Source organism: Reichenbachiella sp. MALMAid0571, assembly GCF_040151475.1.
Lineage (GTDB): Bacteria > Bacteroidota > Bacteroidia > Cytophagales > Cyclobacteriaceae > CAXBNB01.
The window spans coordinates 115,344-173,014 of sequence record NZ_JBDKWG010000144.1; the positions used below are offsets into that span (position 1 = coordinate 115,344).

The window sequence follows — 57,671 nt, forward strand, 5'->3', positions numbered from 1 at the left end:
GTGTGAGTAGCAAATAGTAGTACTCCAATTCACAAAAATAACCTGATTTTTCAGGCTTGAAATCTTGTCTGTCAATGAGCGTACTTAATAATCTTTTTTAAAAAAATAATTAACAATTAAAAATTAGTTAAAATGTCCAAATCTAAATTAGAATACATTTGGCTGGATGGTTATCAGCCAACTCAATCGCTAAGAAGTAAAACAAAGGTAGTATCCAATTTTAGTGGTAAACTAGAAGATTGCGATGATTGGTCTTTTGATGGTTCATCTACTCAACAAGCAGAAGGAGGATCTTCTGATTGTATTTTGAAGCCAGTTTACATCTGTCCGGATCCTGCTATTGAAAACGGATATCTGGTAATGACAGAAGTACTTAATGCTGATGGTAGCCCTCACACTACTAACGGTAGAGCAACTATCGACGATAAAGACGATGATTTCTGGTTCGGTTTTGAGCAAGAGTATTTCTTGATGGATCCTGACACTAAACTACCTGTTGGATTTCCTGCTGGTGGATATCCAGCTCCTCAAGGGCCATACTACTGTGGTGTTGGTGGACAAAACGTATTTGGCAGAGATTTCAAAGATCAGCATTTGGATCTTTGCATTGCTGCCGGATTGAATATAGAAGGAACTAACGGCGAAGTTGCTGCTGGTCAGTGGGAATGGCAAATTTTTGCCAAAGGAGCTCAACAAGCAGGCGATGAAATCTGGATTGGTAGATTCTTGATGGAAAGATTGTCAGAGCAATATGGTTTGTACATTGAGTACCATCCAAAACCACTTGGTCAAACAGACTGGAATGGATCCGGAATGCACGCTAACTTCTCTAATACCTATTTGAGAACTGCTGCATCTGAAGAAAAAATAAAGAAAGTATGTGAAGCATTCAGAGGGGTAGTTAAAGAGCACATTGAAGTATATGGTGCGTACAATGATCAACGTCTGACTGGTAAGCATGAAACTGCTTCTATTAACGACTTCTCTTATGGCGTATCAGATAGAGGTGCCTCTATCCGTATTCCTCTTTATACCAAAAACAAAGGGTGGTCTGGCTACCTTGAAGACAGAAGACCAGCATCTAACGCTGATCCGTATAAAGTAGCTGCAAGAATTATCAAAACAGTAAAAACAGTAACTGATTGATAACAACAAATTGTTTGAATATAAAAAAAGGAAGTCAATATAACTTCCTTTTTTTATATTCGGTTATTTAACCTTCACCACGTAAAATTTCAAGTGGGGAGCTTTTGAGTACTGGCCTGATATTGACCCAGCCGAGAAACACAGTTGAAAATGAAATGATGCTAAATATTACCGCCGTAGAAAGTATGTTTACATCGTATTTTGATTCAAACATAAATTTTGCCAATGCCCAGCTAAACCCGTGGGCAATTAACAAACCAGTAATGGCGGCCAGACTTCCTAACACAAAATATTCTATAGTGGTGATAGAAAGTATTTGATTTTTTACAGCACCTAAGGTTCGAAGCAATACGCTTTCCTGAATTCTTTGGGTTTTACTAAGAATAATAGAGCCTGCTAACACTATAAATCCTGTAATGATGCTAAATGCAGCCATAAAATTGATGACAAATGAAATTTTGCCTAGTACGTCATCTACTGTTTTTAGGATCAGTTCCAAGTCAATTATAGAAATGTTTGGAAAGTTACGCACCACTGCCTGTTGGTATCTTGCAGAAACATCAGACTTGTCAACTTTAGTAATCAAAACATGAAATTGGGGAGCTTCTTCCAATACACCTTTGGGAAAAACCACCAAGAAGTTTGTTTGTACCCTTCTCCAGTCAACTTCCCGAAAGCTGCCAATGTAAGTTTTGATGAGTGCTCCCTGAACATTAAAAAGTAGTTCATCGCCAAGCTCAAGCTTTTGGTTTTTGGCAAACCCATCCGACATAGAAATAAAGATACTATCAGCAGGGCTTTTAACTTCTCCCTGCCATTTACCTTTTACAATGGTTTCAGAGTCTATCAGGGAGTCTCTAAAGGTTATTCGATACTCCCTGTTGTACATCCAACCTGGATAATGAATTGTTGTGTCTTCGTCTGCCTGAGTTTTATCTATACCATTTATCTCTTTCAGACGCATGGTAACAATTGGCACCTCCTGTATTATAGGTAAGTCATAGTCTAAAGTCAATTCCTTAATTTCTTCTTTTTGGGATGTTTGTATATCAAATAATACCATATTGGGCCTTTCTCCTCTACCTGTAATAGAAATTTGATCGATAAGAAGCGAACGCATAAAAAACAATGAAGAAAGTAAGACAGTGCAAAGTCCTATAATTATTATAAGCAGTACAGACTGATTATTAGGTCGATAGAGATTGGCTATTCCCTGCCTGGTGATGTAGCTCCATTTAGTGTTAAATATTTTTTTGGTCAATATCATAAGACTCTTGGAAATCACCCAGAGAAGCAAAAAAGTAACCAGTAAACCAAGGCAGAAATACAATGCCTGTAGTGCTTTTTCTATTTGGAAATATGAAAAGCCATAAATGAAAAGTGTAATTAAACCATAGATAATTAGGTGTTCCGAATCTTTCTTAGATTTTAGAGAGTCTTCATAAGCCAGCCTGATAGAAAGTAGCGGTGATATTCTTTTGAGTGAAATAAGAGGAATTAATGCGAAAAGTATAGCTATCAAAAGGCCTAAACCTAAACCTTCAAGAACAATATACCAATAAACTTTTGGAACGATGGAAATAGGCAAAACTTCCTTTAGAAGTGATGGCAATACAAATTGGAATGAACTACCTAGAAAAACTCCAATAGCAGACCCAATAAAACCAATGACAATGATCTGGATAAAATAGATATAAAAAGCCTGACTGCCCTTCATGCCAAGACACCTGAGTATAGCTATAGATTCTGCCTTTTCCTTTAAGTAAATATGTACCGCCCCAGCCACTCCAATACTGCCTAAAAGAAGGGCTATGAATGCAGATAAGTTGAGAAATACTGCCATATTTTTAAAGGCAGAAGTAGTATCCTCCTTTCGTTCCTCAACTGTTTCTGTCCTTAAAGAAAGATCCTTAAAGCGGTTTTCATAAGTATCAAGTACTGTTTTGAGTTTCTCATTGTTTTGAAACTGATAATAATAGGAGTAGTTAATTCGGCTTCCTTTTTTTACCAAACCAGTCTGGTTTAAGTAATAATAGGGAATATATACCACAGGAGAAATCGAAGAAGTCAATCCACTTTGTCCGGGTATTTTTTGCAGTTTTCCCGTAATTTTAAATACCACATTTCCAACCTTAACATCGTCCCCAATATCAACATTGTATTGCAGCATGAGTTTCTCATCTACCAAGGCATATTGTCCATTTTGGAAGTCTCCTCCGGCATATTTGGGTTCGGTTTCTATAGTGCCATAGTAAGGATATGCACCTGACAATGCCCTAATCTGCACAAGCCTGGTACCCATGGTTCTGGGAAAGTAAACCATAGAAGCAAAACTGCTTTCTCTCGAATATTCTTTTCCCACTGAATCAAGGGTAAGCTGTATTTCTTCAGAAAACGGTTTTTTGCTGCTAATAACCAAATCAGCCCCAAGAAGAGTTTTGGCCTGAGTGTTTATTTCATCCTCCAGATTTTCTTTGAAAGAATTGATAGCAACGAGAGCAGCTATTCCTATTATAATGGAACTGGTAAATAAAAACAACTTTCTTCTACTCCGGCGGCTGTCTCTCCATGCCATTTTCCAGAGCCATCCCGTGTTGTTTTTAGTTTTTTCTATTTTATAGCTTGCATCCAAAATGACCCTTAATTTTTCATTGTTCGTTTATCATTAAACCTCAACAACAAAATTATATTGGCACATTTACATGGCGTTCGGCATGGTAAGATGACCTTACTAAAGGGTCGGATTCTACATACTTGATTCCTCTTTTCAACCCCTCTTCTTTATATTTTGCAAATTTGTCAGGATGAATAAACTCTGCAACTTCTATATGCCGTTTTGTTGGCTGAAGGTATTGTCCAAGGGTCAGAATATGACAGCCATGTGCTGCCAGATCATCCATTGCTTTAAACAACTCATCCTCTTTTTCTCCTAAGCCCAACATTATTCCTGTCTTGGTTCTTTTTCCAAATTCATTGGTAAGCTTAATTTGTTCAAGACTTCTGGCATATTTAGCTTGAGGCCTTACCCGACGGTACAGGCTTTCCACTGTTTCCATATTGTGTGAGACTACTTCTTGTCCGGCACTTATCATAGTGTATAGAGCATCCCATTTTCCTTTTACATCTGGAATAAGTGTTTCAATAGTAGTTTCAGGAGAAAGTTTTTTAGTTTCCACCACAGTTCTATGCCATATTTCTGCTCCCTTATCTTTTAGCTCGTCCCGGTTTACTGACGTAATTACAGCATGTTTCACACCCATTAGATGTATAGCTTTGGCTACTCTTTCGGGCTCTTGTTCATCATACTCCGGTGGCCTTCCTGTAGCTACTGCACAGAATGTACAGCTTCTGGTGCAGACATTCCCTAAGATCATAAAAGTAGCAGTCCCTGCTCCCCAGCATTCTCCCATATTCGGACAATTGCCACTTTCACAAATGGTATGCAACTTATGTTCATCAACTAGCTTCCGAACATTGGCATAATTTTGACCTACTGGGAGCTTTACCCTAAGCCAGTCAGGTTTCTTTGTCCTTTTGGCTTTTACTGCATCTACTACTGGCAATTCAATCATATCTCAGGAATTTACGCAAAGAAACGTATATGAGTTTTTTAATCATAATAATAGTAATAAAGAATTGACATTAAAAGGTGGTTGAGGCAGACATAGCCTTCATAGTAAAGGAACAAACTTAGTTTTCTTTATCTTCTGTGCCCGTAGAAAAGTGTTAAATACAAAGAGGAGAAAATAGCTCTGTTGCTTTGAGTAGGAACAATAATAATTTTTTCGGTAAAAGCCTCCAGTTGTGCACCAATTTCAAATCCGGTGACATTGCTTTTGAAAGCACCCATTTCGAACATGACTCCTGCTTTTGCATTTAGTCCAAATTTTAACTCCGATTTCCCCAAACCTTGAAATATGTGGCCAGTACCAGTTATTTGAGATCCAAATGGCTTAAAAACAGGGTTAGGGTTAGTGGAATCAGTATCTTTGACATAACTTGTTCTTACTGTACCGTTTTCTATCCTCACATAATATGGTGCCACCACTCCAATTGTGGGACCTGCTGCTGTGGTGAAAATTATTTGTACACCCTGCTGAGGAGCTTTTTTGAACAGTAGAAAGTCTCTACCATAAAACCCTCGAACGGAATACAAATAGTTTAATTTCGGATATAAAAATGGACTGCCTGTTGCTGAAATCCTAATTTCCTTAGGATGTTTTACATTCATCAATTCAAACCCAAAGGTTTTAAATTGCTTTTCATTTATAGAGTTTGCCCATTTGAAAGTAAATCCTCCAATTAGTCCTCCGTTGGTATTTTTGTTTATTCCCCAGGTAAATTCTTTGGAATACTCATAATTGCCATCAGATTGAGCAAAAGCCAGCAACGAAAGGCAACATGATAATGATATGGTTAAAAGGACTCTCCTCATAATTTTTAAACAATACTATAACAACCAAAATTGCTATCCCATTATTAATCCTGCAAAATTAATATAAGATCTGCCCATTCTTAAATACTTTATTACAATTCAGACAAACAAATATCTTAACAAGGTAAATTTTAAATGGTAATAGAAAGTAAATATATACAGATAAAATCTTTGATTTAATCTGTGAGTGCCCAAGTTTTGCAGTTGATGTCTTTCGGCTAAAAGTCTATAAATCAGAAGCTTTTATTTGGACCGATTTGAAAAGGTAATTGTAATACCTTTTTTTGCTTAAGACCGTATTAGAAAACCGTATCTTTTAGAAAATAATTTATTTCTATGTTGAATCCACTGAGAATTCAAAACTCATTAACAGGTAAAAAAGAACTTTTTGAACCAATCAATGCTCCTTTTGTAGGCATGTATGTATGTGGGCCTACAGTCTATTCGGATGTGCATCTTGGCAATGTAAGGACTTTTGTCAGTTTTGATGTCATTTACAGGTACTTGATGCATCTTGGGTACAAGGTACGTTATGTTAGAAATATTACAGATGTCGGGCATCTTATTGACGATGCAGACGAAGGTGAAGACAAAATTGGTAAGAAGGCAAAATTGGAAAATCTTGAACCAATGGAAATAGTCCAAAAATATACGGAAGATTTTCACAGGGTGATGGATCAGTTTAATGCTCTTCCTCCCAGTATCGAGCCTACAGCTACAGGTCATATACTTGAGCAAATAGAGATGGTTGAAACATTACTTGAAAACGGATTGGCCTACGAAAGCAACGGATCAATATATTTCAATGTAAAAGAGTACCAAAAAAATCATCATTATGGTAAACTGTCAGGAAGAAAAATTGAAGAGCTAATCTCTAATACCAGAGAACTTGACGGTCAGGATGAAAAATCCGATAATGTGGATTTTGCACTTTGGAAAAAGGCATCCGATGGACACATTATGAGGTGGCCATCTCCGTGGGGCATGGGATTTCCGGGCTGGCATCTTGAGTGCACAGTAATGGGAACTAAATATCTGGGAAAAACATTTGACATACATGGCGGAGGAATGGATCTTAAATTTCCGCACCATGAATGTGAACTGGCTCAATCGGTTGGAGCACATGAACAAGATCCGGTCAAATATTGGATACATACCAACATGCTCACTGTAAACGGGCAAAAAATGAGTAAATCCCTTGGCAACTCTTTTTTACCAAGACAGCTTTTTACAGGGGATCATGACCTTTTGGATCGGGCATATTCACCAATGACCGTAAAGTTTTTCATGCTTCAGTCTCACTACGCAAGTACATTGGATTTTTCAAACGATGCTCTCCAAGCTGCACAAAAAGGGTACAAAAAGTTGATGAATGGACTGAGAATCATCAAAAATATTGAATATACTACTGAAAAGGGCGTTGAAATAAATGAAAAAATAGCCGGACAAATCAATCAGCTTTGTGATAATTGTTATCGGGCAATGAATGATGATTTCAACACAGCTTTGACAATTGGTCATTTATTTAATCTACTAAAGAAAATCAATTCAATCCCTACCCAAAATCTGAAACTTGCTGAAATCGGTGAAGAAACTTTCAACAGAATGAAAGCCACTTTTTGCTCATTCATTACCGATGTATTGGGCTTGAAAGAAGAAAACAATCTAAACTCAGAGGGTTTATTAGAAGTATTGATCAGTTTTTATAAGAAAGCAAAAGAAGCAAAAGACTATGAGAAAGTAGATGAAATCCGTAATCAGCTAAAGGAACAAGGAGTAGTCCTAAAAGACATGAAAACTGGTATAGACTGGGCTTATGAAGAATAGTTTCACGAGTACTATTTTAATTATTCCATAGTTTCTCCACCCACTTCCGAATGAATTTTATCCTTAATATATGTTAATATCAAATAATTACTAAATTTGCGACCTGAATTTTTCAAAGCATGGCAAAAAAGAATAAAAATACGGAAGCAGCAGGGAATGATTTGTTAGAGAATCCTGAAGCACTTGCGCAACAGTTTTCAAGAACTGAAGAGTTTGTAGAAAAAAACAAAAATGTCGTTTTGGTTGTAGGAGGTTTATTTCTTGTAGCTATTTTAGGATACATGTTTTACAACTACTATGTTGGTGAGCAAGATAAAAATGCACAACGCGATCTTTATCAGGCAGTATATTATTTTGAAGCTGATAGTTTGGGAAGAGCTTTAAACGGAGATGGAAATAATTTTGGTTTTCTGGAAATCATCGAAGAGTATGGCATGACCAATACTGCTAATTTAGCTCATTATTATGCTGGTGCAACTTATTTGAAACTTGGTGATTTTGATAATGCTGTTTCATACCTCGAAAAATTTAGTGTATCAGATTATCTGGTGCAGGCAAGAGCTTATTCGTTGATTGGAGATGCCTATATGGGATTGCAGGAATATGAGAAAGCAGTTTCATTTTATGAGAAAGCTGCTAATTACAATGCAAATAAACAATTTACACCAACTTATCTGGTGAAGGCAGCAATTGCCAATGAGAAATTAAACAATCTGGAATCAGCTATAGCAAACTATCAGACAATTCTGGATGATTACTATGGTGCTACTGAATACTCGGATGCTAAAAAGCATAAGGCAAGGCTTCAGGGAGCATTGAATTAAAAATAATAAATTGAATAAAAAGGGATGGAATTGTTTTCATCCCTTTTTTATTTTGCTTTTTACAATAAAAGATCAATAATCAAGCGAAATACATTATGGCCAGTTCTTTAAAAAACTTAAGTGATTACAGCACTGAAAACCTCGTAGATGTGTCTAAGCGACGGTTTGCTATAGTAGTTTCAGAATGGAATGAAGAAGTAACAGAGTCTTTATATAGCGGAGCGTATGACACGCTAATTGCTCACGGAGCAAAAGCAGAAAATATTTTAAGAGTTGCCGTACCCGGTAGTTTTGAGTTGAGTCTTGGCGCACAAAAAATGGCACAAAAGGAAGGTATAGATGCAGTAATTTGCATTGGTTGTGTTATTCAGGGAGAGACTAAACATTTCGATTTTATTTGTGATGCAGTCGCTCATGGTATTACCAATGTTTCATTGAAATATGACAAGCCTGTAATTTTCGGTGTGCTTACTCCAAATACCCAGAAACAAGCACTCGACAGAGCAGGAGGCAAACATGGAAATAAAGGTGATGAGGCTGCAATCACAGCTATCAAGATGTTAAGCCTATAATATCTGCAAGTAGAAGAAGACAAACCATACCAATATAAATAAAGGGATCAGAATAGGTATAGAAAAACGAATTATATAGCCGAAAAAAGAAGGCATTTTAATCCCTACCTGTTCAGCTATAGATTTTACCATAAAGTTTGGCCCGTTACCAATGTAGGTCATAGCACCAAAGAATACAGCAGCTATAGATATCGCCATAAGGGACAATTGAGAGTCTCCAAACCCACCAGCCGAGTAACTGATTACTTCCTGAAAATTATTAATAGACGCTCCCTGAGAAGCCATAGCCGCAGTTAAAAAGTTGATATATGTTGGGGCATTGTCCAAAAATCCTGATAACGCTCCGGTTCCCCAAAATAAGGTATTGTGCGTAATCATGGCAGCACCCGCTTCTGATTGAGCGTAGTTTCCTACCAGCTCCAGTGCTGGCATCATAGTGCCAAAGATGCCTATAAAAATAAAAGCCACTTCTCTGATGGGCTCAAAATTAAAATCATTGCCTTTTAAAGCATCTTTATTAGCCATCCGGTAGGACAAGAAACCTGTAGTAAACATTATTATTTCCCTACAGAAGGAAAATTTCTGACCATCATAATGTATTGCAGGCACCCAGTCTATTACATTCGGATCTAAAAACACAGATCCAACAATTACCGCAAGCCAGGCAAAATTCTTTGTTCCAATTATAGAAATTTTTCCAGACCTTTTTCTGGTATCTTCCCCAAAGCTATAATCCGCTTTGTTGTTTTTATCTATAAAATAAAAAATTACAGACAAGATCGATAAAGCAAAAAGCCATGGAATAAAATTCCAGGTTAATGTCCAGAAGAATGGAACACCCTTAAGAAACCCCAGAAACAGAGGCGGGTCTCCAATAGGGGTAAGAGAGCCTCCTATATTACTTACCATAAAAATAAAAAATATGATATGATAAGCTTTTATTCTGTTTTTGTTCAATCTGATGAAAGGCCTTACCAGCAACATTGATGCTCCGGTTGTACCTATTATATTAGCCACAACAGCTCCAATGATCAGTAATATCACATTTGTAAAAGGGGTAGCATCTTTATCTACTTTGATCATTATCCCCCCAGACGCTATAAATAGCCCACTAAGAAGTGCAATAAACTGGATATACTCAGCAGTAGCATGGATAGGTGCATGTGTGTTGTGAAGTCCAAAAATGTAATAACCAACGACCAAAACCGCCAATGATATGGCAATTTTTGGATAACTTTTGTGCCAAAAATGCTCGTAAAACAATGGTCCTGTAGCGATCATCAATAAAAGGACTACAAAAGGAATTACAGACCATGAAGGGGCATGGTGGTGCTCAACTGTTTCAGCATTACCTTCTTCAAAAGAATACACTGCAAGTTCTTTACTTGAGTTTATATCATTGATATCTGAAATACTCTCACCATAAGAACATACCAATGTAGTAACTGTAAAAATTAAAATCAGTAATAGTGATTTGTGCATATTAGAAAAAATTCCTTTTGTATTGTTAAAATGCTTAGGCTGGTAATCGAATTAAAAATTAAGCATTTTATAAATTATCCACAGCAGATTCAAGATAAATAATTTGTTAAATATAAAGTTAGGTCTAACAAATTCAAACTACACTATGGCAATTTTAATTGAAAAAATGGAACAATATTAGTTTTTCTCCATTAACTACAAAATAATATTTTGAGAAGAAATTATTACCCCTCCACAGTTGTCCCTTGATGCTCCAGTCACCGAAGCAAGACAATTATTGAGGCTTTTTATCCTTAATAAACCCAAAAAAGCGAATATTAGTGCCTCTTTGAAATTTACCAAATCCTTATTGGGCACGAGCACGTCATACTTATCCCCTAGTTTTTTCTTCAGCGTGTTAATTAAGTAAGTGTTCCATGCACCTCCACCAGTAACTAGTATTTTTTGAATCAGATTTGGATCATTATCACTCAGAGCGATAATTTCTGAGCTTATTCTACTGGCAATATGTTCTATATATGTGCGTAAAATATTTTCGGGAGGATGATGATCAAATCCCTTTATTGATAAAATATTTTCCTCTATCCATTCACTCCCAAGTGATTTTGGGAAAGAGGTTTTATAAAAGTCTAAAGCTTCAAGTTGTACCAATAATTTTTCTATTATACTTCCCTGAGATGCTAAACTTCCTCCATTGTCATAAGTCATATTGGCTCGTGCTGCCTGATGGTTAAGAAGGATATTGACGGGAACAATATCATAAGCAATTCTTTTACCCAATAGGTTTGTGGAAATATTTGCTATTCCCCCCAGATTTAAACAAAAATCAAAATCTCCAAACAAGAGTTTATCTCCGATGGGAACCAAAGGGGCTCCCTGCCCTCCCAAAGCAACATCCAATTGCCTAAAATTACAAACGACAGGAATGGCACATTTGACAAAAATCTCATTACCTGAACCGACCTGAAGGGTTATTGAGTTTTCCGGCTGATGAAAAACTGTATGCCCATGTGACGCAATAAAATCCGGTTTTATATTTTCTTTGAAAATAAATGAGTTGACAACATCTGCAAGCCATTTGCCATAATCAATGTCAAGTTTGGCCAATTCCTCTCCTGACATACCCTTGGCATTCTTCAATTTTAAGAATAACTCATTCGGGTATTCCAGACAGGTTGCTTTCAAAATCTGGTATTCCCATTTTGAACCTTCTTGCCAAAAACGACAATAGGCCATGTCCAGGCCATCGAGTGAAGTGCCCGACATGAGCCCTATAGAAGTGTATGAATTGTTTAACATATCAAATTATTTTTTTTCACGACAACCTATTTTGAAGTATTCTCATTATTCAAGCTGGGGCATTTTCTCTTTTCAAAGCGTATTATGTAAGAAACACTTCACTATTGCCTAATTAATGAAGCTAATATAGGGTGTATTACAAAATTGTTTTGAATCTAACACAAAAGCTCGCATCTTTGCAGCCCTTAAATTGTGTGTAGTCAATTTAATATGGAAAAGACATTAAATGAGAAAGATTAGCCAGTCGATTGTATTGTTGCTTGTATTGTGTAGTCATAGTCTTATGGCACAACATACGTTTTCACCATATACCATAAATGGTATCGGTGACATCTCCGATATGAGCCTTTCTAACCAGCTAGGTATGGGAGAAGTAGGAATTGGGTCTCCATCCTTCTGGCATATCAATAATTTGAACCCGGCTCTCTTACCTTACAATACCCTCACATCATTTCAAATGGGTCTTGGAGCAGAATCAAGAACAGTGTCAAGTCAAACACAAACTCAAAAGAGCGGGACAGGGGGGTTGAGGTATATGGCATTTGCGTTTCCTATAATGCCAGCAAAATGGACGTCCAGTATTGGTTTTCTTCCTTACAGTTCTGTCAATTATAATGTAATTGCTAACGACATTGTAGAAGGAACAACAACTCCTGTAACATTTAATTTCAAAGGGAATGGGGGAATCACTCAAGCTTATTTTTCTAATGGAGTGACTTTGGGTAAGGGATTAACAATCGGAGTAAAGACATCTTTCCTTTTCGGGTTTGTGGAAAAAGAAACTACCACTTTTCTCGGGGATGAAGACTTTTTTGCCCCGCTTGCCTCTGGTTTGTTTGAAAAAACCGATTATCGTGGATTTAAATTAGGAGGAGGATTAGCATACAGGAAAAAGATATCCGACAAAAAGTATTTCAATTTGGGGATGATCTTTGAAAGAGCCTCAGATTTGAATGGCACCAGTCTTGTAAGACTTCAGAGAAAAAGCGGTTCAAACACTCCAATTCCCGGAGATACTCTGATTAATAATCAAAAGGAAATTTTTAGCCTCCCTTCAGAGCTTGGCTTTGGTTTTTCTTATGAAAAGTTAAATGCCTATACTATCTCAATGGACATAAAAAGGCAGAGTTGGAAACAGTTTGCCGAATCAGAATCAAATAGCCAGGAATATAGAAGTGCTTTAACGGTTGGATTAGGAATGGAATTTATTCCGGATTATACCAGCGTAAGCAGCTACTTTAAAAGGATTAGGTATAGGTTTGGATTCAACTACCAACAAGTACCTTATGTTATAAATGGAAATACCATAAACGACTTTGGCATTAATTTTGGCTGGACTTTGCCATTTAATACCGTTTCAGGTTTAGACTTAGCTTTTAAATTAGGCCAAAGGGGGACTAAATCGAACGACTTAATTAGAGAAAGATATTTTAAATTTGTATTGGGTGCCACTATTAACGATAAGTGGTTTGAAAGAAGAAAATATTATTAAACCAACATTAAAAATGAAAAGAGAAGTATTCTTAGGGTTGATATGCCTATTTATTACCGTTACAACAATAGCACAGCCGGGGTGGAACTGGCCCGAAGATGTTGAGAAAGCTAAGGAAAAAAATGCATTATATACTGATGCACTTAAAAGTGATCAATTCCAAACTGCTATTGAACCCCATCAATGGCTTTTAGAAAAAGCACCAAATCTGAATGAATCCCTTTATATCAATGGAGCCAAAATTTATGAAGGCTTGGCAGATAAAGAGTCTGACGCTGCTAAAAAAATAGCATTTCAGGACAAAGCTCTTGAAATGTACGACCTTAGAATAAAATATTTTGGTGATGAAGGGAATGTGCTAAACAGAAAGGCACTTATTGCATACAAGTACCACAAAGGGAACAAAAGCAAATACAAAGAAATGCTTGAGTTGTTTGACAAAACCATGAAATTAAATGGCCAAAAAACAATAGACAACAATCTAATTGGCTATATGGACATAATCAGAAGGTATAAGCTTAGTAAGGGAGACATAACTGATGAAGATATTATTGATAAATATGGTGAGATTTCAGATATCATTGAAATTAAAATCAAACAAGGCAAAAATGTAAGCAAGCTTGAAAAATATCAGGAAACAATTGACAGCATGCTGACCCAAATAGTTACTGTAGATTGCGAATTTGTTGAAAACAACCTAGGGCCTAAAATGAAGGAAACTGGCGATTTGAAAGTAGCCAAAAAAGTATTTCAACTAATGCTTACCGGAAAATGTACCGATAGTCCCTTGTTCCTTGAGTCTGCAATAATCTTATTTGAAAAAGAACCGGAGTTCGGATTGGCAAAAGTTATTGCATTGAAACACGCCTCAGCAGGTGATTTAGAAACTGCCCATACCTACTATGATAAAGCAATAGAGTATGCCGATGACAATTTAAAGAAGGCTGAAATCTATATGAGCAAAGCACAACTGTACTCATCCAAAGGACAGAAAGTTGCTGCCAGAACACAGGCTCGTAAAGCACTGGCTATAGACCCGTCAATGAACGATGGGTACGTATTGATAGGGAATCTTTACATGCAGAGCTATCAGGAATGTCGTCAGGGAGTAAGCAAAGTTGATGACCGACTGGTATTTATAGCCGCCTACAATCAATACCAGAAAGCCGGAAATTCTTCTATGATGCAAAATGCCAAAGAGCAGTTTCCATCAATTGAAGAGATTTTTGAACTTGGTCTTAAAGAAGGAGAAGTAATGAATTGTGGATGTTGGATCAATGAGTCTGTCAAACTTGCTCGAAGACCATAGTCAAAGCAAAAAATAAATAATATTAGCATCCTTGTTTAAAATAACAGGGATGCTTTTTTGTTTTATAGTTGAGCACTATCAATCGCATGAATACAATTAGGTTTTATATAATTTTAATTCTCGCAATTTCAATTTTCTCGTGTGTAGATGAGAAAAACAAAAACGTGCTTGAGAAAGAAACCTTTGAGGGGCCTTCTATAGAAATGGATAGTGTCACATTGATCTTTAGTGACTCTGTAAAGGTTAAAATTAAACTTAAAGCTCCCAAACAATTAATACTGGACAATGATGACCGGGAGTTTCCTGATGGCATTTATCTGGAATTTTTTGATAAAAATGAAGAAATATCATCAATACTCGTCGGAGATCGGGGATACTATATCAAAAAAGAAAATCATTACAAGGCTGAAGGAAATGTGCTGCTATATAATGTAGTCAGTAAAGATGAGTTGTCCACTGAAGAATTGATTTGGGAACCTGATGAAGAAAAAGTACATACTGATAAATTTGTAACCATCAAATCTGAGGATGAAATTCACACTGGAGAAGGACTGACCGCAGATCAGGATTTTGAATCCTACACCATCTTGAACCCATCCGGCACTTTGTCTATTGACGAGCAGTTTTAACTATGAATAATAATTTATTACAGATAGTCCTATTGACCCTTTCAGCAGGGTTCTTTATCATTGGAATCCATCAAACCATGACACTTGGTTTTTCATATTCTTATTGGATTTTTATGTTAAGTATATCTCTATTACTTTTATATAAAATTAAAAAGGACAAAACAAAGAAGTCCTAACTCACTTGTCCAAATGGATCCATATCAGGTTAGCTTAATTATTATTTGTTTATTGTTTTCAGCCTTGTTCTCCGGCATGGAAATCGCTTTTATCTCGTCAAACAGGCTTCATATTGAATTGAGAGGAAAACAAGGATCAATATCAGGGCGCATCATCTCAAGGTTTGCCAACCACCCTTCCCGTTTCATTTCCACTATACTGGTTGGAAACAACCTGGCTCTTGTGTTGTATGGCATCCTCATGGCTGTATTATTAGAACCATGGGTGATTGGTATTTTACCGGAAAAACTGACAGGTGACATCTCAATTTTATTAGTACAGACCATTATTTCTACATTGATCGTATTGATCACAGCGGAGTTTTTACCAAAAAGTATTTTTATGATAAATCCGTACTTTTTGCTCTCCGTATTTTCAATTCCATTCCTGATAATATACTATCTCTTGTTCCCTGCGGTATATTTAGTAACCGTTACCAGCAAATTTTTCATTACTCAGGTATTAAGGCTGGAATATTCGGAAGACAAGCCCATATTCAGCCTCACTGACCTAAACCATTACGTAAAAAACCTTATCAGTACCAAAACAGAAACTACACCCGAAGATGAAATCAACACCAAAATATTTAACAACGCTTTAGAATTCAAAACGGTCAAGGTTCGTGAATGTATGATTCCCCGTACTGAAATCGTTGGTGTGGATGTGTCAGAGGATATTGATGAACTAAAAACAGCATTGATTGAAAGTGGGCATTCCAAGATCGTTGTTTATGATGAGTCAATAGATAATGTCATTGGGTATTGTCATACTTTTGAACTGTTCAACAAGCCCAAATACATCAAAGACATTCTTACCAAGATTACCATAGTGCCTGAAACTATGGCAGCCAATGAATTGCTCATCCAGCTGATCTCTGAGCACAAAAGCATGGCATTGGTAGTAGATGAATATGGTGGGACTTCCGGTATTGTGACCATCGAAGACATAATAGAAGAAATCTTTGGAGAAATCAGAGACGAGCATGATGATGAAGACCTCACGGAAATAGCATTAGATGACAATACTTATATATTAAGCGGCAGGGTTGAAATTGATTATTTGAATGACAAATACGAATGGGGGCTTCCTGAAGGAGAATATGACACTTTAGGAGGGTTGGTTTTATCCATTAATGAAAACCTGCCGGAACTCAACCAAATCATTACGTTTTCGAAGTTTTCAATGGAAATTTTATCAATGGAAGACACCAGAATAGAAAAGATAAAGTTACAGATTGACAACACGTTAACTGAAGATTGATATACATTTCTCTAAGGTTCTAAAAATTTGGTTTTTAAGAACATATATAATTACTTTTGCGCCTCTTCTAATATTTATTGTCCGATTATTTCGGAGTTTTCAACGAAAATTTGAAGGACTTTTTAAGAATAGAAACTATAAAATTTATTTAAAAAGCATTAACAAATGGCATTAATAAATACGCTAAGGAATAAAATGGGGAAAGTAGTTGTAGGCGTGATAGCTTTTTCAATTATTTCGTTCGTTGGAGCAGACCTTCTAGGTCCCAATTCTGCATTATTAGGTGGAGCCAATACAGATGTAGGAGAAATTGCCGGAAACACAATTACCAGAGACGACTATTTGGCAAAAATAGATGAGGTTTCATTTAACTTTCAGTCAAGTACCGGAAGAAGCCCTTCTTCAAACGAATTGGTCTCTATTCGGAATCAGGCGTGGGATGCTTTAATTGCTGAAATAGCTTATAAAAATCAGTTTGATAAATTAGGAGTAGAAGTATCAGAAGATGAATTGGTAGATATGGTTCAGGGTGAAAACATCAGCCCGCAGATCAAACAAATTCCTATTTTCACCAACCAGCAAACCGGTCAGTTTGATAAGAACTTAGTTGTTGAGTTTCTTAAAAGTCTTTCTAATCAACCACCTCAGCAAAGAGCAGCCTGGTATCAGTTTGAAAGCAACTTAGGTCCCGGCAGAAGGAGGTTAAAATATGAAAACCTTCTACTGAAGACCAATTATGCTACCGAAGAAGAAGCAAAACTGGAATACAAAGCAACTGCTGCTACAGCAGATGTTCAATACGTGTATGTGCCATACTATACTTTGAGTGACAGTGCTGTTTCTGTAAGTGATGATGAGTTGGAAGATTATTTGGAAGCTCATGAAGATGAGTACCAAAGAGAAGATACAAGGAGTATTAAGTATGTAACTTTCGAAGTTATTCCATCTGCCGGAGATACAGCTATTGTCAAAAAGGAAATTGAAGCCTTGAAAAAGGGATTTGCTACTGCTGAAAATGATTCCATTTTCTCTGTTGTAAACTCAGATGGCACCTTGCCTTATGTGACTTATCGTGCGGATAACGTTCCGGAAGTATTGTTTCAGGACGGAGAGTTGGTACCTGAAGGTACTGTAGTTGGCCCTCAGTTAGAAAACGGAAAATATGCGCTCTACAAACTCGCATCCGTATCCGAAGGGTTACAATATTCTGCAAAAGCCAGTCATATACTTTTCAAGCCGGAAGGTGATTCAGATGCAGCAAAAGCCAAGGCTAAAAGTGAGGCCAGAAAAATATTGAAAGAAATACGTGATGGTGCTGATTTTGCTGAAATGGCAAGAATTCATGGTACTGATGGTACCGCATCAAGAGGTGGGGATTTAGGATGGTTCAACGAAGGTCAAATGGTTGCTCCATTTCAGGAAGCGGTGTTTGCAGCTACTAAAACCGGTTTGCTAAAAGATGTTGTTGAAACAGATTTTGGATTTCACATCATTGATGTCACTGAGCTCAAAACCAATCTTTCTTATAAAGTAGGTAAGGTTGAACTGGAAATCTATGTAAGCGATCAAACCAGAAATAAATACTACAGGGAAGCAGAGATGTTTTCTGTGAAAAGCACAACCTTATCTGATTTTGAAAAAAACAGCACCGAAAGTGGTCTTGAAGTGAAAACAGCAGATCGAATTGGCAAAAATGACAGAAGAATAGGTACTCTGACAGAAGCCAGAAGCATTGTATCATGGTTATTTAACACTGCAAAAAAAGGGGATGTATCTGAAATCTATGAACTTGACAATTATTATGTAATCGCTGTGATGACTGGAATGCAGGGCAAGGGAACTGCTAAGTTGAATGCCGTAAGAAATGAAATAGAACGTAAGGTTAAAGACCAGAAGAAATCAAAAATTATTATTGACAAACTGGCATCTTCAAGTGGATCACTTCAGGAGGTTGCTGATGCTTATGGTTCGGATGCGAAAGTATATAGCATGAATGGAGTAAAATTGAGCAGCAATTCTTTGAATAGTGTTGGATTAGCCCCTGAAGCAGTTGGAACTATATTTTCTATGGAAAATGGAGAAAAAACCAAGCCATTTGCACTAGACAATGGAGTGATTGTAATTGAGTTGATTAATAAAGTCGATCCTGTAGAGATCGCAGATTATGTGCCTTATCAGGGGCAGGTTCAGCAAAAAAGACAATCAAGAATGGCTTTCAATATAGATGCTAGTGTCAAAGAATTGGCAGAGATAGAAGACAACAGATATAAGTTCTTTTAATAAAAATTCAAGATAAATTATATGGGAGCGGGATTAACCGTTCCCTTTTTTGTTTTATGTCAGACACAAGTTCATTTCAGGAAAGACTGGATCAGCAATACAGCTTTCCGGCTTTGTATCCGTTTAAATTTATAGTGCCTCAGGAAAGCCTGGATGATCTTCTGGTCATATTTGCAAAGCATGACCACCAGATCCGCCCTTCTAAAAATGGCAACTATATAAGTGTTTCCATAAACATCATGGCCGACTCCAGTGACACCATCATTGAATATTACAATCGTGCCAGTGTCGTTAAAGGGATCATTTCACTTTAACTACTAAAGTGAGTGTCAGACTCTAAGTCGAGCACCGATATTCATAAGACTTATAGAGGACTCATTTAAAATTTCACTTATATTCGTAAAGAATATAAAAGTGTTATGAACGGGAATTTCCACATTTTAAAACTGGTATTTGCAGTATTTCTGCTTTTATTGATCTGCCTAAAAGCTGAAGCCCAAACGAGTATAGAAGAAAATATGCCTACAAGAAAAGTGGACAAAAAAGTCAAGGAAGATAAAAAGAAATACCGCCCTAAGAGTGAAAAACTCATGTATATCTACAAAAGACGGACTAATGGCACACTATACGGTAATCCCTGTGCACTATCTGTTACGCGCAAAATGGGTTTTGAATATATGGCTCAGGAAAAATCCACTATTGATCTAAAATCATATTGGGAACGATTCTTCCACAATGGTTGGGTTAAAACCAAACTGGTATTGAGAAGAGGTCCCTGGTGGAAAATCACCGTAAACAAGCGACTAAAAGAATGTCAGGGTTCTACGGGAGATCGTACAGGATAATTTAGTTAAATGGATTTATCCCCACATAATTGAACGGTGTAATAGCCCTCAATTCCTCCTTCACACTTTCGCTTACGTTCAATGTCTCTATAAAATCTTTGATACTTTGTTCCGTTATAGCCTGATTGGTTCTCGTAAGCTCCTTCAAGGCTTCATAAGGTTTAGGATAGCCTTCCCGTCTCAAAATAGTCTGGATAGCCTCAGATGCTACTGCCCAATTATCTTCAAGATCCTTATGAATCGCTGGTTCATTCAGTTCCAGTTTTTTCAATCCTTTTTCCAATGATTTTAAAGCAATAAACCCATGTGCAACAGGTACTCCAATATTTCTCAACACGGTAGAATCTGTTAAATCCCGTTGCAACCTGGAAATAGGTAATTTGCTGGAAAGGTGGTCGTATATCGCATTTGCAATACCAAGATTTCCTTCAGCGTTTTCAAAATCGATTGGATTTACTTTATGCGGCATTGCCGAAGATCCTGTTTCTCCTTTTACTATTTTTTGTTTGAAATAACCCATAGAGACATACTGCCATACATCGCGGCTAAAATCAATGAGGATAGTGTTGATCCTTTTCAGGTTGTCAAATAAAGCAGCAAGGTTGTCATAGTGCTCGATCTGGGTTGTTGGATAACTTCTATCTAACCCGAGCGTATCGTTGACGAATTTTTTAGCAAAGCTGTTCCAGTCTATATTTGGATATGCCACATGGTGGGCATTCATATTGCCCGTAGCTCCCCCAAATTTGGCCGAAAAAGGTATGGATTTCAGTGTATTGATCTGAACGGATAATCGTTCGCAAAAAACAAGTAGCTCTTTTCCTACAGTAGAAGGAGATGCCGGTTGTCCATGAGTTTTGGCTAACATTGGCACATCTTTCCACTCTCTCGCCAACCCATTCAATTGATCCAGTACCTGATGCAATAATGGTAAAAACTTTTCATTCAACGCATCTTTTATCTGCAAAGGAACTGAAGTATTATTGATGTCCTGTGAGGTCAATCCGAAGTGAATAAATTCTTTGAATTTGGACAAACCCAAATTGTCAAATTTTTCTTTCAAAAAATACTCAACCGCTTTTACATCATGATTGGTAGTCTTCTCTACCTCCTTGATTGACAAAGCATCTTCTTCTGAAAATTGAGATACTATTTTTCTCAATACAGGAAAAATATTTTTGTCAACCTCTTGTAGTTGGGGCAAAGGAAGGTTGCACAGGGCAATGAAATAATCCACCTCTACATGTACCCGGTTTTTGATCAAACCATATTCTGAAAAGTATTGTGCCAGTTCAATGGTGTTTTTGCGGTATCTGCCATCTACTGGTGAAATGGCCGTAAGAGTATTTAAATCCATGTGCATTATAAATAATGAAGGCGCAAAATTAGTGAATTCGAAGCACTATATTTTAATACAGTTTTATTTTATGGTTACATTTTCTGACAGTAAATTCCGGTATGATCAAATTTCAACATAAAAATCTAATAAGATTTGCCACCAGCCTGTTGACAAGAGCAGGACTGCCAGAGGACAGAGCAAAAATTACAGCAAGTACGTTGGTGGAATCTGACCTCATGGGACATAGCACACATGGTTTGTCTTTGCTGTCTCCGTATTTGGACAGTGCAACAAAAGGAAAAATGAAATTGTCTGGTGATCCTCGCACCATTCGGGATACAGGCGCAAGCATAGCCTGGGATGGGCAGTATTTGCCAGGTCCATGGTTGATTCATGAGGCAATAGATTTGGCTTTAGAAAGAATCACAAAGCATCCGGTTGTCACTATGACCATTCAAAAAAGTCATCACATTGGTTGTTTGGCGGCATATCCCGAGCGTGCAACAGAAAAAGGATTGATGATGTTGTTGTCGTGTTCCGATCCAATCAATGCCACAGTAGCTCCATTTGGTGGATTGGAAGGTGTTTATAGTCCCAATCCACTTGCCATTGGTTTTCCGACAGAAGGAAAACCAGTTATTATAGACATCAGTATGTCCAGCACCGCCAATGGGTTGATTAATCAAAGTTATGCTCAGGGGAAAAAACTACCTCATCCATGGCTTCAAGATGGCAAGGGCGAAGTAACGGATGATCCTGCCTCCTTTATGGAAAATCCTCCTGCTACTATATTGCCTTTGGGAGGTCAGGATGCTGGCTATAAAGGTTTTGGTCTTGGTTTACTGATAGAAATGTTGACTTCAGGGCTTGGAGGGCATGGTCGTGCGGATTCTCCTACTGATTGGGGTGCTTCTGTCTTTTTGCAGGTCTTCGATCCTGAAGGCTTTGGTGGATTGGAAAATTTTAAAAGACAAGCACAATTTTTAGCAGAAGCCAGTCTTGCCAGCAAACCTATTGACCCGGGCAATCCCGTTCGGCTACCTGGCCATCGTGCAATGAATCTTCGTGACAAACAAAAAAAGGAAGGGGTTGTCTTGAATCCTTCTATCGTACAGTCATTGGAAAGCTGGGGTGAAAAACTGGGGGTGGTAATGCCAGAAAATAAACAATCCTAGAAAATGCGATAGTTAACTACCTCATTGAAAAAAGTACTGATGACAGACGGCTGAATAAATATACTAAACACTACACCAAACAAAGCACCTACCAAGTGTGCATGGTGGTTCACATTGTCTGCCATTCTTTTTCCCTCATAGTACGAATAAATAAGGTATAAAGCACCTAAAATAAATCCCGGAATACAAATGATGCCATACAGACATATCGGATTGGTAGGGAGAAAAAGTATGCTGCTAAATACTACAGCAGATACTCCTCCGGATGCCCCTAAAGAATTGTAATGTGGATGGTCTTTGTGCTTCAAAATGGATGGAATGTCAGAAACTACAATACCTATCAGGTAGAGTGCTAAAAAATAATATGGACCACTTGGGCCAAGGATATAGGTGTACATATCTTCTATCAGTCTTCCAAAAAAGAAAAAAGTAAACATATTAAAACCCAGATGAACCCAGTTAGCATGTACAAACCCTGAACTGATCATACGATAAAACTGACCACTTTTAGTTACGGCATAAGGATTCATCATTAGTTTATGCTGAAGGTCTGGTTTATTCCAACCAGTCATACTGATTGCAATTGTTACTATGATAATGATGATACTAAATGACATACTCAAAGCCCGTTTTAAATGTATTTTTATTCTACTATTCCTGTAATTGTTATTTTCGAAGCAACCACCTATTTGTCTCTTGCTATTATCGATTTGGCAAACTCTTTCAATTCTACCAAAGATTCTTCCGGTTCGTTTAGTTGATCCAGAGTAGCAAAAGCTTTATCAAAAAACAGATTCATCTTTTCTTCAGACGCTTCCTTTACACCCAATTCATCGTACAATTCTTTAACTGCATTTACCTTTTTTATCGAATCAATTTCTTTGTCTTGCAGCAGTAAAGTAAGAGTGTTTTTCTGGTCAGCATTCGCCAGTTCCATTGCTTTGATCAATAAAAACGTTTTTTTGTTGGAAATAATGTCACCACCAACCTGCTTACCAAACTTTTCCTGTTCGCCATATACATCTAGGATGTCATCCTTCAACTGAAACCCGATTCCCATGTGAATACCAAAGTTCCTCAGTTTGACGGCTTCTTCTTTGGTCATTCCCCCTAACAACCCTCCAAGCTCCAGGCTAAAACCAAGCAAAACAGCAGTTTTTAACATGATCATGTTGATGTAGTCAATCTCCTCGATTCTTTCTTCTGTCTCAAAATTCATATCAAGTTGCTGTCCTTCACACACCTCTATGGCACATCGGTTGAATTGCCTGAGTATATAAGCAATGTCATCTGTTTCTGCTTCCAGTAATAATTCGTAAACATATATTGACATGGTATCACCGGACAATATAGCGGTATTGCTATTCCATTTTTCATGCACAGTGGTTTTTCCCCTACGCAAGGGGGCATCATCCATAATGTCATCATGCACTAAAGTAAAATTATGAAACACTTCCACGGCCAGAGCTGGTTTCAATATTTTCTGCCAGTCCTCTTTCTTAATGCCATAGGCCAAAAGAGTCAACAATGGGCGCATCCTTTTGCCACCTAGAGTCAATATATATTCAATAGGCTCATACAACTCTGCTGGATAACCTCCAAAATTCAGCTCCTTAATACTTTTGTTTAACTCAGAAACTAATATGTCTATATTCCGGTTCGTCTTCATTTTCCACTTCTACAAATTCCAAATCTATTGTACGACGGTTGATGTCCGTCTTGATCACTACCACTGTCACTTTATCTCCCAGCGTAATTACTTTCCTATTTCTTTTTCCTACCAGACAATAATTTTTATCGTCGTACTCGTAGTAGTCATCATCCATATCGGATATGCGTACCATACCCTCACATTTTGTTTCTGTTATTTCCACAAACACACCCCACTCTGTAATTCCTGAAACAATACCCTCAAATGGTTTGTTTTCCACAGAAGCCATAAATTCTACTTGTTTGTACTTAATGGAAGCCCTTTCAGCATCAGCTGCACGTTTTTCTCTTTCTGATGAGTGCAAACACAACTCATTGTATTCTTTGGGATCAGGAGATTTTTGCTTGTCGATGTAGTGCTGCAAAAGCCTGTGTACCATCACATCGGGATACCGCCTGATAGGTGAAGTAAAATGTGTGTAATGTGGAAATGCCAAACCAAAATGCATTTTTGGATCGGTGGTATATTTGGCTTTGGCCATAGACCGTATAGCCAACGATTCCAATACGTTTTGCTCGGGTTTTCCTTTGATGTCATCCATCAAAGTATTTAATGAACTGGATACTTTTCCTGGCACCATGTTGAGCTTGTGTCCAAAACGAACGGCAAATTTTGAGAATGCTTCCAATTTTTCAGGATCAGGTGCATCATGTGTTCTGTAAACAAATGTATCTTCTCCTTTGTGCAAGCCGAATACATGCTCGGCGACATATTTATTGGCCAATAGCATAAATTCCTCTACCAACTTATGTGCATCTTTTCTTTCCCTTGGAATAATTCCCAGGGGCTTGCCATTTTCATCGAGCTGAAATTTTACCTCAACGGTTTCGAAATTGATGGCTCCCTTGGCAAATCTTTGCTTCTTAAAAAGCTTTGCCAGAGCATTCAATGTGTTTATTTCTTTAGCGAAATCCCCTTCATTACTTTCAATTCTTTCTTGTGCTTCCTCATAGGCGAACCTCCTATCGGAATGAATCACTGTCCTTCCAAACCAATGTTTCTTGATTTCCGCTTCAGGCGTAATTTCGAAAACTGCTGCAAAAGTCAGCTTGTCTTCATTTGGTCGTAGAGAACAAACACCGTTTGACAGTTTTTCAGGAAGCATTGGAATAGTCCTGTCCACCAGATATACCGAAGTAGCTCTTTCTACAGCTTCTTTATCCAAAATAGAACCAGGCTTTACATAATGAGATACATCTGCTATATGAACCCCAATTTCAAAATTACCATTCTTTAATTTTTTAAGAGAAATGGCATCATCAAAATCTTTGGCATCTACCGGGTCAATAGTAAAAGTGGTGGTTTTCCTAAAATCCTTTCTTTTCTTGATCTCATCCTCTTCAATCAATTCAGGAATTTTTTCTGCTTCCTGCTCTATATGGGAAGGGAATCTAAATGGCAAATCGAATTCGGCCATGATAGAATGAATTTCCGTTTCATTTTCTCCGGCTTTCCCAAGGATTTCTTTCACCTCACCAATAGGGTTTTTATTTGATCCGCCATGCCATTCTTTTATCTTAACAATTACCTTATCGTTGTGTTTGGCCTTCCCGATTTTTTCAGGATAAACAAATACATCAATGTGTATCTTTCTATTGTCGGGGACAACAAACGCATATCGGGGCATGATTTCAATACGTCCTACAAATTCCTTCTTTTTTCGTTCAACAATGTCAATAACCTTTCCCTCTACCTTTTTGCCGTTTCTACTTGCTTTTAGTTGGACAGATACAATGTCTCCGTCAATTGCGGATTTGAGATCTTCTGTTTTTACCCAGATATCCTCTTCTGCATCTTCAGATATCACATAAGCAAACCTCTTGTTTACATGATCTACTCTGCCTACAATACTGACAGCCTCCGCCTTGCTGCGGAAAGAATTATTACGGAGCTTCAATATTTCATTGTCATCCGCCATGTCCATCACTACATTAAAAGCCAGTTCTTTTGATTGTAGATCACGAATTCCTGTTTTGTTTATTATTTGTCTTATTGAAAATGTCTGTCCCGGATTGGTCTCAAACAATTGTCTTATTTTTTGTTGAATAAATTCAACCGAAAGTGTTTTTTTCGCTTTGAATTTATTCCCTCTTGATTTCTTTTTTGCCATGTTAATTTTTGTCGTGTAGAATTTCGAAAGGAATCACGACTGTAATACTAATTTCGAAGTGACAGGATTATCCTGATGATTGATTATTTGCTGTGTGCTGTTTTGTTCTATGATTTCCCCCTGATGCATCACCATCACTCTTTCCGCCACAAATTTAATGACAGAAAAATCATGGGAGATAAAAATGTAAGTTAAGTTTAATTTATTTCTCAAAGCCACCAGCAATTCCAGAATCTCCAATTTGACCGAAGCGTCCAGTGAGGAGACGGCTTCATCGAATATGATTAATTGGGGGTTAGCTGCCAGTGCTTTAGCAATACAAACTCTCTGCTTTTCTCCCCCTGACAAATGATGTGGCAACCTATCCATCAAATCGTGATCAAGGTTGACCATGTCAAATAAAACAGATGTCTGGTCTTTGTTGTAGCTGCCGTTGTATTTTAGTTTGTTGGTAACTAAGACCTCTTCAACGGCCTTTCCCACTTTTTGTTTTGGGCTTAGTGCCAATCCTGGATTTTGAAACACCATTTGGATATCACCTTTCGCCATTTTATTCCCCATAAAGTCAATAGAACCCGAACTGCTTTTGAGCAACCCCGCAAGACACCAGGCAAGCGAACTTTTTCCACTTCCTGACTCACCAAGAATTCCCAATGTTTCACCTTTTTGAATGGAAAAGCTGGCATTCTTTAATGCATGTAATTTTTTATTGAAAAAAACCGACCGACCACCTGAAGAAACATGGTGGATATTTAGGTTGGTTACAGTGAGAAATGGTTCTTCCAGCTTTTCTTGCCTCTCAGTTATGCTTCTATTTGCTAATTTTTCACTGTTGAGAAATAGTTTTTGAGTGTATTCACTTTTCTCATCAGAGCTAAAATTTGCAGTGTCAATGGCATCTACCATCTTTCCTTTGCTCATTACAAGGATTCTATCAGAATGATCCAGTGCCAACGACAGGTCATGGGAAATAAGCACAATGGACATTCCTTTACTTTCACATAACACTTGAAGGTATTCCAAAATAATCTGTTTGGAAGCAATGTCCAAAGAAGAAGTTGGTTCATCTGCAACCAACAGCGCAGGGTTTCTGATGGTAGCCATTACCAACATCACCCGCTGGCATTCTCCCCCTGACAATTGGTTGGAGTAGGAATTATATATCTTCTCAGGAGTTGCAAATCCAACCTTTCCCAATTCCTCCAAAATATGTTTTACTGCTTCCTTTTTATCCAGGCCATCATCTAACAGCATGGCTTCCAATATTTGATGTCCGCATTTCATAACAGGATTCAAATAAAGGGTTGGTTCTTGAAAAAGCATGCTAAAAGTCTTGCCTCTCAGTGGATTTAGTTCATTTAATGAACTAATAGACAATTGCTGCTCTTTTTCGATATTGATGGATTGAAAAGTTGTGACCGCTTTTTCATCATTGATATTCAACAAAACACGTCCCAAAGTAGTTTTCCCTGAGCCTGTTTCCCCCACTATAGCCAAACGTTCACCTCTGTATATTGAAAAGCTGACATCTCTTAAGGCACATTGTTCGATGTTTTTCGCTTCATAACGAACCGTTAAACCCTGAATGCGAATAAGTGGTGAATTTTTTCCAGAATCCATTTAATATCAATTCACAAAATGAATCCTATCGGGAGGTAGGATTTCTATTCCTTTTAATCGGAGAAATAGTTGAGCCGTAGCTTCCACATCTCTGTTGCAATATTTTGCTATTTTTTCCAGATCATTTTCCTGATAGTAAACTGTAGAGACCATACTACCATCCATGTCCTCCTTGGGTGAAGGGATATCGAGAATGGCCGTAAGCAATTCCAGCGACGTAAAACTCTTTCGGTCACCAAATTTCCATAATTCCATGGTGTCGATGTGTCCGACTTCCCAGGGTTTTTTACCAGAGAGTTGAAGAAAACCCGGAATGTCTATCCTGTTGACCACCATACGCCTTGCCATATACGGAAAGTCAAATTCCTTTCCATTGTGTGCGCATAGCTTGATTTTCTGTTCATCCAGTTTTTTGTTTATTGTTTGAATGAATTCTTCCAAAAGTGCTTTTTCATCGTCGTTGTAGAGTGCCTTAATCCGTAAGTTGAGATTCCCTTCTTTATCAGTATAAAAGACGCCAATGGAAATGACTACCACTTTGCCAAACTCTGAGTAAATCCCAGCCCTTTCGGCATACAATTCCTCAGCACTCATTTCCTCATCATTTTTCAGGTAGATGGATTTCTTCACCCATAAATTTTGCATCCTTTCTGACAAGTCAGAAAAAGTTGGCTTCTCCGAAACCGTCTCAATGTCAATGAATATTAGGTTTTTTAAAAATTTCATAGTCAAATATTTTGAGTCATTGCGAGGCAGTCTGTTTGAACGGACAGGCTACTTATTTCTATGTCTAAATTTGTGATTACTAATTGTCTATGTAATGTTAATCAATTCACTTCAGCTTTTTTCTTCCAATACCTCATCAAACCAGCAACACTCATCCAAGAAGGATTGGCTGCTTCATACAGTTGAATGTCCTTATCATTTAAACTAACCTTTTTCAACTGTCCTGCCACATGCTGCATAAACTGTGGCACCATTTCTTCATTGGTTTCACCAGCTTCCCAATGCGATTTTATCCATGCCGACCAATCGTCCAGCATTGCTTCCAGTTCATTAAAATGTTGGTCTATGTTTTCAATTTTGTCGTAGTGAGTCAGGTACAGTTGCTTCGGGTTCAATCGCCTTAAAATGGCGATCGAATTTTTCCAATCTTCAATATTGATATCCGGTGGGGGGCAGGGAGGCACAACGATTCCCTGATCAATTTTTACTCCGGCAACATCTCCGGTAAAGACCACATCATCTAGCTGCCAGGCAATATGATGCCTGGCATGGCCAGGCGTATGCCAGCTTTTTAAAGCCACATCTCCAATTTCGATTACCTCTTCATCTCCCACTTCTACCAACTGCTTTACAGGAATTTTTTTCATCTGTCCCCACAGTTCATCCATTTTGTCTCCATAGATACGAGTGGCAGATTCCATCAACCTAGACGGATCTTCCATGTTTTTCGCCCCAAAAGGATGGACATAAATTTTTGCGCCATGCTCAGCGAATACCCAGGCAGCTCCGGCATGATCCAGGTGTATATGGGTAAGAAAAACATGCTTGATATCCTCAATCTTATATCCATGTACAGCCAGTTCATTTTCCATTGCTTTTATGGTAGAATGTGGCCCAGTCTCTATCAATATTGGTCCTTCAGAAGATTCAATCAAAAAAGAGGCAATGGTGTGGGGTAGATTCAGAAACTGGAGATCTAGTACATGGATTTTACTCATAAATAGGAGATTAGACTTTAAACAAATATCCTAACTAAAAGAGGCAAAAACAAACTATACCGGGATTAGAAGAATAGGTTAGTAAATATCCTTACCCTAGATTTTTACTTGAAAAGGGATTGGAGTTTTTAGGGTTATCTCCAAAATATTTTTCTATCACCTGTTGTTTCCGTTATTTTTACTTTTCATTATCTAATTCATCTATGCTGCTACTTATTTCCCCAGCCAAGTCCGTTGATTTCGAATCTCCAGCGAATACTTCTATTGCTACTCAACCTGATTTTGTGGCTGAATCCACAAGGCTGATTAAAAAGATGGGGACTTTTTCTCGTAAAAAAGTGGGTGAATTGATGAGCATCAGCCCCGAACTTGCCGCACTTAATGTTGATCGCTATCAGAAGTGGACTCCAGAGCCAAAAAAAGAAGATACAAAGCAGGCATTACTGGCTTTTAATGGTGAAGTTTTCAGAGGGCTGAATGCCAAAGAAATGAATGAAGGAGACTTACAGTTTGCACAGGATCACCTGCGAATATTGTCAGGGCTGTACGGGTTGCTGCGACCATTGGATTTGATTCAGCCCTATCGCCTGGAGATGGGCACCAGGCTCAAGTACTACAGTTACAACAATCTTTACCAATTTTGGGGTGATAAAATCACCAAGAGAATCAATGCTGATTTGGGTGAATCAAAATGTGTGGTAAATCTGGCCTCCACGGAATATTATAAATCGGTACTAGAACCGAAACTCAAGGTTAATGTGATTACGCCAATCTTCAAAGATTTTAGTAAAGGAGAATACAGAGTGCTTATGACTTACGCCAAAAACGCACGGGGAGTGATGGCCAACTACATTATTAAAAATCGCATCACCGAGCCGGAACGGATGAAGTCATTCAATGAAAATGGCTATGTATTCGATCCTTCCCTGTCAGACGAATCGAATTGGGTCTTTACCAGAGGCTAGTTTCAGGACGGAAATTTCTTTCTTTCTTATTCCCATAAACATTCGCTACTTTAGACCACCATGTGGACATACATAGCAATCGGATTTGGAATTTATATACTGATTTCCACTATTGTATTTTTTGTGCAGGAATACTTCATGTTTCATCCTGAAAAGCTCCCGGAAGATTTCGAATACAGGTTTGACGTGCCTTTCGAAGAACATTTTTTTGATGTGGAAGAAGGGGTACGAATCAATGGACTTCACTTTAAGGTCAACAAACCAAAAGGCATAGTCATCTATTTTCATGGCAACACCCGAAGCATAAAGGGGTGGAGCAAATACGCCAAAGATTTTACCAGAAACGATTATGATGTGTTGATCATCGACTATCGTGGGTTTGGCAAAAGCACTGGAAAACGACAAGAAAAGGCCATGTACCGGGACAGTCAATACATCTACAATCAGGTGAGGGGCTGGTTTCCTGAAGATCAAATCATAATTTATGGAAGGTCGATGGGCTCAGGGTTTGCTGCAAAACTGGCATCCAAAAACAGGCCCAGAATGTTGATTCTGGATGCACCTTATTACAGCTTTTCACAGTTGACCAACAGATGGTTGTTTTTCTTGCCACTGTCAATTTTGCTTAAATTTCACATTCGTACGGACATCTGGATCAAATACGTGAGGTGTCCCGTTTACATTATTCATGGCACAAAAGACAGCCTCATTCCCTACCGATCCAGCGTAAAGTTGAGGAAAGAAGCCCCATTGACCACAAGGCTAATCCCAATCCATGGAGGCAGACACAACGATCTGCCTACATTCAAAGAATACCACAACCATCTATCAGAAATACTCAACGACAAACACGATGTAATTTTTGACAAGGGTCTTCGAGATCATCTGGATTTTTAGTAACTTCATTTTGATAAAATTTTAGAATATAGTATTGATGGAGTCATTTTTAAGTTTGCCACTTTTGGATAAGACCAGGGCATTGTATCTGGACGGCACTTTTGTAATTGACATCAGATATTACAAGTATAAAATCAACCTATACCTCTATGCAAATCATTATTTTGAAGTATTTATAAATGACAAAACCTCACAGATTGAAAAAATTGAACCATTGCCTTTTGAATCTACCAGGCTAAAATTTTATGCTGATCAGCTGAAAATTGGCAGAAGCAAGATTCGGGAGAAAAGGGGATATTATAATACTGTCAGGTTGTGATAGTTCACATACCAATCGTAAAAATTTACAGGTCTAAAATTAGAAGCAAGATAAATATTACCTTCCCTAAATCTTCATCATAAACCATTTGGCCAATACCTTGTAATTCACTTTAGTGCCATGCATGAAAATACCTATGCGGTAAATCCTTCCGGCAAACCAGGTAGTCGCCAGAAAACCACCTACAACAGATAGCATTGATGCCGCTATTTGCCAGATGGGTACGTCAAAAGGAATACGCATCATCATAACTACCGGGGCAGTAAAAGGAATAATGGAAGTCCATACAGCCAGTGATCCGTGAGGTTCTTTTAAGATGGCGGCAATGATTACCATGGAAAAAATCAGGGGAATAGTAATAGGTAGCATGAATTGCTGAGAATCAGCATCGCTATCCACTGCCGATCCTACAGCAGCAAACAATGCTCCGTAAAGCAGATATCCTCCCAGAAAATAGAAAACAAAGCAGCCTATTACCAATGGGAAGTTGACCTTCTTAAGGGCATCAAATATTACATTTCCGGTATCTGCTTTTACCGGGGTTTTAATCGGCTGATTCTGAGCCAGAGATTCTATCTTGTCAGGTTCTACGTCCTTCAATAAAATGGCTGAACCCACAGAAACAATTCCGGTAGAAAGAGCTGTCCAAAGTAAAAATTGAGTCAGCCCAACTGCTCCCACTCCGATTATTTTTCCCATCATCAGTTGAAAAGGTTTTACCGATGAAATGATTACTTCTATTACTTTACTTGTTTTTTCTTCTATCACTCCTCTCATAATCTGTGCACCATAGAAGAAAATGAAAAAGTAAATTAAGAAAGCACTGATGTAGCCAACAGCAGAAGATGCTTCTGAACTACTTTCATTTTCGGTTCCTGCTTTAGACAGGTTATAAGTACTAAGTTCTACTCTGGCTTTGAGTTGCTCAAGTTGTTCTTTTTCGATTCCTGAATTGATCAATTTGATGTTTTCCAGCTCTGTTCTGATCTTACCCTCTATTGTTTTTTCCAGGCTAAAACCGGGATTGTTGAATGAATAGAAAGATATTTCCGCCTTGTTGTTTATATCAATTTCAGGGATATAAAGTAATGACACTCCTTTATTGTTAATCAATTCTGCTTTGGCCTCTTCCAATGATTTGTGCGTCATTTCGAATTTAACAGAACCATTGTTTTCCATTTTTCCATCGAAATATCCGGACTCGTCCAATACCCAAATGACTTTCTGATCTGTGCTTTCTCTGGTCGCCAACCAGGTGGGCACTATGGCTATCCCGGCAAATAACAACGGTCCTAAAATGGTCATGATGATAAATGACTTTTTCCTGACACGACTCAAATATTCACGAGCGATTATTAAACCTATCTTACCCATTGTTTGAATTGGTTACTTGTGAAATAAAAATATCATTGATCGAAGGTATTTTTTCATTGGCTGATACAATCTCTACCTTATCGGCCAGGCTCCTCAGCAAGTCGTTAAGATTTTCTCTACCTGGAATTTGTATTTCCGATCGAAAAATCTGATCATTCTCGGTAGAAGAAAGACAAGTATATCCATTCAACAATACGTCCAGATTTCCCCGGTGCTCTATTATGAATGTATTGCTTCGAAATTGATTGCGAATTTCATTCTTTGGGCCATTCAATATAGTAGTCGCATCGTGAATCAAACAGATATGATCACAAAGTTCCTCCACAGATTCCATTCTGTGAGTGGAGAAAATTATGGTAGTTCCCTCATCTCTCAATTGCAAAATTTCGTCTTTGATTAAATTGGCATTGACCGGATCAAAACCTGAAAAAGGTTCATCTAAAATGATGAGTTGAGGCTTGTGCATCACCGTAGCGATAAACTGTACTTTCTGCTGCATCCCTTTCGAAAGGTCTTCCACATTTTTATGATACCAGGAGGAGATATCCAGTTTTTCAAACCATTCTTTAATAATCCTGACAGCATCAGATTTGGCCATTCCTTTGAGTCTGGCCAGATATACCAATTGCTCTGCCACCTTCATCTTTTTGTAGAGCCCTCTTTCCTCCGGTAAATAACCCATAGCTCTGACGTGATCGGGTTCAAGTGGTTTACCATTGAAAATGATTTCACCCGCATCCGGCATGATAATGTTGGTGATAATCCGGATCAGGGTGGTTTTTCCAGCTCCATTGGGACCCAGGAGTCCAAAAATACTGTTCTGAGGAATATTCAGGTGGATATCTTTCAGAGCCTGGTGATCTCCGTAAGACTTACTTATTCCTCTTATACTGAGAATGTCCAAAGTAAAGTGGTTTAGGTTTCATTGGTGTTAGTATCCAAATGTAAACCATTATTACAGAGTCCCAGAATTTTAAATCAAATTATTGGCGTATGCAAATTTGATCAAGCCAACAAGAGAGTTTGTTTTTGTTTTTCTGAAAATGTTTTTGCGGTGGGTTTCCACGGTTCGCTCACTGATAAAAAGTTCTTCGGCTATCATTTTATTGGTAAACTCCTTGGCTATCAACTTCAAAATTTCTCGTTCTCTTTCGGTAAGGAGTTTTTGCTCGTCTGGTTGGTGGAGGTTGCGCACCAGCATACCATTAATTTCATTGCTCACAAACAGGTTGCCTTTTTTCACCGAATAAAGTGCATCAATCAATTCATCTTTGGAATCCTTTTTCAAAACATACCCGTCAATTCCTTCTTTCAATATTTCTTTTACCAGATGAGATTCATTGTGCATACTTAGTACCAATATTTTTATCTCAGGCCAGAGTCTTTTTACCTTTCTCACAAGGGTAAGTCCATCATCATCGGGTAAGTTGTAGTCCGTTACCAATACATCGATGTGATGCATTTTGAGAAATTCCATGGCTGCAGCGACTGTGCCTGCCGTACCAACGATTTCCATTTCTTCGTCGGTCTTCAACAAAGCAACTAATCCATCCAACATGATGGCGTGATCATCAACCAAAAAAACCTTCATTCTCTTTTTCTTTGTTTTTGAAATATGAAGATAAGATAAAAAGTCCATGCCCGAAAATTAGTAGGAATAAAATGAATTTTCTATCCTAGTTAGAGCGTAAAGAACTATCCGTACCAGCACTTACATGTTGATGTTGTCAAGGTAAATTGCCCAAATATCTTTTGGCTTCTTTTAAAACTTTTGGGGCTAGATAGACTGCAGAGATCATCGTAGGAAAAGCCATCATGGCGTACATAAAGTCGATGAGGCTCACCACTGCGGCCAAACTGGAAACTGAGCCTATGACTATGATACCCACATACCAGTAATTGAAATATTCGCTGTACCTGGCACCTATTAAAAAGGAAAGGCATTTTTTGCCATAATAAGAAGCTCCAAAAATGGTGGTAAACGCAAAGATCAGTACGCAGATAGCGAGTATGTAGGTTCCTATTCCGGGCATGGAAATTTCGAATGCCTTAACGGTTAGAGATATTCCGTTGAGGTCTCCGGTTTTCCAAACACCAGTTATGAGAATTGCCAATCCTGTTAATGTACATATTATGATTGTATCGATCAATGGGCCAAGCATAGCTACCAATCCTTCACGGACAGGCTCTGATGTTTTGGCAGCACCATGCATCATTGGTGCAGTACCAATTCCTGCTTCATTGGAAAAAGCGGCTCTTCTCGCTCCGGTTACAATAATTGCCCCAACTGCTCCACCAAGTGCAGCATTGGCACTAAATGCATCTTCGATAATAAGTAAGAAAGTAGGCAGTATTTCAGAAGCATTCGCAAGCAATATAAATACTACACTTCCTACATATAGAATCACCATTGCCGGAACCAGTTTGCCTGCTACCCGGCCTATTCTTTTAATTCCTCCAAAAATGACCAGGCCTGTCAACACAGTAATTAATAAACCAATGGATAGATTGACTGCAAGTTCGTTTTCCCCATTCCATCCGTTTGGTGTCAGCAAAATGTCCTTAGTTACCTGCACAAGTTGATTGGTTTGAAATACGGGGGTGGCAGCAAAAAAACCTGCTACACAAAAAAACAAGGCCAGAGGTTTCCAGCGTTTACCCATTCCTTCGGTGATCACGTACATTGGCCCTCCCTGGATATTGCCGTCTGAGTCTTTGCCTCTGTACATCACTGCCAGGGTACAAGTAAAAAATTTGGTAGTAATTCCAAAAACAGCACTAATCCACATCCAAAAAACAGCTCCCGGACCACCTGTGGCTATGGCTACAGCAACTCCACTGATATTGCCCATACCTACTGTAGATGCCAAATGACTGGACAAGGCTTCAAAATGACTTATTTCACCTGCACCTTTAGATTCATCATATTTTCCTCTGAGGATATTAACAGCATGTCTGAAATATTGCAATGGGAGCAGTCTTGAATATACAGTGAAAAAAATACCCCCTCCCAGAAGCAAAACAAGCAAAGGTGTTCCCCAGACAAAATTGGCAGCATCTACTATAAATTCTTCCAAGGTCTTTTGTTTTAGTTACAAGAGTGGTTTCAAGATTCCCCAGATATTCTCTGCCAGTATTTTATGCCCTTCAGGAGTGGGGTGAATGCCATCATCAAGGTTCAGTTCAGGAATACCAGCCACCCCCTCCAGGATAAATGGAATCAATGTGGTATTGTTTTTCTCAGCCAATTCAGGATAAATAGTTTTAAAATCATTGGCATATTCCTGCCCAAGATTTGGAGGTATTTGCATTCCTGCAAGTACAATTTTCGCCGAGGGGTATTTGTTTTTTACTTTATCAATGATAGACTGGAGATTTTTTCTGGTTTCAGTTGTTTGTATTCCCCGGAGGCCATCATTAGCTCCAAGTTCCAGTACAAATACATCCACCTTATTTTTCAATACCCAATCCACTCTGGAATTTCCGCTGGCAGTGGTTTCACCACTTAACCCTGCATTTACCACCCTATAATCCAAACCGAGGGAATCGACTATGCCACCAATTATAGCGGGAAATGCTTCTGATAAATCAAGTTGATACCCAGCTATAATGCTGTTGCCAAAAAATACGATGACCTTTTTTTCCGAATTGACTTCAGGCTGTTTTGACTGTTCTTTTTGGACAGTTTTGTTATTTTCAGATTGATTTTCCTTCTGTTGACAGCCAAAAAGCAGCAAAAAAAATAAGAAGAGAGAAAAGCCTTTAATTGTCATTATTGGTTTTGCATTTTCCAACCTTCAGTGGCAGTATTACTTAGAACCTTCGCCTTTAGGTTTCTGATTTTTAGGAGTGTTCTGATTGGGGTTTTTATTCTTGTTTTTATTTTTGTTTCTATTTTTATTCGGTCTGTTTTTACGCTTTTTGTTGCCACTCCCCGTTTTCTGCTTATACTTTTTGTCAAGGCTTTCCAGATCACTGTTCAGTGCTTGAAATTCTAGTTTTTCACCACCAACGTGATCGTCCATCAGGGTATCCGGTTTTTTCCCTTTTTCATTCATTTCTTGAATTTCCTTTACACGTTTGGCAGCAATAGGAATCCAGGCACTTTCCCCATCATAACCAAACCACATCAGTTTTCTGAAGATATCCGTCTTTTGGAGTTTTGCTTCTCCTTTTTGAGTTAGTATAGGTTTGCTTACATCAGGAATATCCTTCAGGGCATCCATGTAAGTCTCAAGTTCATAGTTGAGGCAGCATTTTAGCCGTCCGCATTGACCTGACAATTTGCTGGGATTCAACGAAAGGTTCTGATAGCGTGCTGCTCCCGTGGATACATTTTTAAATTCCGACAGCCAGGTTGAGCAACAAAGTTCTCTCCCACATGATCCAATTCCACCTAATCTGCCTGCTTCTTGTCTCAGGCTGATTTGCCTCATCTCTACCCTGATCTTGAACTCCCCGGCCAGTCGCTTGATTAGTTCCCGGAAATCCACACGCTCTTCAGCGGAATAATAAAAAGTAGCTTTGGTGTTGTCTCCCTGATATTCTATATCGGTCAACTTCATCTCCAGTTTGAGCTCACGGATGATTTCTCTGGTGCGAAATAAAGTAGGGTTTTCCCTGTTTTTTACCTTTTCAAATTTTTCCAGATCCTTTTCGGAAGCCACCCGATAAATGGTGCGAATGTCATCATCATTCTTCACTTTCTTTTTTTGCATTTGAAGGCGTACCAACTCTCCTTGCAACGAAACATGACCTACATGATGGCCATTGGGAACATCTACCACTACGGCATCACCGGGATAGAGCTCCACGCTATTGACATTTCGAAAAAATTCCTTGCGCCCATTTTTGAAGCGTACTTCTACTATATCAAACCTGTCTTGAACAGGCATGTCCATATTTGACAACCAGTCAAAAACATTCAATTTGTTGCATCCACCGCTATCACAGCCGCCATTGCTCTTGCATCCTTTTACACTTCCATCAGCAGCGGTGAGTGTGCTACAGGTACTACATCCCGACATTTTCCTTCAAAGTTTAAAGTTTAAGCCCTAAAGATAACCAGAGAAAATTATATTGAATGATTTATGACCTAATTAGTATTTTAAAGACAAATGCCAGTCATTATTTTTAGTGAAATTCAAATAATTCGGCTATTATTTTCTTTTCCCTTCGTTATCGAAATTCTTCTTTAGATGGTTTTCTGTCATGGGTATGGTGATCAATAACAAAACCACCATTACCGCTGACGCTATGGCTACTGCATTTTTAGAACCTAAGGTAAAATAGAAAATCCCTTGTAGTAGAGTGGTAATAATTCCTATTGGAATCATGAGATTAAAGCTATATCTATTGGCTTCATCCCATGTTTCCTGATTTTTCATTGATCTTTTTGTACGGTACCCATATAGGTAATTGATCTTCTTCGGAGGGAAAAGTTTGAAAACAATACTCAACAAGAGCAAGAGTGGGCCAATCATAAATTGGGGAAGTATATTCATGGTGTTTATTGGTTAAATTCTTCTTGTAACCTGTCAAACTGCTTTTTTGTATTTTCTGGATTATCAAAGTTGATGATGATGGGTTTGACTGCTGTAGTTACTTTGATATAAGGTTTTTTGTCTGATAGTAGAAACAACGTACATGCACCCCAATCCTCCAATATAAAATTGCCTTTTCGTACCATGCCGTCGCTGTATCCCCCAGATCTGGTCTTTATGTTTGGGATGTTTTCTAGCAATTGGATGTTGGTTACCTTTTGGGTCAGACCATATTCTCCCGTAACAGTGATTCGATCTTCTGAAATAAAGGCTTCAAGAGGCTCATGGGTTTTGAATATTTTGAATCCAACAAATAAGGAAATCCCTATAATAACAACAAATGGAAATGCTTTCTTATACCAAGGGTGCTTGTTGCCATCATAAGTTGGTGCAAGTACGAGCATCACAGCAGTGATTGATAGAATAACCGATATTATGAATAGGGCTGGATTGATTTCCCAGCCAATCAACCCCAAAAAAGGTTTTCCAACTGCAATTAACAGCCCCATAAGAACCATCGCATTCCTCATCATTGACGACAAGCCTTCAACATCTACATTTTTCTTTTGCTCTTCAGGCATGGTATTGTAGCCTGCAATCATGTCAGGAAATTTTTTAACCAAAAATCCCATCAGGATTAGAAAACCTCCTATTATAAGATTCATTATTATCATGTATGGAATATGATAAAGTGAGAGAATGGATTTGTTGAGTTTTTATATCAAACAGCAATTTAAATATACTGACATCCGACTAATCTGTGATTGTTGGAAAACAGTTGTTTTATAGTCGAATTAAGGTGGTTTTGATAAGTTTTGAAAAACACCCCCTTGTTGATTGCAGAACATATCGAGTTGGATTATCCTAATTTTTCTTTCTATCCCAGTTGGAGTGGTTCTTTTCAGCAGTTTTATCAATGAAACGTATGAGCCAAGGTTGTTTGAAGCCATACTGACTATTGTTATAAACAATTCACATTCTTTGACTTGTCTATGTATGACAGTAAAAATCAAATTGGCTATCAATGCTACCCAAACCTGTGTTTTGATTCCTTCAGGGCTGTCCGAGAAAAACCAACCCAATTCAAAATTTTGTTTAACCTGCTTGAACAACACCTCAATATTCCATCTGTATTTATATAATTGGATGACCGTATAGACCGAGTAATCAAACATATTGGAGATAAATTTCAGCACTTTGCCCGATACAGGGTCTTTATATACGATCAGGCGGGCTTCAAGTATAGTTTCATTGGTTTTTAACTGGATTTTCTGGTCAGATATGATCCCCCCATTAGCATATTCACATATATGGTTGGGCTGTCCGGTTAAAACTTCATATTGTGCGTTTTCATTGAGCCGGGTGACATAGAAAACACCCTGTTCTGTCCATTGTTCCCATATCTTGTAATTTACATACCCTTTGTCAAAGACATAAATAGTGCCCGGACATGGATTGAGCTGTCCGAGGAATGTTTTGTCATTGCAGGCCGCTTCGGTCAAATGAATGAAATCAGGAACAAAACTTGACAAAAGCATTTTGGTATGTATTTTCAAGCTCCCCTTCTTTTTTCCATCTAATGAATTTCTGCCAGCCCCTTTGAATATGTCAACAAATAGACTGACCGTAGAAGAATCAAATATCTCTACTTTACAAGGGTCTACTTCCCCACCAATAAACATCTTGATGTAGCTGTTTGATAAATAAGCACTGTAATGCTGATATAAATTATGGTATATACTTGCGAACACATCGCTAGAACGGTTAATGTTTGCATCACTCAATGTACTGGTTGCAGGTAATTTAGTTATACCCAGATAGCACAGTTTACCTTCAAGGAAAAGGAGAGTTTTACATAAATTACGAAGCGAATGGCATCTGGAAATCACGCCATACAACAAAAAAACCAATTGCCGATAGGTGGTCATCACCTTGTAGTAATAATCCGACTGATGTTGCTCAACACAATCTTCAACTATTTGTGCGGGGATATAAGAAAGAAGTTGGCAAATAACAGGTTGTCCAGATAAGTTGGTAACTTTAGTCATGATGTTTTATGTTTAGTCACTTCAAACATCGTCAAATTGGAGGAGGGTAACCTCTTCCAATTGTACTTTTCTTAGATAGTACGCCTCTAACCCATTTTTAGTCGTTTACTAGTATAAAAGTAATAAAAAAACTATTTAATACCCGGCAGCCTGACCATCTTTTCGGCTCTCGGAAGCTCCATGATAGACTTTGTTTTTTGAGTCCCACATAATGGCTTGGTAACCACCATAACCCCCCCTGCCAAAACTTACTTTATGTCCTTTGTCCATAAGTCCCCGTATGGTTTCGTATGAAATACCCGATTCGAGTCTTATTTCTCCGATACCTTCCTGAGGCAGCCCGGTTGGTGTAGATGAGCCCGTGTGATCCCAGCGAGGAGCATCACCTGCTTCCTGTACATTCATATTAAAATCGATCATATTCATAACAATCTGCGCATGCCCCTGAGGTTGGAAGTCTCCACCCATTACGCCAAAACTCATAAAAGGAGCACCGTCTTTGGTAATGAAAGCCGGAATAATGGTGTGAAATGGCCTTTTGCCGGGTTCATAAGTATTGGCTTGTCCTTTTTTCAGGCTAAACAATTCGCCTCTGTTTTGGAGCATAAAACCAAGTTTTGGAGGCACCATACCAGACCCCATACCTCTGTAGTTGCTTTGGATTAATGAAATCATGTTTCCATCCTTGTCGGCTACCGTCATGTAAATGGTTTCTCCAGCACTGATTTCTCCTGCTTCATAAGCAGATGCTCTGTCGCCAATAAGTTTTCTTCTTTTCATGGCATAGTTGTCGGATAATAGTTCCGTGACAGGGACTTTGGCAAAAATCATGTCTGCATAATACCTGGCTCTGTCTTCGAAAGCCAGCTTTTTTGCTTCAGTAAATAAATGAAGATGTTCTGTACTGCCAAATTCTATTTCCGAAAAGTCAAACCCTTTCAGGATTTGCAGCATTTGTAAAGCTGCTATACCCTGCCCATTGGGTGGTAGCTCCCATACGTCGTATCCCCGGTAGTTTACGGAGACTGGAGTTACCCATTCCGAGTGATGTTCTGCCAAATCCTTTTCTGACAAGAAGCCCCCTTGCTGTTGGATGAAATTGGCTATGGTTTTTGCCACCTCTCCTTTGTAAAAAGCGTCTCTACCTCCTTTGGCTATTTTTTTATAGGTATTGGCAAGATATGGATTTTTATATATTTCACCTTCATCAGGCAATCTGCCATTGTTTTGTGTGATGTAAGTATCCGTAATGTTGGGATAGCCAGATTTGTTGAAAAACGAAACAGATCGTTGCATATAATAGGCAATCAGCTCTGTCAACGGAAAACCGTTTTCCGCATAGGATATGGCGGGAGCCAAAATTTTATCCATATCTATAGAGCCAAATTTTTTGTGTAATTCAAACCAGCCATCTACTGCTCCTGGTACGCTAACCGGAAGAGGGCCAAAGGATGGTATTTGTTCCAGTTTTTCTTTTTCAAAGTAGTTTAAGGTTAATTTTTTTGGAGAACGGCCACTGGCATTCAATCCGTAGAGTTTTTTCGTTTTGGCATCCCATACTATGGCGAAGAGATCGCCACCTATGCCACTTCCGGTTGGCTCCATTAGCCCCAAAGCAGCATTGGCTGCTATTGCTGCATCTATGGCATTTCCACCGTTTTTGAGAATATCAAGCCCGATCTGGGTTGCCAATGGATGACTGGTGGCTACCATTCCATTTTGTGCCAGTACTTCGGATCTGGTAGCGAATAGTTCGCCGGTTACTCTGTCCTGGCCAAATGAGTTAAAAACAAAACAGCAACAGACTAGAACTGATGGTATAAATATTTTCATTAGAAAAGAGTTTATACCAAGTTAATCCAATTTGAGTGGTTTTCAAATATTAACCGATGCGTATGCCCTGAGATGCACTGCTTACTTTTCCTTATAGAAACGTCCTACTTTTTCGTAAGCAGACGAACTGGTTGAATTTGATCCGGATGAATCATGTGAAGGTGATCGTCGATTGATACTATGCGTTTGTCTATATGAAGCAGGAATTTCCTGAGTTGTGTTTCCAGTACCAAAAGTTGGCCATCGTAGGAATACATGCCGGAATCTTTCATCAGTTCTTTTTTGTTCTTCTCCAGATCTTTGCGTGTGTTACAACTTTCTTTTAAGAATTCAATGAATGCTTTGATGCCATATTCTGTTTCAAATTTTGTTATGTCTTTGGATGTTTTTTTTAATTCTTTATGATTTACATCCTGACTTATGGCGTTGTTTTCCATTATGTCAAGCACCAGTGAATCGTAGTGATGAAGTGTTTCTAAAATTTTTACAGTATGGGTTGAGTATTCGGGATTTTTACAGAATGTTGTCAATCCGGAATAGGTTTTCAATTCGCCGGACACTTCAAGCCACTGAGCAGTTAAATGGTCATATTCTTCTTCAATGTGGCCATCTGATATATCTTGAGCTGAAATATTTTGAAATAGAAGAAAACCCGTTACAATCAACATGATTTTTTTATGCAATAGTCCCAATGGATTTTTCATAATTACAGAATTGATTCTGTGCAAAGTTATGAATCAATCCAGCTCGTAGCTGTCATTAAAAGTCTGTAAATTTCAGTCAGTATTTATACTTATTCCAGTTCTCAATGCAGATTACACACTTACTTATTTCGAGTAGAAAACGGTTGTACCCCGGCAGGATGATATATCTAGCCGGGGATTTTCACCAACCATACCGAACCAACTCCGGTAATTTTAAACAGGCACATTTACAACGAGATTGATTTAACTCCGGATATACCATTTGTGATAAAACCATTTTGTAAATGCTAAATGAGGGGCGACTCCCCTAATCGTTTTTTGCAAGCATTTTAAGTGGTACTATTTGATGTTCCGGATGAATCAAGTGGATATTGTTATCAATGGAAACTACTTTTTTGTCAATACGCCTCATAAATCTGTACAGCAGTGTTTCCAATATGAAAATCCTTCCGTCAAAAGAATACATTTGCGATTGTTTCAAAAGGTTTGCTTTGTTTGTTTCCAGTTCATTCAGATAGGTGCAGTTGTCGTCCATGAAATCGATGAATTTTTCAGTTTCATGTGTTTCTTCAAATTTTTCAATATCTCTGATTGTATTTTTAAATACTTTTTGATCTTGGTATTTATCAGTTTCTGGATCGTTTAAAATATCAAAGACTACCGCATTGTAGTGATGCAAAGATTCCAGGATGTTGATCGAGTTTTGTTGATAGCCAGGGTCGTTGCAAAATTTACCTAGTCCCTGATATACCTTTATTTCATCTGAAATTTCCAGCCATCTGCTGGCCAGATGTTCATACTGTTTTTCTATCGATCCTACAGTATGGTCTTGAGCCTGCACGCTAGCCGCATAGATAATACCAGCAACTATCAAAACCAGACCTTTGCACAGACAGATGGATTGTTTTTTCATGATGGTTTGCATTAATTACAATACAAAAGTAGAGCGATAAGACACGCTCAGTACTCATGAAATAGTGGTAAAAATTAACCATGAATAATCCATATAGTCACTATCCGTAAAAATGCATAGGCATTGTGTGCCTGTCTTTTATTGACTCATTATTCTTGCTATAAATCAGGTATAAATAATCTAATTTTGAGGAGATCATTAACTAGAAAATATGGGAGAGCATCGACCGGATGGTAGAAACAGGAACGATGTTAAAATTGGAGCAGCTGTAGAAGTGGTTCAAAAGCATCATCAACGCACCGGAGAGTTGACTGAGGGCGTTGTGAAAAGACTTTTGACCAAATCACCAAACCATACCCACGGTATTAAAGTACAGTTGGAATCAGGTGAGGTAGGCAGGGTTAAGAACATACTGGATTGATTTGAAGCATCTCCTGAAAAGATTTGATAAACACGCATATTCTTTATTTATCACTTCTGTTTCATTGAAGGCATTCACCTCAATAGAAATAATGGAAAGACTCTCTGTTGAGGTGTTCACAAAGTTAGGTTAAGTCTATTCAGCTTAGTCCGAAATTAATTTTTGAAGGTTTTTTGTTATTTCAATTCTTTTATAGATAGAGTTGATTATGCTGTCATATAATTTGTCTTTTAAGATTAAATCTTCATAATCTGCATCAATATTAGGATTGTCGTTCACCTCTATTACGTAAACTTTGCCATCAATTAATTTTAGATCTACGCCATAGAGACCGTCCCCTATTAGCGCAGCTGCTTTTAAAGCCGTTTTTACAACTATTTCAGGCACTTCTTCTATCGGTAGAATTTCTGAGTCTCCATAGTTCTCTTCCACTCCTCCTTTCCAGTCGTATATTTGCCAATGTCCTTTTGACATAAAATATTTGCAGGCAAACAAGGGTTTGTTGTCAATTATTCCAATTCTCCAATCAAAGTCGGAATAGAGGAATTCCTGACATATCACCATATCAGATTTTTTGAATAGTTCATTCAAAACAATAGTAGCTTCTTCTTTATTTTCTGCTTTCGATATCCCAAGTGAAAAGGCACTATCAGGTTGCTTGATAACTATTGGATAATGTATATCATCCAAAACTTTTGGAGAATAGAAGTTTTTGGTCAACACCAGAGATTGTGGTGTTAATATTTTGTTTTTCTTAAAAATCTCATTTTGATATATTTTGTTTGAACATTTCATAATGGACCAGGGGTCGTCTATCACTACCAGGCCTTCTGCATAGGCCATTCTGGAAAATTCATAAGTATGGTCACTGACGCTGGTGGTTTCTCTTATGAAAAGAGCATCAAATTCATTGATTCTGTCAAAATCCGATTTACTAATGAATTCCGCATAAATCCCTTGTTTGTTGGCTGCTACTTTGAATCTGTGTAATGCTTTGGAGCATGATGGCGGAGTTTTTTCATGCGCATTCACCAGAATGGCCAGATCATATTTGTATGTTGTCAGCTTGGTTTTATTAAACCGCTTTTTGTTAAAGTATTTTTTTGCAAATTCATTAATGTGAGTATGCTCCTCAATGGGCAGTTTATTCAAGTTGAGTACTTTTATTTCTTTAATAATCCATATATCATGCTTTATGAATTGTACTTGAAACAGGGGTGTCTCAAAAAGCTGATACAGCTTCATTGCCAGCTTGCTGAATCCCTTGACATGTACTTGTCCAAAATAAATATTCAGACTGAAGTTACCAGTATGTACTTTTTCTAATGATGAGGAAATCAATTCTTCTATTTCTGTAGTAACGGAACGAATTATATTTATACTTCTGAAATCACTTATTGTAGTTGCGCTTGGAACTACACGTTGACCTCTTGCAGCCGCAAGAAGTGATACATAGTAACCATAACTTTGATATTTATAAGAGCTACATAGATTGAAAATTCTAAAATCAATGTTGGAATGGTAGATGGGATTTTCGATGTACTCCCTTACGGAAATAACCATAGCGTTTACATCATCAAAAGTCCATTTATGAGGCTGGTTGATAACTATAATATTTCTTATTTTCTTTTCAGGGATATTTGAATCCAACATGATTTCCATTTTTAAGGCGTCTATATTCTGACTGTAATAATTTTTAATAATGCACAATGGTTTAAAACCCCGAGCAGCATACCATGCTAATAGTTTGCTGTTTTTATCATGTCCTTCAAGGATAATCCGGTCATAATTATGCCGTTTGGCAACTTCAAAAACATAATCAAGTATAAAATTTCCTATTCCTTTGTTTTGATAATCAGGTAATACGGCTATTGAATACAAGCGAAGGGATTTTTTATATTTGAACAGCACCAATGCACCTACTTTTACAGGATGCTTGGCAGCCGTTTCTACAATATAGACTTCCTGAAATTTACTTTTTATACTATTTGAAAGACTTTTCTTAGTACTTCTTTGATAGTTTGAAAAGGAACTGTTCTCTATTTCTTCTAAAAAAATCAGATCATCTTTGACTGATACTCTAATTTTTAGCTTCATTTTTCAGTCGAAACCATTGTTTTGTGAAAAGGGTTATTGATTGTATTTAATCTAATTAAGAAAGGACTCATCTGTTTCAGTATTTAAAAGGCATAGTTATTTAAAATTTCAAGAAACATTACATTTTTAAGATTGAAATTTTTAGAGAGAGTAAAGTAAAAGGATGTAAATCAAATGGTGGAATATGAACGAGATGTTAAAGTGGGGGCAAGTTTAGAAATGGTTCAAAATCATCATCAATGCGCCAGAAAATTGGCTGAAGGTATTGTGAAAAGACTTTTGACCAAATCACATACATGGAATCAGGTAAGGTAAGTAGGGTTGAGAACATACTCGATAGATCAGGAATGCTTCATAATGAAAGAACCGTTCATGGTGTCTTTTGACACATAACAAAAACTTCAAACATAATTTTCAGTCTTTTTTATGATATGCCCGTATCATTATCTCTATGCGATCAAATAACCTTCCATTGTTTGCTGTTCCGGCTCTTATTTGGGGTTCCACATGGTTTGTGATTACTTACCAATTGGGCAGTGTGGATCCGTTGATTTCTGTTGTTTACCGCTACCTGATAGCTGGTGTACTGTTGTTGGGTTATTGTCTGGCCAAAGGTGTGAACATGATATTCTCTTTAAAAGATCATGTGTTTATGGTTTTTCAAGGAATATTACTTTTTGGAGTCAACTACTGGCTGGTGTATGAGGCGGAGCAGTACATTGCCAGTGCATTGGTGGCTGTGGCATTTTCTACGGTTATATTTATGAACTCCGGTTTTGGTGCGCTTTTTCTGGGCAGGCAAATTAATAAAAAGGTAATTACTGCCGCTGTAGCAGGGCTTTGTGGTACTGTACTTATTTTTTGGGGAGAATTGTCTAAAATGCAAATGTCCGGAGATACATTGAAAGGAACTATTTTGGCTGTTGGTTCAGTCGTACTTGCTTCATTGGGAAATATTACATCAGCAAGAAACTCTCAGGAGAAAATACCGGTATTGCAAGCCAATACATTTGGTATGCTTTACGGTTGTACGTTGATGGCAATAGTTGCACTCATATTGGGTCGCCCATTTACATTTGATGTTTCTGCGCCCTATGTACTTTCTCTTATTTACCTTTCACTATTTGGTTCTATTGTAGCATTTGGTACTTACCTTACTCTGGTTGGCAGAATAGGAGCAGACAAAGCTGCCTACGCTTTAGTGATTATACCCGTAATTGCGATTGTGATGTCATTAATCTTTGAAGACTATCAGATTACACTGAGTACATTCATTGGTGTTTTGCTTATATTGGGTGGAAATATATTGGCACTGAGGAAATGATTTCCTGTTGTATATCAAAAGCCCACTTCTGAATGAAATGGACTTTTTGTGACTTAGGTCAATTGTCTAATGCAGTATCAAAGCTTTCTTCTCCATGATACCCAATGTCCATTCCCTGATCTTCAAGATTGCGGTCAATCCTGCCACCACCGGTTATCAGTGTAGTTAATTTAAACAGTATGGCAGAGCCTACGCCGGCAAAAGCTATTGTTGCCAATACAGCTACCAGTTGAGACCAGACTTGTCCGGGGTTTCCATAAAAAAGTCCTGTTGCATCGTTTATCTCAGGGTTTGCTAAAAAGCCCGTGGCAATGGCTCCAAATATTCCAACCAGACCGTGAATACCAAATACGTCCAGAGTATCGTCATACCCCAACATGTTTTTGAGTTTAACTACACCAAAGTAGCCGATAGCTCCGGAGAATATGCCAATTATTAAGGCTCCCGTAACATCTACGTAACCGGAAGCAGGTGTTATACCTACAAGTCCTGAAACTACTCCTGATGCTGAGCCCAGTAATGTTGGTTTTTTATCTGAAGTTGACCATTCTATTATCAGCCAGGTAAGTCCACCTGCTGCGGCAGCTACGTTTGTTACCAGTAGAGCATTGGCTGCAATAAAGTCTGCAGCCAGTTGACTGCCACCATTGAAGCCAAACCAGCCAAACCAAAGAAGTGAGCTGCCCAGTAGCATTAATTTTGTGGAGGAAGGTCGGTTATCATCATTGTTGTGACCTCTTCTGTTGCCTAGCATATATGCCAATACAAGTCCGGATATTCCGGCGTTGATATGAATGACGGTACCTCCGGCAAAATCCAATTCACCATGATTGCTGAGTATTCCTCCACCCCATACCATGTGTGCAATCGGAGAGTAAATCAGAGCTACCCAAAGGATAGAAAATATAATCCACGTGGAAAATTTCACTCTTTCAATAATAGATCCACTAACCAATGCCACAGCTATGGCTGCAAATGTTCCCTGAAACATTACATACAAAAAGTGGGGGATTGTGCCGGAGAGGTCGTTGATTTTAATGCTATTCAACATAAAATATTCAAAACCTCCTATAAAGTCATTTCCTGTGCCGAAAGCAAAGCTATACCCGATAACAACCCATACAACGGTAGCTGTACAAAAAGCGGTGTAACTCATCCCAATTGTATTTAAAACACTTTTTCTTTGAGTCAATCCTCCGTAAAATAAGGTGAGGCCAGCGGGGGTCATAAGCATGACCAATGCCGTGGCTATCAGCATCCAGGCCGTATCTCCTGTACTAATTCCGGTACTGTCTTGTGAATAACCGCAGAATGGTACTGCTAACGCCATCGTGAGGGCGGTAATAAATTTCCGATTCATAGTTGAAAGTTTTAGTTTAATTTTATTCGTATTGTAGTGATACTAATGTATTATTATTAGTTTATGCATTATATATCACCCTGTGGGGAATAAATTATTGCAATTATAATTAAAGAAGGATAATTTATTATCCCTATAATAGGATATGTGTATTTATTGCGATAGAAATTTGTAGCTGTCTTTATATTTTCTTCTGATTTATTTTAAATATTAAAAGAGAACCGTACTATCCATTTTTGACCATTGTCTTTTGTATTTTGATGAAATCAGGAGAATAAGTGACATCTCCATCAATAAATCTTTTTTGTAAATTATATTTAGAGCATGTTCTCACCATTCTCTAAATTAATGTATGTCAAATCAGGTAAGTAGGTTGATCTCTCTGGATGCAATGAGAGGGTTTACCATTGCAGCAATGGTTTTGGTTAATTTTCCCGGAAATGAAAACCATGTGTTTGCTCCATTGAAACATACTGTTTGGAACGGGCTCACTCCAACAGATATCATCGCACCATTCTTTTTGTTTATTGTGGGTGTTTCGATTGCACTGGCTTATACCAGGAGATTGGAAAAAGGAGTACCCATGAAGGACATGTACATGAAAATTGTTACCCGGTCCCTGAAAATATTTGCAGTAGGTATATTTCTGAACCTCTTACCCAATTTCGATTTCTCTGACCTGCGGTGGACAGGAACTTTGCCCAGAATAGCCATTGTATTCTTTGCCTGCTCGTTTATTTTTTTTAAGACAAATTGGAAAACTCAGGCATGGATCGGAGCGATTACTTTGGTGGCTTATTGGCTTGCAATGACCCTGATTCCAACTCCCGGATTAGGAGGGGTGATGTTGGAGCCGGGACAAAATCTGGCCGCATGGATAGACAGTAAATATTTGCCCGGGAAAATGTGGCAGGGCACCTGGGATCCTGAAGGTATATTGAGCACTTTTCCCTCTATTGTTTCGGGAATTACAGGAATGCTGGCTGGTGCAATCATGCTCAACAATAGGGAGAAGGAAATCAAGGTAATCCATTTGATGGTGATAGGCTTTTTTATGATTATTGCCGGATATGTATGGGGATTGACTTTTCCCGTCAATGAAAATATCTGGACAAGCTCTTTTGTGTTTGTCACTTCCGGAATAGCATTTATGGCACTGGGTACCTACTACTTTCTGGTGGACATGCAGGGGCACACTCAAGGAACTAAACCCGGAATTATCTTCGGTGCAAATGCCATAACGGTATATGTGTTGGCAGATGTTTTTGCATTGGTTTTTTATATCATGGAAATTGGGGGACAGGGAATCAATATGCACTTTTTCGATTTGGCTACAGGGTTGGGTATGGCACCTAAGCTGGCCAGTATGATTTACGCCCTGCTATTTGTGTGTGTCAATTTCGTACCTGCTTATGTTTTGTACAAAAAGAAAATATTTATCAAGCTTTAGGCAATATCATCAAAAGATTGCCAGTAACAGTAGAGCAACATTGATTTCGTTTCTGCCAAAGAAACGTGATAGTCTTTTTTATTATGGAATTTCTACAGATTTAGTTTATCTTCAAAACCTGTTGGATGATAATGTAGCATTGAATTGGCTTCATTATGAAAAATTTCATAACATTTTAGACTAAACATGAAAAATTTTGCATTAAATCGTTTGTTACTTTTTAGTTTCGTTCTGCTGATTTCAAGTCAAGCCCAATCGAAAGTAAGGTTGCCTTCTGTTTTTAGCTCGAACATGGTGCTTCAGCAAAACAAAGAAGTAGCCATTTGGGGATGGGCAAGCCCGGCAGAGAAAGTGAAAATTACCGGGAGTTGGAACAACAAGACAGTAGAAACCACTACGGATAGAGGAGCTAAGTGGAGGACAGTTATTCAGACTCCTGTTGCTGGAGGCCCCTTCACTATTACCATAGAAGGACAAAATACCCTGGTGTTAGAAAACGTCCTGGTTGGTGAAGTATGGCTTTGTTCCGGCCAGTCCAATATGGAATCGTCTGCAACTCATGGTTATTCTTTCAACAATGCCAAAGAAGAAATAGCAAATTCTGATTACCCCAATATCCGCCTGTTTCATGTAGAAAAAGCAACGTCAGATTCACGGCAGGAAGACCTGACAGGTGCCTGGACAGTGTGTGGTACTGAAACCATGAAGACATTCAGTGGAACAGCTTACTTTTTTGGAAGAGAGTTGCATAAGAAACTGGATATCCCTATTGGATTGATTCATTCCAGTTGGGGTGGTACGGCTGCTGAGGTATGGACGGATAAGGAAGTGATTGATGCTGATCCTCAACTGTCGGAGAATGCTGCTAAAATACCGGTTTACGACTGGTGGCCGATGAAAAGCGGTTCGGCTTTTAATGCGATGATTGCTCCGGTTATTCCTTATGGCATTGCAGGGGCTATCTGGTATCAGGGAGAGACAAATACTGTTGCGCCCTTGAATTACAGAAAACTATTTCCGGCTATGATCAAAGACTGGAGAGAAGAGTGGGGATACGAATTCCCTTTTTATTATGTGCAGATTGCTCCATTTAAGTACGATCAGCCATACAAAGGGGTTTTGCTAAGAGAAGCGCAGTTTAAATCAATGTCAGTGCCCAATACCGGAATGGTAGTGATCAGTGACATTGGTGATATTAGCAATATCCATCCAACCAACAAGCAGGATGTGGGATATCGTTTGGGGCAATGGGCTTTGGCTAAAACTTATCACAAACCTGATGTGGTTTACTCAGGCCCTGTGTATAAGGAAATGAAGATTGAAGGTGAAAAGGTCAGATTGATGTTTGATTATGCTGAAAAAGGGCTGGTTGCAAAAGGAGGTGATTTGACTTACTTTGAAATAGCCGGAGAGGATCAGCAGTTTGTACCTGCAAAAGCTAAAATTACCGGAAACACTATTGAAGTATTCAACAAAAAAATCAAAAAACCGATTGCCGTTCGGTTTGCCTGGGACAACATTGCCGAACCCAATCTATTTAATACCGAAGGTTTACCTGCATCTTCCTTTAGAACCGATGATTGGGAGATAGTGATTCAGGAGAAGAAATGATTTGATGGGTAAGTCGGGTGTGAAACCAACAGAAAAGTAATCGAAAATTATGTCCCGTTATTCCATTATTATTAAAGTCACAATAAAAGCTGATTTAGGTCATGGATTATGGAGGTAATAAATGCTTGGTTTACATATTAAACCTCTTAAGTCATGAAAACTATTATTATTGCCACCGATTATTCTGCTGTTGCCAGTAATGCCCTTCAATATGCCGCTAACCTGGCATGTGTAGTCAATGCCGACTTAGTGCTTTTCAATACTTATCATTTAAGTGGCCATGCCAGTAACGCACTGATTACTCCTATGGAAATAGACCGAATGGTTAGTAAAAATGAGAAACATATGCAGGAGTTAGCCAATGAAACGGCTCAAAAATACCATTTGAATGTTACGTGGGTTAGCAAAATGAATGATACTGTAGAAGAATTGGAAAAGTATGTGAATACACACAGTGCTGATTTGGTAGTAATGGGTATGGAAAGTAACCTTATAGAATACACTCTATTTGGGAATACTACCACCAAGGCTATCCAACGCTTGAAATTTCCTGTATTGGTGGTGCCCAATGATGTTCCTTTTAAGCCTATAGAAAGAATCTTGTATGCTTATGACCAGAACTTTTTAGATCAACACAACCACCTTGATTTAATGAAGGAAATTGCCAGAAAGTTTGAAGCAAAACTTCAGGTATTTCATGTAGAAACCAAAACAAAAGATGCGGTGCACACCCCTCATCAGGATCAGGCGGTTGGTACTATTGATCATATACTGGAAGACGTTGACCATACCTATAGCATAGTGGAAAATCCAAGAATTGCAGAAGGGATAATCCATGAAGTAGAGGTATATCAGGCTGATATATTGGCTATGGTACCCCATAAACAAGGTTTTTTAGAATCATTATTGAAGGGTAGTACTACTCGTAAAATGGCACTAACAATCCGTATTCCATTGTTGGTATTGCCCAACATAAACGTGAATTGAAGTGGCTATAGATCCTATTAATTATGGCTTACCTACCCATCTTTTAAAAGGATTAGTGGAATAATTATGATCCAGAGATGAAATGATCAGATATTTGTTCCTAATGTGGCTAAAAGCAAAAGTCACTCAGGAGCTTCTTTTGGCTGGTGCACCAGCAAATGACGAAGGAGTCTCTCTGATTATGGTAATTCCATTGATTTAGTTTATCTTCAAAATTGGTTAGATTTACTATAAACAATGTTTTTTTTCTGGGGACAAACTGGCGTATATCAGCAGAATGTAGCAAGGCTCACCTAAGTAGGAGAATAACTTTTACAAACCAATTTGAGAAACTATATTTGACAGGTGTTGTCAAGTGAATATTATCAAATGGAACTATTGGAGAGATTTTAAGGAATCGTAGGCACACACTTGGACTTCTTCTAAGGCAAGTGTCAGCTTATGTTGATATTGACCAAGCTATCTTGAGTAAGATTGAACGCAGTGAAAGAAAACCAACAAAGGAAATGCTTAATAAGCTATCAGAAATATTGAAACTGGACAGAGATGAATTATTGATTCAATATATGAGTGAAAAAAATGCATACGAGATTGTTGAACAAGATTGTGCGGACAAAGTATTGAAAGTCGCTGAAATGAAAGTGAAATATTTGAAGTCGCACCAATAAAAAATTGAACATGCAAGAATTAACAGCAAACCAAGAACATTTAAGTATTGTTGAAGAATCTCAACTAGCTGTAAAGTATTACAAAAGAGGGACTTCAATAAAGCATGAAGATCAAAGTACATTAAAAGTACTTTCTCTTTTTTCTGGGTGTGGCGGTATGGATTTGGGTTTTGAAGGCGACTTTTCTGTATTGGGCTCTTCAGTTAATGAATTGTTACATCCAGACTTCATTGAAAAAAGATTAGAAAATGGGTTTGTCAAACTAAAGAAAACTCGTTTCAAGACTATATTCTCAAATGACATATTGAATGACGCTCGAAATGCGTGGGTCAATTATTTTTCAAAAAGAGGACATAACGCTGAGGACTTTTATACAGATAGCATTGTTGATTTAGTGAAACTTCATCGTAGCGGAACAGATGTATTTCCTCAAGATGTCGATGTGGTTACAGGAGGCTTCCCATGTCAGGATTTTAGCATTGCAGGAAAACGAAATGGCTTTACTTCTCATAAAAATCATAAAGGGGAATTGAACACAGAAAATACAGCCACAGAGGAAACTCGTGGACAACTGTATATGTGGATGAAACAAGTTATAGAGATCGCCAAACCCAAAATATTTATCGCTGAAAACGTAAAAGGTTTAGTCAATCTGTCAAATGTTAAAGACATCATCCAAAGCGATTTTTCTTTAACAGGAGATAATGGGTATTTAGTTTTAAATCCTCGTGTATTACATGCCGCTGATTATGGTGTTCCCCAGTCCAGAGAACGAATATTTTTTATTGGTATTAAGAAATCTGTTTTAAAGAAATCTGCCCTTGAGGAATTGGAAAAAGAAATTATTTCTGACAAATTCAATCCATATCCCAAACCAACACACGCATATACAACTGATGGTGAATATCTAAAACGCCATGTTGATTTAAAAGAGCTCTTTTCCAATTTAGAAGAACCAGAAAAAACCAGCGATTTATCCCAAAAATATTACTCAAAGGCGAAATATATGGGCAAACATTGTCAGGGTCAGATTGAAATTAAACCTGACGGAATAAGTCCGACAATTAGGGCAGAACACCACGGAAATATTGAATTTAGGAGATTGTCTAAAAAGAACGGTGGGTTACTCAATGATGAACTTTCAAAAGGATTGAAGGAAAGAAGATTAACCCCTAGAGAGTGTGCATTAATCCAGACTTTTCCTCCAGATTTTGATTTTGTTGTTGAAAATAAAACAGGAAGAAAAGGATCATTTTTGGTAAGTCCTTCAAAGGCATATAAAATTATTGGTAATGCCGTCCCCCCTCTACTCGCTTACAATTTAGCCAAACGAATAGAGCAAAATTGGGACTTATATTTTAAGAAGTAAGATGGTTGTATCTGTTAATCCCGAACCTAGTCATAATGAATTTAGTTTACTCCTAAATTCAACTATTGATGAGCTAAATGCACATGCCAAGAAAGCTCCTAAAAAAATTGAACAATTACGTGGAAATAAACTAGAACCTTATGTTCAAGCAGTAATGACTGACTTGGCAGTAGGATCCAAATTTGAAAACTCTATCGAATTAATTGGGGGGCAAAAATTCCCAGACATTATCGCTAAAAAGTATTACGGAATTGAAGTCAAGACCACAACTCAAAACCATTGGAAGACGACAGGAAATAGTGTTTTAGAATCTACAAGGGTTGATGATGTTGAACGCATATTTATGTTGTTCGGGAAATTAGGTAGCCCTATAGAATTTAGATCAAGGGCATACGAAGAATGTTTATCGGAAGTAGTAGTAACGCATTCTCCAAGGTATTTGATTGACATGAATTTGGAAAAAGGCAAAACGATCTTTGACAAAATCAACATTTCTTACGACACTTTAAGAAAAGAACAGAATCCAATAAAGCCAATAACTGATTACTATAAAAGTAAGCTAAAACCCGGACAAGATTTATGGTGGATTGATCAAGAAGAAAGTAAATCAAGCAACTTGGTTATTAATATCTGGAACAATCTAAGTATTGAGGAACGACAGATTGTAAAGAATCGAGCCATGGCATACTTCCCTGAGCTGTTTAGTAATAGGAGTGATAAATTTGTTCGACTCGCAATTTGGCTTGTTACTAGAGAAGCTGTTGTATGTCCAAATGTAAGAGACATATTCACAGCAGGCGGAAAAGGTGATTACTTAATCAATGGAGAATTTCACACGAATATTCCACGGATTTTTTTGAACCTATTTGACAACTTAAATTCAGTTATAAATACTTTGCACGAAACATCTGCTGTAGAACTTACCGAATATTGGAATCAAAAGACATCTGAAAAAAGAAAGATAAGTGACTGGGTAGATTTGGTTAACAAGTATTCTAAAACAATTAGCGCTGCGAGTCATTTAAACTTAAAAAACATGCTTACTAGGCTTAGTATAATTCAATAATAAGCAGTGAACAAATGAAAACCAACCAACTCTTCATACTTACAATTGCCACCATTCTTACTGTGGTTTGTGGTTGGTATTTTTTTAGTTCGTCATCAGCACAATCCAGTATTTCCTACAATCAACATGTGCAGCCTGTACTGGCAGCAAAATGCTATACCTGTCACGGTCCGGATAAGGAAAAAATGAAAGCAGGACTGAGGTTGGACATCAGGGAATCTTTGCTGGATACGCTGGAGTCGGGAAATACAGCACTCAATCCGATGGATTTTAGTAAAAGCGAAATCATCAAACGGATTGAGTCTTCCGATCCTGATTTTATGATGCCACCACCGGATGCTCCCAAGCAACTGGACGAAGAAGAAGTACAGGTGATAAAAAAGTGGGTGGAAGAAGGAGCAAAATGGGAAAATCATTGGTCTTACGAACCGCTTAAAAAGCAGATACCTCCGGAAATATCAGAAGCATCCTGGTCGCAAAATCCGATTGATCCATTTATTTTCCAGGCACAAGAAAAGCTGGGCTTGCAGCATGCTCCTGAGGCTAACAAACGTACTTTGCTGCGGAGGTTGACTTATGACCTGCATGGTTTGCCACCTACACCAGAGCAGATGAAAGCCTTTTTGGAAGACGACTCTGACGATGCGTATGCCAGAATGGTAGATACCCTTCTGGCTTCTCCCCGCTATGGCGAACGCTGGGCAAGACATTGGCTGGATGTGGTGCATTATGGGGAAACCCACGGTTATGACAAAGACAAGCGACGACCAAATGCATGGCCATACCGGGACTATGTGATAGATGCTTTTAACAAAGACCTGCCTTACACCAGATTCATTGAAGACCAGATAGCCGGAGATGTGTTACATCCTGATGATCCTCAATCCACGGTAGCACTCGGCTTTTTGGCGGCAGGGCCATGGGATTTGGTAGGACATGTGGAAGTACGGGATGGCACAGTAGATAAACGCATTGTCCGTAACCTTGACCGGGATGATATGGTAAGTTCCGTAATGGCAACTTTCACCGGGCTTACCGTACAATGTGCCAGATGCCATGATCATAAATTTGATCCTATCAAACAAGCAGATTATTATAGTTTGCAGGCTGTATTTGCAGGGATAGATCGTGCGGATCGTTCTTTTGATAAGAATCCTGAAATCCATCGAACCAGATTACATCTAAAACAAGAAAAACAAGAATTGGAAAACCAGTTGGATAATTTGGGGGAACAGATGGGTGAAAAGGCGAAAAAGGAAATTGAAGAGGTACAAAAACAGCAAAAAGACGTTTCTAACAAAATTTCCGGATTAAGGTATCCTGGTAGCAAAACATTTGGGTATCATTCTGCCATAGAGCCAAAAGCAGATGTAGAAAAATGGGTGCAAATTGATTTGGGAAGTATTGTTGATCTGGAAAAAATTGTG

General features: G+C 38.2%; 51 protein-coding genes (1 of these 51 only partly in view). 25 read left to right on the plus strand and 26 right to left on the minus strand.

All coding sequences use genetic code 11. The annotated features are described in order from the left end of the window. Positions 1-132: 132 nt before the first annotated feature. The gene (locus tag AAOP42_RS17845; protein WP_349529930.1) at positions 133-1,146 is read left to right on the plus strand and encodes a glutamine synthetase beta-grasp domain-containing protein; all 1,014 of its coding nucleotides are present in this window, start codon (positions 133-135) and stop codon (positions 1,144-1,146) included. A 67-nt stretch (positions 1,147-1,213) separates the two neighbouring features. Here AAOP42_RS17845 and AAOP42_RS17850 read toward each other — a convergent pair whose 3' ends face one another. The 3 genes from AAOP42_RS17850 to AAOP42_RS17860 form a co-directional block, all read right to left on the minus strand. Next, a complete protein-coding gene (locus tag AAOP42_RS17850; RefSeq protein ID WP_349529931.1) occupies positions 1,214-3,778 on the minus strand; it encodes an ABC transporter permease in 2,565 nt (854 codons plus the stop codon). Between the two features lie 52 nt (positions 3,779-3,830). After that, positions 3,831-4,718 carry a lipoyl synthase gene (gene lipA, locus AAOP42_RS17855; protein WP_349529932.1) on the minus strand — a complete coding sequence of 296 codons (888 nt, stop codon included), beginning with the start codon at positions 4,716-4,718 and terminating at the stop codon, positions 3,831-3,833. Positions 4,719-4,846: 128 nt separating this feature from the next. After that, entirely contained in the window at positions 4,847-5,581 is a 735-nt protein-coding gene (locus AAOP42_RS17860; protein WP_349529933.1) for a hypothetical protein, read from the minus strand. Positions 5,582-5,917: 336 nt separating this feature from the next. Here AAOP42_RS17860 and cysS point away from each other — a divergent pair, with 336 nt between their 5' ends. From cysS to ribH, 3 genes are all read left to right on the plus strand, one after another. Further along, a complete protein-coding gene (cysS, locus tag AAOP42_RS17865) occupies positions 5,918-7,408 on the plus strand; it encodes a cysteine--tRNA ligase (RefSeq protein ID WP_349529934.1) in 1,491 nt (496 codons plus the stop codon). A 119-nt stretch (positions 7,409-7,527) separates the two neighbouring features. Continuing rightward, a complete protein-coding gene (locus tag AAOP42_RS17870) occupies positions 7,528-8,232 on the plus strand; it encodes a tetratricopeptide repeat protein (RefSeq protein ID WP_349529935.1) in 705 nt (234 codons plus the stop codon). Positions 8,233-8,327: 95 nt separating this feature from the next. Beyond that, complete coding sequence (ribH, locus tag AAOP42_RS17875; protein ID WP_349529936.1) at positions 8,328-8,804, plus strand: 6,7-dimethyl-8-ribityllumazine synthase; 477 nt, start codon at positions 8,328-8,330, stop codon at positions 8,802-8,804. On the opposite strand, the gene AAOP42_RS17880 is transcribed toward ribH, so the two are convergent. Both AAOP42_RS17880 and AAOP42_RS17885 read right to left on the minus strand, forming a co-directional pair. After that, entirely contained in the window at positions 8,799-10,286 is a 1,488-nt protein-coding gene (locus AAOP42_RS17880) for a sodium:proton antiporter (RefSeq protein ID WP_349529937.1), read from the minus strand. The genes ribH and AAOP42_RS17880 overlap by 6 nt on opposite strands. A gap of 195 nt (positions 10,287-10,481) precedes the next feature. Continuing rightward, complete coding sequence (locus tag AAOP42_RS17885; protein ID WP_349529938.1) at positions 10,482-11,585, minus strand: anhydro-N-acetylmuramic acid kinase; 1,104 nt, start codon at positions 11,583-11,585, stop codon at positions 10,482-10,484. A 226-nt stretch (positions 11,586-11,811) separates the two neighbouring features. Between AAOP42_RS17885 and bamG the strand changes: the two genes are divergently transcribed. The 7 genes from bamG (at position 11,812) to AAOP42_RS17920 (ending at position 19,616) form a co-directional block, all read left to right on the plus strand. Further along, the gene (gene bamG, locus AAOP42_RS17890; protein ID WP_349529939.1) at positions 11,812-13,077 is read left to right on the plus strand and encodes a BamG family beta-barrel-assembly machinery protein; all 1,266 of its coding nucleotides are present in this window, start codon (positions 11,812-11,814) and stop codon (positions 13,075-13,077) included. Positions 13,078-13,090: 13 nt separating this feature from the next. After that, on the plus strand, positions 13,091-14,386 hold the full coding sequence (locus tag AAOP42_RS17895) for a tetratricopeptide repeat protein (protein ID WP_349529940.1): 1,296 nt from the start codon (positions 13,091-13,093) through the stop codon (positions 14,384-14,386). An 86-nt stretch (positions 14,387-14,472) separates the two neighbouring features. Further along, positions 14,473-15,015, plus strand: a complete 543-nt coding sequence (gene lptC / locus AAOP42_RS17900; RefSeq protein ID WP_349529941.1) for an LPS export ABC transporter periplasmic protein LptC — start codon at positions 14,473-14,475, stop codon at positions 15,013-15,015. 189 nt (positions 15,016-15,204) lie between these two features. Beyond that, complete coding sequence (locus AAOP42_RS17905) at positions 15,205-16,491, plus strand: hemolysin family protein (protein ID WP_349529942.1); 1,287 nt, start codon at positions 15,205-15,207, stop codon at positions 16,489-16,491. A gap of 165 nt (positions 16,492-16,656) precedes the next feature. Beyond that, positions 16,657-18,771, plus strand: coding sequence for a peptidylprolyl isomerase (locus tag AAOP42_RS17910; RefSeq protein ID WP_349529943.1), 2,115 nt, complete (start codon positions 16,657-16,659; stop codon positions 18,769-18,771). Positions 18,772-18,827: 56 nt separating this feature from the next. Continuing rightward, positions 18,828-19,085, plus strand: a complete 258-nt coding sequence (locus tag AAOP42_RS17915) for a DUF493 family protein (RefSeq protein WP_349529944.1) — start codon at positions 18,828-18,830, stop codon at positions 19,083-19,085. Positions 19,086-19,190: 105 nt separating this feature from the next. Further along, entirely contained in the window at positions 19,191-19,616 is a 426-nt protein-coding gene (locus tag AAOP42_RS17920; RefSeq protein WP_349529945.1) for a hypothetical protein, read from the plus strand. 1 nt (position 19,617) lies between these two features. Here AAOP42_RS17920 and purB read toward each other — a convergent pair whose 3' ends face one another. After that, a complete protein-coding gene (gene purB, locus AAOP42_RS17925; protein WP_349529946.1) occupies positions 19,618-20,973 on the minus strand; it encodes an adenylosuccinate lyase in 1,356 nt (451 codons plus the stop codon). A gap of 101 nt (positions 20,974-21,074) precedes the next feature. Between purB and AAOP42_RS17930 the strand changes: the two genes are divergently transcribed. Further along, positions 21,075-22,130, plus strand: a complete 1,056-nt coding sequence (locus AAOP42_RS17930) for an Ldh family oxidoreductase (protein WP_349529947.1) — start codon at positions 21,075-21,077, stop codon at positions 22,128-22,130. On the opposite strand, the gene AAOP42_RS17935 is transcribed toward AAOP42_RS17930, so the two are convergent. The 6 genes from AAOP42_RS17935 to AAOP42_RS17960 all read right to left on the minus strand — a co-directional run bounded on the left by AAOP42_RS17935 (position 22,127) and on the right by AAOP42_RS17960 (position 29,295). Continuing rightward, entirely contained in the window at positions 22,127-22,747 is a 621-nt protein-coding gene (locus AAOP42_RS17935) for a rhomboid family intramembrane serine protease (protein ID WP_349529948.1), read from the minus strand. The two genes, AAOP42_RS17930 and AAOP42_RS17935, sit on opposite strands and share 4 nt — an antisense overlap. A 68-nt stretch (positions 22,748-22,815) precedes the next feature. Beyond that, positions 22,816-23,799 (minus strand): polyprenyl synthetase family protein, encoded by a 984-nt coding sequence (locus AAOP42_RS17940; protein ID WP_349529949.1) that lies wholly within the window; start codon positions 23,797-23,799, stop codon positions 22,816-22,818. Beyond that, a complete protein-coding gene (rnr, locus tag AAOP42_RS17945; RefSeq protein ID WP_349529950.1) occupies positions 23,762-25,951 on the minus strand; it encodes a ribonuclease R in 2,190 nt (729 codons plus the stop codon). Before rnr ends, AAOP42_RS17940 begins: the two co-directional genes overlap by 38 nt. Before the next feature lie 33 nt (positions 25,952-25,984). Next, a complete protein-coding gene (locus AAOP42_RS17950; protein WP_349529951.1) occupies positions 25,985-27,571 on the minus strand; it encodes an ABC transporter ATP-binding protein in 1,587 nt (528 codons plus the stop codon). 6 nt (positions 27,572-27,577) lie between these two features. Beyond that, positions 27,578-28,297, minus strand: a complete 720-nt coding sequence (locus tag AAOP42_RS17955; protein ID WP_349529952.1) for a 3'-5' exonuclease — start codon at positions 28,295-28,297, stop codon at positions 27,578-27,580. A gap of 101 nt (positions 28,298-28,398) precedes the next feature. After that, positions 28,399-29,295 carry an MBL fold metallo-hydrolase gene (locus AAOP42_RS17960; protein ID WP_349529953.1) on the minus strand — a complete coding sequence of 299 codons (897 nt, stop codon included), beginning with the start codon at positions 29,293-29,295 and terminating at the stop codon, positions 28,399-28,401. A 203-nt stretch (positions 29,296-29,498) separates the two neighbouring features. Here AAOP42_RS17960 and yaaA point away from each other — a divergent pair, with 203 nt between their 5' ends. The 3 genes from yaaA to AAOP42_RS17975 are packed head-to-tail and all read left to right on the plus strand — an operon-like array spanning position 29,499 to position 31,476. Then, positions 29,499-30,260 carry a peroxide stress protein YaaA gene (gene yaaA, locus AAOP42_RS17965; RefSeq protein WP_349529954.1) on the plus strand — a complete coding sequence of 254 codons (762 nt, stop codon included), beginning with the start codon at positions 29,499-29,501 and terminating at the stop codon, positions 30,258-30,260. A 60-nt stretch (positions 30,261-30,320) separates the two neighbouring features. Next, positions 30,321-31,157, plus strand: a complete 837-nt coding sequence (locus AAOP42_RS17970; protein WP_349529955.1) for an alpha/beta hydrolase — start codon at positions 30,321-30,323, stop codon at positions 31,155-31,157. 37 nt (positions 31,158-31,194) lie between these two features. Further along, positions 31,195-31,476 carry a hypothetical protein gene (locus AAOP42_RS17975; RefSeq protein ID WP_349529956.1) on the plus strand — a complete coding sequence of 94 codons (282 nt, stop codon included), beginning with the start codon at positions 31,195-31,197 and terminating at the stop codon, positions 31,474-31,476. Positions 31,477-31,542: 66 nt separating this feature from the next. On the opposite strand, the gene AAOP42_RS17980 is transcribed toward AAOP42_RS17975, so the two are convergent. The 12 genes from AAOP42_RS17980 to AAOP42_RS18035 all read right to left on the minus strand — a co-directional run bounded on the left by AAOP42_RS17980 (position 31,543) and on the right by AAOP42_RS18035 (position 43,891). Continuing rightward, positions 31,543-32,850: an ABC transporter permease gene (locus AAOP42_RS17980; protein WP_349529957.1), complete on the minus strand. Its 1,308-nt coding sequence runs from the start codon at positions 32,848-32,850 to the stop codon at positions 31,543-31,545. Then, positions 32,843-33,754 (minus strand): ABC transporter ATP-binding protein, encoded by a 912-nt coding sequence (locus AAOP42_RS17985; RefSeq protein ID WP_349529958.1) that lies wholly within the window; start codon positions 33,752-33,754, stop codon positions 32,843-32,845. Before AAOP42_RS17985 ends, AAOP42_RS17980 begins: the two co-directional genes overlap by 8 nt. Positions 33,755-33,823: 69 nt before the next feature. Next, entirely contained in the window at positions 33,824-34,441 is a 618-nt protein-coding gene (locus AAOP42_RS17990) for a response regulator (RefSeq protein WP_349529959.1), read from the minus strand. Positions 34,442-34,577: 136 nt separating this feature from the next. Beyond that, entirely contained in the window at positions 34,578-35,927 is a 1,350-nt protein-coding gene (locus AAOP42_RS17995; RefSeq protein WP_349529960.1) for an alanine/glycine:cation symporter family protein, read from the minus strand. A gap of 15 nt (positions 35,928-35,942) precedes the next feature. Next, the gene (locus tag AAOP42_RS18000; protein WP_349529961.1) at positions 35,943-36,623 is read right to left on the minus strand and encodes an arylesterase; all 681 of its coding nucleotides are present in this window, start codon (positions 36,621-36,623) and stop codon (positions 35,943-35,945) included. A 36-nt stretch (positions 36,624-36,659) separates the two neighbouring features. Next, positions 36,660-37,877 (minus strand): PSP1 domain-containing protein, encoded by a 1,218-nt coding sequence (locus AAOP42_RS18005; protein WP_349529962.1) that lies wholly within the window; start codon positions 37,875-37,877, stop codon positions 36,660-36,662. A gap of 132 nt (positions 37,878-38,009) precedes the next feature. Further along, a complete protein-coding gene (locus AAOP42_RS18010; RefSeq protein ID WP_349529963.1) occupies positions 38,010-38,354 on the minus strand; it encodes an SdpI family protein in 345 nt (114 codons plus the stop codon). 5 nt (positions 38,355-38,359) lie between these two features. Further along, on the minus strand, positions 38,360-39,058 hold the full coding sequence (locus AAOP42_RS18015) for a DUF3784 domain-containing protein (protein WP_349529964.1): 699 nt from the start codon (positions 39,056-39,058) through the stop codon (positions 38,360-38,362). Between the two features lie 129 nt (positions 39,059-39,187). Continuing rightward, positions 39,188-40,441: an IS4 family transposase gene (locus AAOP42_RS18020; protein WP_349529965.1), complete on the minus strand. Its 1,254-nt coding sequence runs from the start codon at positions 40,439-40,441 to the stop codon at positions 39,188-39,190. Between the two features lie 135 nt (positions 40,442-40,576). Next, positions 40,577-42,274: a gamma-glutamyltransferase gene (gene ggt, locus AAOP42_RS18025; RefSeq protein ID WP_349529966.1), complete on the minus strand. Its 1,698-nt coding sequence runs from the start codon at positions 42,272-42,274 to the stop codon at positions 40,577-40,579. Positions 42,275-42,378: 104 nt separating this feature from the next. Then, positions 42,379-42,978, minus strand: coding sequence for a hypothetical protein (locus AAOP42_RS18030; RefSeq protein ID WP_349529967.1), 600 nt, complete (start codon positions 42,976-42,978; stop codon positions 42,379-42,381). A gap of 307 nt (positions 42,979-43,285) precedes the next feature. After that, on the minus strand, positions 43,286-43,891 hold the full coding sequence (locus AAOP42_RS18035; RefSeq protein WP_349529968.1) for a hypothetical protein: 606 nt from the start codon (positions 43,889-43,891) through the stop codon (positions 43,286-43,288). A 211-nt stretch (positions 43,892-44,102) separates the two neighbouring features. On the opposite strand from AAOP42_RS18035, the gene AAOP42_RS18040 reads away from it, so the two are divergent. After that, on the plus strand, positions 44,103-44,312 hold the full coding sequence (locus AAOP42_RS18040; RefSeq protein WP_349529969.1) for a YwbE family protein: 210 nt from the start codon (positions 44,103-44,105) through the stop codon (positions 44,310-44,312). A gap of 144 nt (positions 44,313-44,456) precedes the next feature. On the opposite strand, the gene AAOP42_RS18045 is transcribed toward AAOP42_RS18040, so the two are convergent. Further along, positions 44,457-46,409, minus strand: a complete 1,953-nt coding sequence (locus tag AAOP42_RS18045) for a GNAT family N-acetyltransferase (RefSeq protein ID WP_349529970.1) — start codon at positions 46,407-46,409, stop codon at positions 44,457-44,459. 174 nt (positions 46,410-46,583) lie between these two features. Here AAOP42_RS18045 and AAOP42_RS23815 point away from each other — a divergent pair, with 174 nt between their 5' ends. Beyond that, positions 46,584-46,724, plus strand: coding sequence for a DUF2196 domain-containing protein (locus AAOP42_RS23815; RefSeq protein ID WP_502947674.1), 141 nt, complete (start codon positions 46,584-46,586; stop codon positions 46,722-46,724). Between the two features lie 136 nt (positions 46,725-46,860). Further along, a complete protein-coding gene (locus AAOP42_RS18050; RefSeq protein WP_349529971.1) occupies positions 46,861-47,733 on the plus strand; it encodes a DMT family transporter in 873 nt (290 codons plus the stop codon). A gap of 58 nt (positions 47,734-47,791) precedes the next feature. Here AAOP42_RS18050 and AAOP42_RS18055 read toward each other — a convergent pair whose 3' ends face one another. Next, on the minus strand, positions 47,792-49,093 hold the full coding sequence (locus AAOP42_RS18055; RefSeq protein ID WP_349529972.1) for an ammonium transporter: 1,302 nt from the start codon (positions 49,091-49,093) through the stop codon (positions 47,792-47,794). A 352-nt stretch (positions 49,094-49,445) separates the two neighbouring features. Here AAOP42_RS18055 and AAOP42_RS18060 point away from each other — a divergent pair, with 352 nt between their 5' ends. The 7 genes from AAOP42_RS18060 to AAOP42_RS18090 form a co-directional block, all read left to right on the plus strand. Further along, positions 49,446-50,543, plus strand: a complete 1,098-nt coding sequence (locus AAOP42_RS18060; RefSeq protein ID WP_349529973.1) for an acyltransferase family protein — start codon at positions 49,446-49,448, stop codon at positions 50,541-50,543. A 186-nt stretch (positions 50,544-50,729) separates the two neighbouring features. Continuing rightward, entirely contained in the window at positions 50,730-52,154 is a 1,425-nt protein-coding gene (locus AAOP42_RS18065; protein ID WP_349529974.1) for a sialate O-acetylesterase, read from the plus strand. Positions 52,155-52,307: 153 nt separating this feature from the next. Beyond that, the gene (locus AAOP42_RS18070; protein WP_349529975.1) at positions 52,308-53,141 is read left to right on the plus strand and encodes a universal stress protein; all 834 of its coding nucleotides are present in this window, start codon (positions 52,308-52,310) and stop codon (positions 53,139-53,141) included. A 386-nt stretch (positions 53,142-53,527) separates the two neighbouring features. Further along, positions 53,528-53,809, plus strand: a complete 282-nt coding sequence (locus AAOP42_RS18075) for a helix-turn-helix domain-containing protein (protein ID WP_349529988.1) — start codon at positions 53,528-53,530, stop codon at positions 53,807-53,809. A 10-nt stretch (positions 53,810-53,819) separates the two neighbouring features. Further along, a complete protein-coding gene (locus tag AAOP42_RS18080; protein WP_349529976.1) occupies positions 53,820-55,178 on the plus strand; it encodes a DNA cytosine methyltransferase in 1,359 nt (452 codons plus the stop codon). Between the two features lies 1 nt (position 55,179). Continuing rightward, on the plus strand, positions 55,180-56,244 hold the full coding sequence (locus tag AAOP42_RS18085; RefSeq protein WP_349529977.1) for a hypothetical protein: 1,065 nt from the start codon (positions 55,180-55,182) through the stop codon (positions 56,242-56,244). Positions 56,245-56,258: 14 nt separating this feature from the next. Next, positions 56,259-57,671 carry the 5' end (the start) of a DUF1553 domain-containing protein gene (locus AAOP42_RS18090; protein ID WP_349529978.1) on the plus strand. The gene runs 1,605 nt beyond the window's last position, so 1,413 of the gene's 3,018 nt are visible here — the first part of the coding sequence; its start codon is at positions 56,259-56,261; its stop codon lies off the right edge, out of view.

Coding starts and splice junctions, on each gene's coding strand:
- AAOP42_RS17910 (WP_349529943.1), top strand. CDS start 16,657: ATGGCATTAATAAATACGCTAAGGAATAAAATGGGGAAAGTAGTTGTA.
- AAOP42_RS17970 (WP_349529955.1), top strand. CDS start 30,321: ATGTGGACATACATAGCAATCGGATTTGGAATTTATATACTGATTTCC.
- AAOP42_RS23815 (WP_502947674.1), top strand. CDS start 46,584: ATGGTGGAATATGAACGAGATGTTAAAGTGGGGGCAAGTTTAGAAATG.
- rnr (WP_349529950.1), bottom strand. CDS start 25,951: ATGGCAAAAAAGAAATCAAGAGGGAATAAATTCAAAGCGAAAAAAACA.
- AAOP42_RS17930 (WP_349529947.1), top strand. CDS start 21,075: ATGATCAAATTTCAACATAAAAATCTAATAAGATTTGCCACCAGCCTG.
- AAOP42_RS18040 (WP_349529969.1), top strand. CDS start 44,103: ATGGGAGAGCATCGACCGGATGGTAGAAACAGGAACGATGTTAAAATT.
- AAOP42_RS17905 (WP_349529942.1), top strand. CDS start 15,205: ATGGATCCATATCAGGTTAGCTTAATTATTATTTGTTTATTGTTTTCA.
- AAOP42_RS18015 (WP_349529964.1), bottom strand. CDS start 39,058: ATGAATCTTATAATAGGAGGTTTTCTAATCCTGATGGGATTTTTGGTT.
- AAOP42_RS18000 (WP_349529961.1), bottom strand. CDS start 36,623: ATGACAATTAAAGGCTTTTCTCTCTTCTTATTTTTTTTGCTGCTTTTT.
- AAOP42_RS18035 (WP_349529968.1), bottom strand. CDS start 43,891: ATGAAAAAACAATCCATCTGTCTGTGCAAAGGTCTGGTTTTGATAGTT.
- AAOP42_RS18085 (WP_349529977.1), top strand. CDS start 55,180: ATGGTTGTATCTGTTAATCCCGAACCTAGTCATAATGAATTTAGTTTA.
- AAOP42_RS18050 (WP_349529971.1), top strand. CDS start 46,861: ATGCGATCAAATAACCTTCCATTGTTTGCTGTTCCGGCTCTTATTTGG.
- AAOP42_RS17845 (WP_349529930.1), top strand. CDS start 133: ATGTCCAAATCTAAATTAGAATACATTTGGCTGGATGGTTATCAGCCA.
- AAOP42_RS17920 (WP_349529945.1), top strand. CDS start 19,191: ATGAACGGGAATTTCCACATTTTAAAACTGGTATTTGCAGTATTTCTG.
- AAOP42_RS17955 (WP_349529952.1), bottom strand. CDS start 28,297: ATGAAATTTTTAAAAAACCTAATATTCATTGACATTGAGACGGTTTCG.
- purB (WP_349529946.1), bottom strand. CDS start 20,973: ATGGATTTAAATACTCTTACGGCCATTTCACCAGTAGATGGCAGATAC.
- AAOP42_RS18020 (WP_349529965.1), bottom strand. CDS start 40,441: ATGACTAAAGTTACCAACTTATCTGGACAACCTGTTATTTGCCAACTT.
- AAOP42_RS17885 (WP_349529938.1), bottom strand. CDS start 11,585: ATGTTAAACAATTCATACACTTCTATAGGGCTCATGTCGGGCACTTCA.
- ribH (WP_349529936.1), top strand. CDS start 8,328: ATGGCCAGTTCTTTAAAAAACTTAAGTGATTACAGCACTGAAAACCTC.
- bamG (WP_349529939.1), top strand. CDS start 11,812: ATGAGAAAGATTAGCCAGTCGATTGTATTGTTGCTTGTATTGTGTAGT.
- AAOP42_RS17990 (WP_349529959.1), bottom strand. CDS start 34,441: ATGAAGGTTTTTTTGGTTGATGATCACGCCATCATGTTGGATGGATTA.
- AAOP42_RS18070 (WP_349529975.1), top strand. CDS start 52,308: ATGAAAACTATTATTATTGCCACCGATTATTCTGCTGTTGCCAGTAAT.
- AAOP42_RS18005 (WP_349529962.1), bottom strand. CDS start 37,877: ATGTCGGGATGTAGTACCTGTAGCACACTCACCGCTGCTGATGGAAGT.
- AAOP42_RS17870 (WP_349529935.1), top strand. CDS start 7,528: ATGGCAAAAAAGAATAAAAATACGGAAGCAGCAGGGAATGATTTGTTA.
- AAOP42_RS18065 (WP_349529974.1), top strand. CDS start 50,730: ATGAAAAATTTTGCATTAAATCGTTTGTTACTTTTTAGTTTCGTTCTG.
- AAOP42_RS17895 (WP_349529940.1), top strand. CDS start 13,091: ATGAAAAGAGAAGTATTCTTAGGGTTGATATGCCTATTTATTACCGTT.
- AAOP42_RS17940 (WP_349529949.1), bottom strand. CDS start 23,799: ATGAAGACGAACCGGAATATAGACATATTAGTTTCTGAGTTAAACAAA.
- AAOP42_RS17960 (WP_349529953.1), bottom strand. CDS start 29,295: ATGAGTAAAATCCATGTACTAGATCTCCAGTTTCTGAATCTACCCCAC.
- AAOP42_RS18060 (WP_349529973.1), top strand. CDS start 49,446: ATGTCAAATCAGGTAAGTAGGTTGATCTCTCTGGATGCAATGAGAGGG.
- AAOP42_RS18030 (WP_349529967.1), bottom strand. CDS start 42,978: ATGAAAAATCCATTGGGACTATTGCATAAAAAAATCATGTTGATTGTA.
- AAOP42_RS18010 (WP_349529963.1), bottom strand. CDS start 38,354: ATGAATATACTTCCCCAATTTATGATTGGCCCACTCTTGCTCTTGTTG.
- AAOP42_RS18045 (WP_349529970.1), bottom strand. CDS start 46,409: ATGAAGCTAAAAATTAGAGTATCAGTCAAAGATGATCTGATTTTTTTA.
- AAOP42_RS18055 (WP_349529972.1), bottom strand. CDS start 49,093: ATGAATCGGAAATTTATTACCGCCCTCACGATGGCGTTAGCAGTACCA.
- yaaA (WP_349529954.1), top strand. CDS start 29,499: ATGCTGCTACTTATTTCCCCAGCCAAGTCCGTTGATTTCGAATCTCCA.
- AAOP42_RS17935 (WP_349529948.1), bottom strand. CDS start 22,747: ATGTCATTTAGTATCATCATTATCATAGTAACAATTGCAATCAGTATG.
- AAOP42_RS17975 (WP_349529956.1), top strand. CDS start 31,195: ATGGAGTCATTTTTAAGTTTGCCACTTTTGGATAAGACCAGGGCATTG.
- cysS (WP_349529934.1), top strand. CDS start 5,918: ATGTTGAATCCACTGAGAATTCAAAACTCATTAACAGGTAAAAAAGAA.
- lptC (WP_349529941.1), top strand. CDS start 14,473: ATGAATACAATTAGGTTTTATATAATTTTAATTCTCGCAATTTCAATT.
- ggt (WP_349529966.1), bottom strand. CDS start 42,274: ATGAAAATATTTATACCATCAGTTCTAGTCTGTTGCTGTTTTGTTTTT.
- AAOP42_RS17915 (WP_349529944.1), top strand. CDS start 18,828: ATGTCAGACACAAGTTCATTTCAGGAAAGACTGGATCAGCAATACAGC.
- AAOP42_RS17980 (WP_349529957.1), bottom strand. CDS start 32,850: ATGGGTAAGATAGGTTTAATAATCGCTCGTGAATATTTGAGTCGTGTC.
- AAOP42_RS17880 (WP_349529937.1), bottom strand. CDS start 10,286: ATGCACAAATCACTATTACTGATTTTAATTTTTACAGTTACTACATTG.
- AAOP42_RS17860 (WP_349529933.1), bottom strand. CDS start 5,581: ATGAGGAGAGTCCTTTTAACCATATCATTATCATGTTGCCTTTCGTTG.
- AAOP42_RS18080 (WP_349529976.1), top strand. CDS start 53,820: ATGCAAGAATTAACAGCAAACCAAGAACATTTAAGTATTGTTGAAGAA.
- lipA (WP_349529932.1), bottom strand. CDS start 4,718: ATGATTGAATTGCCAGTAGTAGATGCAGTAAAAGCCAAAAGGACAAAG.
- AAOP42_RS17950 (WP_349529951.1), bottom strand. CDS start 27,571: ATGGATTCTGGAAAAAATTCACCACTTATTCGCATTCAGGGTTTAACG.